Below are 57671 nucleotides of genomic sequence, written 5' to 3' on the forward strand. Positions count from 1 at the left end.
CGGCGCGCTGGCCGACGTCAAATGGGGGCTGTGGGCGTGCGTCAACCAACAGCTGAACACCAGTTGGGATTTCGATTACCACAAGTACGGCTACTGGAAGCTGATGCGGGCCCGGCTGAAGATGACCGACCCGAGGTGGGCGTTCTGGGTCGACGCGCTCTGACCACGACCGCCGCCACCTGCACGACTGGCTTTTCCCCGGTTTCCACGTATGGTCGCGATCGAGTGGTTGTCACTTCGATCAAGGAGCGTCAATGGCTGACAAAAAACCCGGTAGGAACCTGAAAAAGCCTGCGGCACGGTCGCTGAAGGAGCGCCGGGCGGAGAAGCGGGAACGCGCCGTCGAGGCCGGTGAGCGGGTCCGCAAGCGGAAGCGCTGAACTACCGCCCGCGCATCGCGGAGCCCACCGCCGCCGACAGCGAGGCGAAGCCTTCGGCGTGCAGGCGCGCGGCGAGCCCGTCGTGAATCTGCTTGGCCCACAGCCCGCCTCCGTAGACGAAGCCGGTGTAGCCCTGCAGCAGCGAGGCGCCGGAGGTGATGCGCTCCCAGGCGTCGTCGGCGGTCTCGATTCCGCCGACACTGATGAGCACCAACCGGTCTCCGGCGCGGCGGTACAGTCGGCGCAGCACCTCGAGTGAGCGGGCGGCGACCGGCGCACCGGAGATCCCACCCGGGCCGAGGTCATCCACCCCCGGGGTCTGCAGCCCCGCACGCGAGATCGTGGTGTTGGTGGCCACGATGCCGGCGAGACCCAATTCGACTGCCAGATCAGCGATCTCGTCGACGTCGGCATCGGACAGATCGGGGGCGATCTTCACCAGTACCGGCGTCGAGGTCTGCGTCCGCACCGCGGTCAGGATCGGGCGCAGCGCCGCCACGGCCTGCAGATCGCGCAGGCCGGGAGTGTTGGGCGAGCTGACGTTGACCACCAGGAAGTCGGCGAGCGGTCCCAGCTGGCGCGCGCTGTCGGCGTAGTCGTCGACCGCCTGTTCGGCGGGAGTGGTCTTGGTCTTGCCGATGTTCACCCCGATCGGGGCGTCGGCGGTGTGCCGGGTGAGCCGCTGCGCGAGCCGGGCCGCCCCGTCGTTGTTGAACCCCATGCGGTTGAGCAGGGCACGGTCCTCGGGCAGCCGGAACAGCCGCGGCTGCGGGTTGCCGGGCTGCGGCCGCGCGGTCACCGTGCCCATCTCGGCGAACCCGAACCCCAAAGCGGGCCAGGTGTGCAGGCCGCGGCCGTCCTTGTCGAAGCCGGCCGCCAGCCCCAGCGGTCCGGGGAAGCGCACCCCGAACACGGTGCTGGCGAGCACCGGATCGGTCGGAGCGAGGCGGCCGCGCAGGGCGCTGCGCAGCGGGCCGGGCGTGGTGGCGGCGCGCAGCAGCGCGAACACCCAGTGGTGGATGCGCTCGGGGGAGATGAGGAACAGCACCCGCCGCAGCGCGTGGTAACCGCTCACTGACCCGGCTGCTCAGGAGTGGCCGAGGTCTTACGGCGCCGCAGCAGCACCCGGCGGCTACCGTCGGTGTAGGCGCGGACCCGGGTGAGCTCCCAGCCCCGGTACTCGGCCTCGATGGACAGCCGGATCGACGCGGTGACCCTCGTCACGTCGGGTGGCAGCCGCAACGGCACCCATTCCCATTCGTCGGAGGCCTCGGCGACCACCTGATCCCAGGCGGCGGGCATGCGGCCACGGGCGACACTCACCGCGGCCCCGCCGCACCCGTGATCACCTGCACACCCGCTCCCGTTCCGGACACCACATACAGCGTGCCAGACGCATCGTCGTAAGCGAGCAGATTCGGTTGCTGCACGGTTCGGTGACGCACCCTCTCGACGGGGATTCCGGTGGACAGATCGTAGCCAATGACGGCGTTGGCCGCGGTCTGCGACACCCAGGCCAGCCCGGGTGACCCGGCCAGGCCGTAGGGCGCGTCGTACACCGGGTAGCGCTGCCGCATGATCAGCGGGTCGGTGCTGAACACCAGCAGTTCGTCGCCGCGGGTGTCGGCGACCAGGATCCGGCCCTGCGCATCGGCGGCCATCGTGGTGGCGCCCTCCCCGGCGCGCAAGGCCTGGGCCACCTTGGTGCCGTCGGTGTCGAGTGCGCTCACCGAGGTCTGGGCGCGGTCCAGCACGATGGCGGTGTCCCCGCGCGCGACGAGCGCGTCCACCCGCGCGAAACCGCCCACCCGGGCGCCCACGGCGGTATCGGAGTCCAGCGTCAACACCGATCCGTCGGCGGTGCCGAGCACCACCCGGCCATCCGCGCGGCGCGCGATCGCGGTGACGTCGGTGTCGGGTTCGCCGTCCACCTCGATGCGGTCGACGCCGCCCGCGGCGATGTCCAGCCGCAGGTAGCCGCCGCGCGTGGCCAGATAGGCGGTGCCGTCCGCGCCCGCGGTCAGCGCCGTCGCGGGTTGGGGCAACCGGACGGTGCGCGGCCGGCCCTCGGTGACCACCGTCACCGCAGGTCCAGGCTCCAGGATCACCAGCGACCGGGTCGCGGCGTCGAACAGGGCAGCCCTGGCGTCGGGGCCGAACGGCAGCACCGAGCCGGCCGGGGCGCCGGTGGCGGGCGGGGACTCCGCGGCGGTGGCGGGCGCGATCGTGGGGGGCGGTGGATCCGCCGGATTCGACGAGCATCCGGCCCCGGAGATCGCCAGCACCGCGACGGCAGCGCCGAACAGCCGGGAACGTGGGTTTGAACGATGCGGCAAGGGGTAGCTCTCGGTGCGTGCGAACGGAAGTTCTGGGCCTTCGGGGGTCGGTGCGCCAGTCTAGGCAGATTCGGACCGACCAATTCCCGCCAATGTCTAGACCGACTTACATAAGTCTGGATATGGTGGCGCTATGACGCTGCTCACAGAACGCTACGCGAGCGCCGCCGGTTTCGAGTTCGAAGACATCTCCACCGGCGTCCACGCCAGCGGCTTCGGACAGGTCGGCGACGGCCGCAGCTTCTCGTTCCATCTCGAGCGTCAGTACCTGGTCGTCGAGGTGTACCGGCCGCGGCTGCAGGGTCCGGTGCCCTGTGAGGACGACATCGTCGCGCTCACCACCCGCACGCTGACCGACATCGATCTGACCGACGAACGCAGCCTCGCCGCCGCCGTGCGCGACGCGGTCTGGACCGCCCAGCCGGTGGCGCGCCCCGGTCGCTGACAGCCCGGCCACGGTAGGTTCGTCGACGTGATCGACGCACCGGCCATGTCGTGGTTGCAGGTCATCGTCCTCGCCGTCGTGCAGGGCCTCACCGAATTCCTGCCGGTGTCCTCGTCGGGGCACCTCGCGATCGTCTCCCGCGTCTTCTTCGCCGACGACGCGGGCGCCTCCTTCACCGCGGTCACGCAGCTGGGCACCGAGGTCGCGGTCCTGGTGTACTTCGCCCGCGACATCGCGCGCATCGTCCGCGCCTGGTTCGCCGGCCTGCGCGATCCGGCCCGCCGCGACGCCGACTACCGGCTCGGTTGGTACGTGATCATCGGCACGATCCCGATCGGCGTCATCGGCCTGCTGCTCAAGGACGAGATCCGTACCGCCGCACGCAATCTGTGGGCCATCGCGATCGCGCTGATCGTGTTCTCCGCGGTCATCGCGGCCGCCGAGTACTTCGGCAGGCAGGTCCGCCACGTCGAACAGCTCACCTGGCGCGATGGCGTCATCGTCGGGTTCGCGCAGTGCCTCGCGCTGCTGCCCGGGGTGTCGCGGTCGGGCGCCACGATCAGCGCCGGGCTCTTCCTCGGCCTCGACCGGGAACTGGCCGCCCGGTTCGGTTTCCTGCTCGCGATCCCCGCCGTGTTCGCCTCCGGCCTGTTCTCGCTGCCCGACGCGTTCGCACCCGTCGGGGAGGGGATGAGCGCGACCGGACCCCAGTTGCTGCTCGCGACCGTGATCGCGTTCGTGGTGGGCTACGCCGCGGTCGCCTGGTTCCTGCGCTTCTTGGTCCGTCACGGCATGTACTGGTTCGTCGGCTACCGCGTGGTGTTGGGTGTGGTGGTGCTGATCTTGTTGTCCACCGGTGTGGTGGCCGCGACGTGACCGTGATCCTGCTGCGGCACGGCCGCTCCACGTCCAACACCGCCCACACCCTCGCCGGCCGCAGTCAGGGCGTCGACCTCGATGACCGCGGCGCCGAACAGGCCCGCGCCGTCGTCGGCCGGATCGGCGAACTGCCGGTGCGGGCGATCGTGCGGTCCCCGCTACTGCGGTGCGAGCGGACCGTCGAACCGCTGGCCGCCGCCCTCGGCCTCGACCCCGTCGTCGACGAGCGGCTCACCGAGGTCGACTACGGATCCTGGACCGGCCGCAAGATCAGCGAGCTGGTGAAGGAACCGCTGTGGGCGGTGGTGCAGCAACAGCCCAGCGCCGCGGTGTTCCCCGACGGCGAAGGGCTGGCCCAGGTGCAGGCCCGTGCGGTGGCCGCGGTCCGCGAACACGACCGGCGGCTGGCCGAGGAGCACGGCGGCGACACCCTGTGGGTGGCGTGCAGCCACGGCGACGTCATCAAGGCCGTGCTGGCCGATGCGCTGGGCACCCACCTCGACAGCTTCCAGCGCATCACCGCCGACCCGGCGTCGATGAGCGTCATCCGCTACACGACACTGCGCCCGTTCGTCGTCCACATCAACCACACCGGAGCCGAACTCGCCGCCGGCCTGGCCGCCAAACCCGCCCCCGCCGACGGCCAACAGGACGTGCCCACGGAGGACGCGGTGGTCGGCGGTTCCACCGGTTGACCCGTCACCCGGTATTTTGGAAGGTGCCATGGCCCGAGCAATTCACGTCTTCCGCACGCCCGACCGCTTCGTGGCCGGGACGGTCGGGCAGCCCGGCAACCGGACGTTCTACCTACAGGCCGTCCACGATAAGCGCGTCGTCTCGGTCATCCTCGAGAAACAGCAGGTGGCCGTCCTCGCCGAGCGGATCGCGGCGCTGCTGCAGGAGATCAACCGCCGGTTCGGCACCCCCATCCCGCCCGACACCGGTGAGGTGGACGACCTGAGCCCGCTGGTGACCCCTGTCGACGCCGAGTTCCGGGTCGGCACCATGGGCCTCGGTTGGGACTCCGAGGCGCAGACGATCGTCGTGGAACTGCTCGCGGTGTCGGAGACCGAATTCGACGCCTCGGTGGTGCTCGACGACGCCGAGGACGGACCCGACGCCGTGCGGGTGTTCCTCACCCCGGAGTCGGCCCGCCAGTTCGCGACCCGCTCCAACCGCGTCATCTCCGCCGGCCGCCCGCCCTGCCCGCTGTGCGACGAACCCCTCGACCCCGAGGGCCACATCTGCGTACGCACCAACGGCTATCGGCGCGGCGCGCTGACGGAGACCGACGATGACGCCGACATCTGAGGCCTTGGCGCGCGGCGAGTTGACGGTCATCGGCCGGATCCGCTCGGCGAGCAACGCCACGTTCCTGTGCGAGGCGCACCTCGACGGCGCGCAGGTGCACTGCGTCTACAAACCGGTCGCCGGGGAGGCGCCGCTGTGGGACTTCCCCGACGGCACGCTGGCCGGCCGGGAGTACGGCGCCTACCTCGTCTCGGCCGCGCTCGGCTGGGACATCGTGCCGCAGACCATCATTCGCGACGGCCCCGCCGGCGCCGGCATGGTGCAGATCTGGGTGGACCAACCGGGCGACGAGTCCGACGAGGACTCCGGAAGTCCAGCGGGCCCCGATCTGGTCGACCTGCTGCCCGCGGGCAAGGTCCCGCCCGGGTACCTGCCGATCCTGCAGGCCTACGACTACGCGGGCGACGAGGTCACGCTCGTCCACGCCGACGACGCCCGCTTGCGCCGGATGGCGGTGTTCGACGTGCTCATCAACAACGCCGACCGCAAGGGCGGCCACATCCTCGCCGGGGTGGACGGCCGGGTGTACGGCGTCGATCACGGGGTGAGCCTGCACACCGAGGACAAACTGCGCACGGTGCTGTGGGGCTGGGCGGGCAAACCGGTCGACGACGACACCCTCGAGGTCGTCGCGTGTCTCGGCGACCAGCTGCGCGACGGTGACCTCCGCGACCGGCTGCGCCCGCACATCACCGCCCGTGAGATCGCCGCGCTGCACGCGAGAATCGTTGACCTGCTGGACAATCCGGTGATGCCCACACCGGACCGCCGCCGGCCCATCCCGTGGCCGGCCTTCTGATGCTGACCGATGCCGAACTGGCCGCGGTGGTGGCCGCCGAAGCCGGTGAGATGCTCGTCGCCCTGCGCGAGGAATACGACTTCTACCACCCCTACGACCTCGGGGACATGGGCGACAAACGCGCCAACGTCCTGATCCTCGACCGGCTGCGCCAGCACCGACCCGACGATGCGGTGCTGTCCGAGGAGGCCGTCGACGACCTGAGCCGGGTGCACGCCGACCGGGTGTGGATCGTCGACCCCGTCGACGGCACCCGCGAGTACTCGCTGCCACCGCGCACCGACTGGGCCGTCCACATCGCGCTGTGGCAGCGCGTCGGCGGACCCGACGGCAGGCTCACCGACGCCGCCGTCGCCCTGCCCGCCCGCGGCGAGGTGTACCGCACCGACACCGTCACCCCGCCCGCCCCGCGCCGGGACGGCCCCATCCGCATCACCGCCAGCGCCACCCGGCCGCCCGCGGTGCTGTGGTGGATCCGCGACCGCCTCGACATCGAGATGGTCCGCATCGGCTCGGCCGGCGCCAAGGCGATGGCCGTCGTCCGCGGCGAGGTCGACGCCTACCTGCACGCCGGTGGGCAGTGGGAGTGGGATTCGGCGGCCCCGGCGGCGATCGTGGCGGCGGCGGGCCTGCACGCGACACGGCTCGACGGGTCACCGCTGCGGTACAACCGGGAGGACCCCTACCTGCCGGACCTGCTGATGTGCCGGCCCGAGGTGGCCGACGTGCTGCTCGCCGCGATCCATTCGGCGTACTGAGTGGCGGGAATGAAACGACAGCCGCGGTTGTCGCACTTCGCGAGACTGCGCACCAGCAGGAGGCTGCCCTGATCGAACAACCTAGAGTCGACGTCATGCAATCGTGGTCCGCGCCGGAAGTCCCGGCCCTGCCGGGCCGTGGCCCGCAGTTGCGGCTCTACGACAGCGCCGACCGTCAGGTCCGGCCGGTGTCACCGGGCGAGACGGCCACCATGTACGTCTGCGGCATCACTCCGTACGACGCCACCCACCTCGGGCACGCCGCCACCTATCTGGCGTTCGACCTCGTGCACCGGCTGTGGCTGGACGCCGGACACCGCGTCCACTACGTGCAGAACATCACCGACGTCGACGATCCGCTGTTCGAACGCGCCGACCGCGACGGCATCGACTGGCGCGAGCTGGGCGCCCGCGAGACCCAGCTGTTCCGGGAGGACATGGCCGCGCTGCGGGTACTGCCCCCGCACGACTACGTGGCCGCCACCGACGCGATCGCCGAGGTGATCGAGCTGGTGGAGAAGATGCTGGCCTCCGGTGCGGCCTACGTGGTCGAGGACGCCGAATACCCCGACGTCTACTACCGCGCCGACGCGACCGTGCAGTTCGGCTACGAGTCCAACTACGACCACGAGACGATGCTGCGGCTGTTCGCCGAACGCGGCGGCGATCCCGACCGGCCCGGGAAGGTCGACCGGCTCGACGCGCTGCTGTGGCGCGCGCAGCGCCCCGGCGAGCCGAGCTGGCCGTCGCCGTTCGGGCCCGGCAGGCCCGGTTGGCACGTGGAGTGCGCCGCGATCGCGCTGGACCGCATCGGCACCGGTCTGGACATCCAGGGCGGCGGCAGCGACCTGATCTTCCCGCACCACGAGTTCTCCGCCGCCCACGCCGAATCCGTCACCGGGGAGCGGCGCTTCGCCCGCCACTACGTCCACGCCGGGATGATCGGCTGGGACGGCCACAAGATGAGCAAGAGCCGCGGCAACCTCGTGCTGGTGTCCCGGCTGCGCGCCGACGGGGTCGACCCGTCGGCGATCCGGCTGGGCCTGCTCGCCGGGCACTACCGTGCCGACCGCTTCTGGAGCGACGACGTCCTCGCCGAGGCGCAGGACCGGCTGCAGCGCTGGCGGCGTGCCACCGCGCTGCCCGCCGGGCCGGACGCCACCGACGTGCTCGCCCGGGTGCGGACCTACCTCGCCGACGATCTGGACACGCCCAAGGCGCTCGTAGCACTCGACGCGTGGTGTACCGAGGCGCTCGAGGGGCTCGGCACCGACACCGATTCGCCCAAGACGGTCGCGGCGGCCATCGACGCGTTACTCGGAGTTGCGCTCACCGTGGAGTAGCTTTGCAGGCCATGACATCCGTGCGCGGCAAGGTCGTGGTCATCACCGGTGGAGCTAGGGGAGTCGGGGAGGAGTTGGCCCGGCGGCTGCACGCCAAGGGCGCCAACCTGGTCCTCACCGACCTCGACGAGGGGCCGCTGTCGACGCTGGCCGCCGACCTCGGCGACGAGCGGGTGCTGACCGCGGTCGCCGACGTGAGCGACCTGAAGTCCATGCAGTCGGTCGCCGAAAAGGCGATCGCCCGCTTCGGCGGTATCGACATCGTCATCGCCAACGCAGGTATCGCCAGCTACGGGTCGGTGCTGGTGGTCGACCCGGATGCGTTCCGGCGGGTGCTCGACGTCAACGTGGTCGGCGTGTTCAACACTGTGCGCGCGACGCTGCCGTCGGTGATCGACCGCAAGGGCTACGTGCTGGTGGTGTCGTCGCTCGCGGCGTTCGCCGCCGCCCCGGGAATGGCGCCCTACGACGCGTCGAAGGCCGGCGTGGAGCACTTCGCCAACGCGCTCCGCCTCGAGGTCGCCCACCACGGCGTGACGGTCGGCTGCGGGCACATGTCGTGGATCGACACCCCGCTGGTCCAGGACACCAAGGCCGACCTGCCGAGTTTCCGCACGATGCTGGACTCGCTGCCCGGACCGCTGAGCCGAACCACCTCCGTCGAGAAGTGCGGCGAGGTGTTCGTCAAGGGCATCGAACGCCGCAGAGAACGCATCTACTGTCCGTGGTGGGTCGGTGTCATGCGCTGGATCAAACCGGTGCTGACCACCCGCATCGGCCAGGCTTCGCTGCTGAAGGCCGCACCGACGGTGTTGCCGCAGATGGACGCCGAGGTCACCGCGCTCAAACGCTCGCTCGGCGCCCGCACCCACGGTCTGGGCAAGAAGTGATCCGCCGGCTGATCGCGCTGGCGGCGGTCGCCACGCTCGCGGGCTGTGCCGGCGGCGACGAGGACGAGGCGGCGCCTGCCCCGTCGAGCGCGCCCCCGACGGCGGAGGCGACGCCGGCCGAGGCCCGCGCGATCGCCAAGGAGGCCTACATCTACGGCTTCCCGATCGTCGACAACTACCGGGTGCAGTACGCCTACTACGTCGACCGGGACAATCCGGAGTACAAGGGCGGCTGGAACGAGATCCACAACACCGCACGGGTTTACACCCCCGAGGACAAGGCGGTGCAGACGCCGAACTCCGACACCCCGTACTCGATGCTCGGCACCGACCTGCGCGCCGAACCGCTGGTGCTGACGGTGCCGCCGATCGAACAGGACCGCTACTACTCGCTGCAGTTCATCAACGGCTACACCAACAACATCGCCTACGTCGGCAGCCGCACCACCGGCAACGGCGGCGGGAAGTACCTGCTGGCCGGCCCCGGCTGGCACGGCGGCACCCCCGACGGCATCGACGAGGTGATCCGCTCCGACACCGATCTGGCCGGGGTGATCTACCGCACGCAGCTGTTCGGGCCGTCGGATCTCGAGCAGGTCAAGAAGATCCAGGCCGGCTACCAGGTGGCGCCGCTGTCGGTGTACCTCAACACCGAGCCGCCGCCCGGGGCGCCGCCGATCGACTTCGTGCCCCCGCTGACCCCCGAACAGCAGAAGACCTCACCGCAGTTCTTCGAGATCCTCAATTTCGCGCTGCGCACCGCGCCGGTGCTGCCGAATGAGCGCGACCTGCGAAACCGCTTCGCGCGCATCGGGATAGGCCCCGACGGTGACTACGACGCCGACCGGCTGACCCCGGAGATGAAGACCGCCATCGAGGACGGGATGGCCGACGCCTGGGCCGAACTCGACACGTTCCGCAAGAACGAGGTCGACACCGGCAAGGTGGGTGCGGCGCAGTTCTTCGGCACGGCCGACGACCTCAAGGGCAACTACCTGTACCGGATGGCCGGTGCGGTGTGGGGTATCTACGGCAACACCGCCGCCGAGGCGCTCTATCCCGGGCTGCTCCACGACTCCGACGGCCAACCGCTCACCGGGGCGAACAACTACACGGTGCGGTTCGCACCCGGGCAGCTGCCGCCGGTCAATGCGTTCTGGTCGCTCACCATGTACGAGATGCCCGCCAGCCTGCTGGTCGCCAACCCGATGCAGCGCTACCTGATCAACTCGCCGATGCTGTCGAGCCTGGTGCCCGACCCCGACGGCGGCTACACGATCTACGTGCAGAACGCCTCGCCGGGCCCCGGCAGAGAGGCGAACTGGCTACCCGCGCCCAAGGGGCCGTTCCAGATGGTCATGCGGCTGTACTGGCCGAAACCCGACGCCCTCAACGGCACGTGGAAGCCGCCGCAGGCCGTGAAGGTCGCCTGACCACCCCGCCGGAATAAGGTTCCGGCACGCCTTCGGACCGGTTCGCGTGCGGTAACCCTGATCTCGGCGCCGCTGACGTCAGCTGTTGCGGAAGCCCGGCCCGCGCCGACGCAGGTACCGCTCGAACTCGGCGGCCAGCGCGTCGCCGTCGATCTTGCCGAGCACCTCGGTCATGTCCACCTCGGCGTCGCCGCGCTCCTCGAGGGAGGCCACGTACTCGGCGATCTCCTCGTCCTCGGCGGTCATCTCGGTGACCGCCTGCTCCCACTCCTCGGCCTGGGTGGGCAGATCAGCCAGCGGCACCTCGATGTCGAGGACCTCCTCGACCCGGCGCAGCAGCGCGACGGTGGCCTTGGGGTTCGGCGGCTGCGACACGTAGTGCGGCACGGCGGCCCAGAACGTCACCGCGGGGATCCCGGCCTGCACGCACGCGTCCTGGAACACCCCGGCGATCCCGGTGGGCCCCTCGTAGCGGGTCTCCTCCAGGCCGAAGAACTTCGCCGACTCCGACGAGTACGCCGCCCCGGACACCGGCACCGGGCGGGTGTGCGGGGTGTCGGCGAGCAGCGCGCCGAGGATGACCACGGTCTGCACGTTGAGCTTGTCGGCGATGTTGAGCAGCTCGGCGCAGAACGTGCGCCATCGCATGTTGGGTTCGACGCCGTGCATCAGCACGATGTCCCGGTCGGCGCCGGGCGGGCGGCAGTGCGAGATCCGCATCGAGGGCCAGACGAGCTCGCGGGTGACGCCGTCGACCATCCGGATGACCGGCCGGTTGACCTGGTAGTCGTAGTACGACTCGTCGTCGATCTCGGCCAGCGTCTCCGCCTCCCAGATCGCGTCCAGGTGCTCGAGGGCGTCGCTCGCGGCGTCTCCGGCGTCGTTCCAGCCCTCGAACGCGGCGACGACGATGGCGTCGCGCAGCTGCGGCAGGTCAGGTCCCTTCGCTGGGCCGAAGTCCGAGGGGGTCACCAGTTCAGCCTAAGGCCTGGGGGACATGCGCGAGCCCCATCGCCCCACGCGGCGGTTTGCGGCGGCCACTACCCTGGCTACGTGAGTGCTGCACCGAAATACCTGTGCCCGCACTCCCGTTGGACGGATGACCTGGGCGTCCAGACGTCGGTCGGGCGACGACGTAGACTTTTCGGGGCCGAGAGGCGTTGCAACGGATTCTCGGGGGGCCGGGCGCCCCTCGGTATCCGCCACGCTCGGCAGAGTCAAGGACGCCTTCCGTAATGGAAGGACCGCACGTGAGCTCAGTTGAGTCGACCACTTTCGCGCAGAACGTCCGTCCCGACTGCACCGACGAACTGACCGCGTCCCTGCGCCGGCGCATCCTGGTGATCGACGGTGCGATGGGCACGGCGATCCAGCGGGACCGCCCGGACGAGGCCGGCTACCGCGGTGACCGGTTCAAGGACTGGCCCAGCGATGTCGTCGGCAACAACGACCTGCTCAACCTGACCCAGCCGCAGATCATCGAGGGCATCCACCGCGAATACCTCGAAGCGGGCGCCGACATCCTCGAGACCAACACGTTCAACGCGAACGCGATCTCGCTGTCCGATTACGGCATGCAGGAGTTGAGCTACGAGCTGAACCACGCGGGCGCCGCGCTGGCGCGGGCCGCCTGCGACGAATACAGCACCCCCGACAAACCGCGCTACGTCGCCGGGGCGCTGGGCCCGACCACGCGGACCGCGTCGATCTCCCCGGACGTCAACGACCCCGGCGCCCGCAACGTCGGCTACGACCAGTTGGCCGAGGCCTACCTCGAGGCCGCCAGGGGCCTGGTCGACGGCGGCGCCGACCTGATCATCGTCGAGACCATCTTCGACACCCTCAACGCCAAGGCCGCGGTCTTCGCGGTGGAGACGCTGTTCGAGGAGCGCGGCCGCCGCTGGCCGGTGATCCTGTCGGGCACCATCACCGACGCCTCCGGCCGCACGCTGTCCGGTCAGGTCACCGAGGCGTTCTGGAACTCGATCCGGCACGCCAAACCGCTCGCCGTCGGCCTCAACTGCGCCCTTGGCGCCCCCGAGATGCGGCCCTACATCGCCGAGATGTCCCGCATCGCCGACACCTTCGTCTCCTGCTACCCGAACGCGGGCCTGCCCAACGCGTTCGGCGAGTACGAGGAGTCCGCGCAGCGGCAGGCCGGCTACGTCGCCGAATTCGCCGAGGCCGGTTTCGTCAACATGGTCGGCGGGTGCTGCGGCACCACGCCCGCGCACATCGCCGAGATCGCCAAGGCCGTCGAGGGCAAGGCGCCGCGGCAGGTGCCGGAGATCCCGGTGGCCACCCGTCTTTCGGGTCTGGAACCGCTCAACATCGACGACGAGTCGCTGTTCGTCAACATCGGTGAGCGCACCAACATCACCGGCTCGGCGCGGTTTCGCAACCTGATCAAGGCCGAGGACTACGACACCGCGCTGTCGGTGGCTCTGCAGCAGGTCGAGGTCGGTGCGCAGGTCATCGACATCAACATGGACGAGGGCATGATCGACGGCGTCGCCGCGATGGACCGGTTCACCAAGCTGATCGCGGCCGAGCCCGACATCAGCCGCGTGCCGGTGATGATCGACTCCTCCAAGTGGGAGGTCATCGAGGCGGGCCTGAAAAATGTCCAGGGCAAGCCGATCGTCAACTCGATCTCCATGAAGGAGGGCGAGGAGAAGTTCGTCCGCGAGGCCCGGCTGTGCCGCAAGTACGGCGCCGCCGTCGTCGTGATGGCGTTCGACGAACAGGGGCAGGCCGACAACCTGGAGCGCCGCAAGCAGATCTGCGGGCGGGCCTACCGGATACTCACCGAGGAGGTCGGGTTCCCGGCCGAGGACATCATCTTCGACCCCAACTGCTTCGCGCTGGCCACCGGCATCGAGGAGCACGCCACCTACGGCATCGACTTCATCGAGGCCTGCCGCTGGATCAAGGAGAACCTGCCCGGGGTACACATCTCCGGCGGCATCTCGAACGTGTCGTTCTCGTTCCGCGGGAACAACCCGGTCCGCGAGGCGATCCACGCGGTGTTCCTCTTCCACGCCATCAAGGCGGGCCTGGGCATGGGCATCGTCAACGCCGGTGCGCTGGTGCCGTACGACTCGATCGACCCCGAACTGCGGGACCGCATCGAGGACGTCGTGCTCAACCGGCGCGAGGACGCGGCGGAACGGCTGCTGGAGATCGCCGAGCGCTTCAACAGCAAGGAGAAGGGTGAGGATCCCGCCGCTGCCGAGTGGAGGTCCCTCCCGGTCCGCGAACGCATCACCCACGCGCTGGTGAAGGGCATCGACGCCCACGTCGACGACGACACCGAGGAGTTGCGCGCCGAGATCGCGGCCGCGGGCGGACGTCCGATCGAGGTGATCGAGGGCCCGCTGATGGACGGGATGAACGTCGTCGGCGACCTGTTCGGCTCCGGCAAGATGTTCCTGCCCCAGGTCGTCAAGTCCGCGCGCGTGATGAAGAAAGCCGTGGCGTACCTGCTGCCGTTCATCGAGGCGGAGAAGGAGGCCAACGGTACAGCGGCGAGCAAGGACACCAACGGCACCATCGTGATGGCGACCGTGAAGGGCGACGTCCACGACATCGGCAAGAACATCGTCGGGGTTGTCTTGCAGTGCAACAACTTCGAGGTCATCGACCTCGGTGTGATGGTGCCCGCGCAGAAGATCCTGGACGCGGCCAAGGAGCACGACGCCGACATCATCGGCCTGTCCGGTCTGATCACGCCGTCGCTGGACGAGATGAGTAACTTCGCCGTCGAGATGGAACGCGCCGGGCTGGAGATCCCGCTGCTGATCGGTGGCGCGACCACGTCGCGCGCCCATACGGCCGTGAAGATCTCGCCACGCCGCAGCGGCCCGGTGGTCTGGGTCAAGGACGCGTCCCGCTCGGTGCCCGTCGCGGCCGCGCTGCTCGACGACCGGCAGCGGCCCGCGCTGCTCGAGGCGACCGAGAAGGATTACGCGTCCCTGCGGGAACGGCACGCCCAGAAGAACGAGCGGCCGATGCTGACGCTGGAGAAGGCCCGCGCGAACCGGACGCCGGTCGACTGGAACGGTTACACCCCGCCGGCACCCGTGCAGGGTCTGGGCGTCCGCGAATTCACCGGCTACGACCTCTCGGAGCTGCGGGAGTACATCGACTGGCAGCCGTTCTTCAACGCCTGGGAGATGAAGGGCCGGTTCCCGGACATCCTCAACAACCCGGCGTCGGGGGAGGCCGCGCGCAAGCTGTACGAGGACGCGCAGGAGATGCTCGACACCGCGATCAAGGAGAAGTGGCTGACCGCCAACGGGGTGATCGGCTTCTTCCCCGCGAACGCGGTCGGCGATGACATCGAGGTGTACACCGACGAGACCCGCACCGAGGTGCTGACCACGCTGCACAACCTGCGCCAGCAGGGTGAGCACCGCGACGGCATCCCGAACCGTTCGCTCGGCGATTTCGTCGCGCCCAAGGACACGGAGCTGGCCGACTACGTCGGCGCGTTCGCGGTCACCGCGGGCCTGGGCAGCCAGGACCGGATCATGGAGTTCAAGGCCGCCAACGACGACTACAGCGCGATCCTGCTGGAGTCCCTGGCCGATCGGCTGGCCGAGGCGTTCGCCGAGCGGATGCACGAGCGGGTCCGCAAGGAGTTCTGGGGCTACCAGCCCGACGAGCACCTCGACAACGAGGCGCTGATCGGTGAGAAGTATGTGGGAATCCGCCCGGCGCCCGGGTATCCGGCCTGCCCGGAGCACACCGAGAAGACGACGTTGTTCGACCTGCTCGACGTCACTGAGCGCACCGGCATCGAGCTGACCGAGTCGATGGCGATGTGGCCCGGCGCCGCGGTCAGCGGTTGGTACTTCTCGCATCCGCAGTCGCAGTACTTCGTCGTCGGCCGGCTGGCCCAGGACCAGGTCGCCGACTACGCCAAACGCAAGGGCTGGACCCTGCAGGAGGCCGAGCGCTGGCTGGCGCCCAACCTCGGCTACAACCCGGAGGACTGAGCCCGAACGTGAAGTCATGCACGAGGATTCGACGGATATTCGAACACGAGCTCACGCTCGGCGGAAGGTTGCGGCCATGAGAGCGGTCCTTTTCGATATGGACGGGACGCTCGTCGACTCCGAGAAGCTGTGGGACGTCTCACTCGCGGCGCTCTACGACCGCCTCGGCGGGGTCATCACCGACGAGTTGCGCACCGCGCTCGTGGGCAGTTCGGCGGAGAACACCATCAAGACGATCTTCGCCGACCTCGGCCTGGATCCGGACCCGGTCGCGATGGCCGAGGCCGACCGCTACCTGCACACCTACACCGGTGAACTGTTCGCCACCCGCGGCCTGCCGTGGTGCGACGGCGCCCGCGAACTGCTGGATTCCCTTGCGGGCGAAGGTGTTCCGATGGCATTGGTGACCAACACCCAGCGCGAGCTGACCGAGCAGGCGCTGGGCAGCATCGGGCGCCACTACTTCACGGTGACCGTCTGCGGTGACGAAGTGCCGCACGGGAAGCCGCGGCCCGATCCGTATCGCCTCGCCGCGCGCCTGCTCGACGTCGAGCCCGGGCACTGTCTGGCCGTGGAGGACTCGGTCACCGGCACCCTGGCCGCCGAACTCGCCGGCTGCCCGGTGTTGGTCGTGCCCAACGACGTCGTGGTGCCCCGCACCCCGCGCCGCCACCACCTCGAGTCCCTGCGGGGGCTCGCCGTCGACGATCTGCGGACCATCCACGCCGAGATCGACGCCGCCTCCGGGGAACGCACGGCCTGAGGCGCAGCGCGGTTTCGTCGCGCCCGCTTGTGGGAACCCGCCTTTTTCCGGCCGGATCAGTGCTTCAATGTGATTCCGGTCACGCGACGATGCGCGGGAAAGGACGTTCCGATGGCGGGTCACGGCGGGGCACCGGTCGGGGGAGATCTGCCGGTCGGAGACGAACAGTTCAACTCGGGCAAGACCGCCGTGCGGATCGCCTCGGTGGCCGCGCTCGGCGGGTTGCTCTTCGGCTATGACAGCGCGGTGATCAACGGCGCCGTCGACTCCATCCAGGAAGACTTCGGCATCGGCAACGCCGAACTCGGCTTCGCCGTCGCCTCGGCCCTGCTGGGCGCCGCGGCGGGCGCGATGACCGCGGGCCGCGTCGCCGACAGGATCGGCCGCATCGCGGTGATGAAGATCGCCGCAGTCCTGTTCCTCATCAGCGCGTTCGGCACCGGCTTCGCCCACGAGGTGTGGGCCGTGGTGCTCTTCCGCATCGTCGGCGGCATCGGTGTCGGCGTGGCGTCGGTGATCGCACCCGCCTACATCGCCGAGACCTCACCGCCCAGCATCCGCGGCAGGCTCGGGTCTCTCCAGCAGCTCGCGATCGTGTCCGGCATCTTCCTGTCGTTCGCCGTCAACTGGCTGTTGCAGTGGGCCGCAGGCGGACCCAACGAACCGCTGTGGCTGGGCGTGGACGCCTGGCGCTGGATGTTCCTGGCGATGGCGGTGCCCGCCGTCGTGTACGGCGCACTGGCGTTCACGATCCCCGAGTCGCCGCGTTACCTGGTGGCCAGCCACAAGATCCCGGAGGCCCGCAAGGTGCTGAGCACCCTGCTCGGCCAGCGGAACCTCGAGATCACCATCACCCGCATCCGCGAGACGCTGGAGCGCGAGGACAAACCGTCGTGGCGCGATCTGCGCAAACCGACCGGCGGGATCTACGGCATCGTCTGGGTGGGCCTCGGGCTGTCGATCTTCCAGCAGTTCGTCGGCATCAACGTGATCTTCTACTACAGCAACGTGCTGTGGCAGGCGGTCGGATTCAGCGCCGACGAGTCGGCGATCTACACCGTCATCACCTCGGTGATCAACGTGCTGACCACGCTCATCGCGATCGCGCTCATCGACAAGATCGGCCGCAAACCGCTGCTGCTGATCGGATCGTCGGGCATGGCGGTCACGCTGATCACCATGGCGGTCATCTTCGCCAACGCCACGCTCGACGCCGAGGGCAACCCGAGCCTGCCCGGCGCGTCCGGCGTGATCGCGCTCATCGCAGCCAACCTGTTCGTGGTCGCCTTCGGCATGTCCTGGGGCCCGGTGGTGTGGGTGCTGCTCGGTGAGATGTTCCCCAACCGGATCCGTGCGGCCGCGCTCGGCCTGGCCGCCGCCGGACAGTGGGCGGCCAACTGGCTCATCACCGTCACGTTCCCGGGTCTGCGCGAACACCTCGGCCTGGCATACGGCTTCTACGGGCTGTGCGCGGTGCTGTCGGGGCTGTTCGTGTGGCGCTGGGTGATGGAGACCAAGGGCGTGTCACTGGAGGACATGCACGGCGAGATCCTCAAGGGCGAGCACCTGCCCACGGCCGCCAAGGAGGGCTGAGGGCTGTGCCGGGCTGATGCGGGGGCGTGGGAGAATCGCAGCCTGTGAAGACCTTCGATGCACTGTTCGACGAGTTGACCGAACGGGCGCGCACCCGGCCTGAGGGCAGCGGCACCGTGGCGGCCCTCGACGGCGGCGTGCACGGCCTCGGTAAGAAGATCCTCGAGGAGGCCGGCGAGGTGTGGCTGGCCGCCGAACACGAGAGCGACGACGCCCTCGCCGAGGAGATCAGCCAGCTGCTGTACTGGACGCAGGTGCTGATGATCGCCCGCGGTCTGTCGCCCGCCGACGTGTACCGCAAGCTGTGAGCCGCATGCTGCGCGTCGCCGTCCCCAACAAGGGCACGCTGAGCGAACCCGCCGCCGAGATCCTGTCGGAGGCCGGCTACCGGCGCCGCACCGACTCCAAGGATCTGACCGTCGTCGACCCGGCCAACAACGTCGAGTTCTTCTTCCTGCGGCCGAAGGACATCGCGATCTACGTCGGATCAGGGCAGCTCGACTTCGGCATCACCGGACGCGACCTGGCCGCCGAATCCGATGCGCCGGTGCGTGAACGGCTGGCGCTGGGTTTCGGTTCGTCGACGTTCCGCTACGCCGCACCTGCAGGCCGCGACTGGACTCCCGAGGATCTCGACGGTAAGCGGATCGCCACCGCGTTCCCCAATCTAGTGCGAAAAGATCTGGCCGCCAGAGGAATCGACGCCACCGTGATCCGGCTTGACGGGGCGGTGGAGATCTCCATCCAGCTCGGCGTGGCCGACGCGATCGCCGACGTCGTCGGATCGGGCCGCACGCTGGGACTGCACAACCTGGTCGCCTTCGGTGACTCGCTGTGCGATTCGGAGGCGGTGCTGATCGAAGGCGACGGCGCCGGTGCGGAGAGCGCCGCTGCCCGTGACCAACTCGCCGCCCGCGTCCAGGGTGTGGTGTTCGGCCAGCAGTACCTGATGCTGGACTACGACTGCCCGCGCTCGGTGCTCGACCGGGCCGCGGCCGTGACGCCGGGACTGGAGTCGCCGACCATCGCCCCGCTCGCCGATCCCGACTGGGTGGCGGTACGGGCGCTGGTGCCGCGACGCGAGGTCAACGCGATCATGGACGAGTTGGCCGCGATCGGAGCGAAGGCGATCCTCGCTTCCGACATCCGGTTCTGCCGAATCTGATCTTGTGCTCGACGCCCTGTGCGGGCGGGAGATGCGTGCTAGCGTCCGGGTGACTTCATCGTCGGCCGGAGGTTGCCATGACGCATGCCCTTGTCCTGCTCCTCGCGTTGCTGATCGGTGTGGTCGCCGGCCTGCGAACGTTCACCGCACCCGCGGTGATCGCGTGGGCCGGGATGCTCGACTGGATCGCCCTCGACGGCACCTGGGCGCAGTGGGTGGCACACCCGATCGCGGTCGCCGTGTTCACCGTCCTGGCCGTCGGTGAACTGGTCACCGATCAGCTCCCCAAGACGCCGAGCCGCAAGACGCCGATGCAGTTCGTCCCCCGGCTGGTCTCCGGCGGATTCGCCGGCGCGGTCCTCGGCACCGCGTTCGGGTACACCTTCGGCGGACTGGGCGCCGGGGTGATCGGCGCCGTCATCGGCACGCTGGGCGGATACGAAGCGCGCAAGCGCCTCGTCGCCAGGAACGGCGGGCGGGACCTCCCTATCGCGCTGCTCGAGGACGCCGTCGCGGTGATCGGCGGCGTCGTCATCGTCTTGGCTGCGTCGGTGATCTGAGATGACCTCGCAGCCAACCACTTTCGATGCCATCATCATCGGCGCGGGGCAGGCGGGCCCACCGCTGGCAGGCCGGTTGACCGAAGCCGGTCAGACGGTCGCGGTGATCGAACGCAAACTCGTCGGCGGCACCTGCGTGAACTACGGGTGTATCCCCACCAAGACGCTGGTCGCCAGTGCACATGCCGCGCACCTGGCCCGGCGCGGCGCCGAATACGGTGTCGGCACCGGCGAGATCACCGTCGACATGGCGAAGGTCAAGGCCCGCAAGGACAGGATCATGCTCGACGACCGCAACGGTGTCGAGTCGTGGCTCGAGGGCATGGACGGCTGCACGTTCCTGCGCGGGCACGCCCGCTTCGAGGATCCACACACCGTCCGCGTCGACGATCAGGTGCTCAAGGCCGACCGCATCTACCTCAACGTCGGCGGCCGCGCCGTCGCGCCCGACATGCCCGGACTCGCGGACATCGATTACCTGACCAACGTGAGCATCCTCGACCTCGACGTCGTCCCCGAGCATCTCGTGATCGTCGGCGGCAGCTACATCGCGCTCGAGTTCGCCCAGATGTACCGCCGGTTCGGCGCCCGGGTCACTGTCGTCGAACACGGGCCCCGGCTGACCTCCCGCGAGGACGAGGACGTCTCGGCGGCCATCAAGGACATCCTCGAGGCCGAGGACATCGACATCGTGCTCGATGCCAGTGACATTCGATTCACCAAGCGCGACAACGGTTTCGAGCTCACACCGCGGGAGGGTGCCGAGCCGATCGCGGGCAGCCACCTGCTGATGGCGGTCGGCAGGCAGCCCAACACCGACGATCTCGGACTCGATGCCGCGGGTGTGCAGACCGACGAGCGCGGCTACATCGTCGTCGACGATCAGCTGCGCACCAGCGTCGACCACATCTGGGCCATGGGCGACTGCAACGGCAAGGGCGCGTTCACCCACACGTCCTACAACGACTTCGAGATCGTCGCCGCCAACCTCCTCGACGACGACCCGCGGCGGGTCAGCGACCGCATCACCACCTACGCGCTCTACATCGACCCGCCGCTCGGGCGGGCCGGGATGACCGCCGACCAGGTTCGCAGATCGGGCCGAAAAGCGTTGGTGGGCAAGCGTCCCATGACGCGCGTGGGCCGGGCCGTGGAGAAGGGGGAGACCCAGGGGTTCATGAAGGTGGTGGTGGACGCCGAGACCGAGGAGATCCTCGGCGCGGCGATCCTCGGCGTCGGCGGCGACGAGGTGGTGCACGCGATCCTCGACATCATGACCGCGAAGAAGCCCTACACCGCGATCTCCCGCACCATGCACATCCACCCGACCGTCAGCGAACTGGTGCCGACGCTGCTACAGGATCTGAAACCGCTGACGTGACACGGCGGCCCGCGGTGAACTGCGCGGCCACCAGCGCGACCCGGCGGCCCAAGTGCCCGCAGGTCCGCACGTCGGAGGGGTGCACACCGTCGGGTCCGGCGTCGACGTCGGTCTGCGCGCCTGCGCCGAGGAAGAACCCGAGCCGGTTGAGGTCGTCCGGGCTGCTCACCGAACTGTTCCAGCCCGCCACCAGGCCGAGGTTCACCCAGTGCATGTGGTGCTGGGCGGCGAACACCGCGAGGGACATCAGTGCGGCCACCTTGTCGCCGCTCTTGGCGCCGGAGTTGGTGAACCCCGCGGCCAGCTTGTCGCGCCAGGTGCCCTCCTGACAGCGGCGCCCGGTGCGTTCGGCGAACGCCTGGAAGGCCGCCGAGACATTGCCCATGTACGTCGGGGTGCCGAACACGATCGCATCAGCGTGGTCGAGGGTGGTCCAGTCGGTGTCGGCGAGCGCGTCGAGCGCGACCAGCCCGACGACGGCGCCGGCCGAGCGGGCGCCGTCGGCCACTGCGTCGGCGAGTACGGCGGTGTGACCGAATCCGGAGTGGTAGGCCACCGCGACGTGGGGTGCGTGATCAGCGGCGAGCATCGTCGACCTCCTGTTTGCGGGTCAGCCAGTCCGGCAGCTCGGCGCCGGACAGATGGGATTCGAGCCGGTCGAGGAAGGCGTGGGTGCCGCCGAGGAAGCCGGACGCGTTGCGAATCCCCAAGCCGCGGTGCGTGAATCGCAACAGCGTGCCGTTCCCGTCGGGGCGCAGTTCGTAGCGCACGACGCCGTCCTCGACGATCGGCTGGCGCCATTCGTGTTCGAACACGTGCGGTGGGTCCCAGACGAGGATGCGTCCGGTCATGCGCTTGCGGTCCTCAGGCAGCGGGGGACCGGTGGCGACCATCTCGATGGTGCCGCCTTGGCGCGCGTCGATGTTGGTGGCGCCGAACCACTGTCCGCGTTCGTGCGGATCGGTGATCGCCGCCCACACCGTTTCCACCGGGAACGGCAGCCGCCGCTCGAAGGTCAGCACCGCGCGGTCGCCTTCGACGGTCAGTCGGCCCTCGCGCCCGTTCACCGGGACTCCTCGGCGCGCCGGTGCAGATGCTGTTCGAGGTCGTCGAGGTGGCCGGCCCAGAAGTGCCGGTAGCGGTCGATCCACGCCCCGATCTCGAGCAGCCCGTCGGCGCGCAGTGCGTAGATCCGGCGTTGCGCGTCCGGCCGCACCTCGACCAGGCCGACCTCGCGTAGCACCCGCAGGTGCCGGGAGACCGTCGGCTGGGTCAGCCCGGGCAGGGTCGCGACCAGCTCGCCCGCCGTGCGCTCACCCCCGGCCAGTTCGTCCAGCAGCACGCGCCGACTCGGTTCGGCGACGGCTTCGAATACGTCCATGCCCACAGTATCGCACCTGATCTATATAGATACAAGAGCATATACAAGGGGCGGTCAGACCCACTGCACGAACTGCACGATGATCCCGTTCGGATCCTCGAACTGGCAGTACCGCTCGCCCCACGGTTCGGTCTCTGGCGGGGTCACGACGGGCGCGCCGCCGCCTCGCACCGATTCGAAGGCCGCGTCGACGTCGTCGACGACGAAGACCAGCAGCAGGCCGTCGCCCGCACTGCCCGCGCGGTGGGTCGGTTTGAAGGTCGGCAGACCGGTGCGCAGGTAGACGACGTTCGGCGCGCCACTGCCGTGTTCGAGCGAGACGAACCCGTCGTCCTGCATGGCCACGGTGTAGCCGACGTGCCGGGTGAGGAAGTCGGCCGAGGCCTGCGGGTCGGGAACGTTGAGGGAGACGGCGGTGGCGGTGACGTTCATGGACACCTTTCTCGTATCGTGTACGAGATCAAGTATCCGTATTCTGTACGGAAATTCAAGTGAGGACCCATGGACACCATCGACCTGCTGTGGCGACACGAGAAACCCCTGCCCGCCCGCCGCGGCCGCCCGCCCCGATTCACCGCCGATCAGGTGGTGGCCGCGGCGATCGCCGTCGCCGACCGGCTCGGCCTGCCCTTCACGGTGCGCGATGTCGCCGCTGCCCTGGAGGTCCCCGTGATGACGCTCTACTCCTATGTGCGCAGCCGCGAACAACTGCTCGAACTGATGGCCGACCAGTGCAGGTCCGAGATGGACGTCACCGAATCGGCCGGCGACTGGCGCGCCCGGCTGGCCACCGTCGTCGCCGACAACATGCGCCTGTTCGAGCGGCATCCCTGGCTGGCCGAGATCGAATCCGAACGGGCCGTTCTCGGCCCCGGCACCCTCGCCAAATACGAGCGCGAGCTGGCCGCCGTCGATGCGCTGCCGCTCGACGACGCCGACAAGGACGCGGCCCTGGCCCTCGTGCTCGACTTCGCCCGCTCCTGCGCCCGCGCGCTGGCACACGCGCGGCGGGAACGCGAACAGGAGACGCCGTTGCAATGGTGGGACCGGGAGGGCGCCAAACTGGCCGCACTGGGGATCGCGGACCGTTATCCGCTGGCCTCGCGTATCGGCAGCGCCGCCGGCCAGGCACAGGGCGCCGCCCGCGACGCCGACGCCGCCCTGGCGTTCGGGCTCGACGTCCTGCTCACCGGGCTCAGCGCGATACCGCGTGCAACAGGCGGAGTTGACCGATCTCGGCGACGTTCTTCGTGAGCTCGACGTGCAGCCACAGCACGGCGTCGGCGACGGTGTGACCGCTGTCGGGGCCCCACGGAAATTCCGCTGCCGCTTCGAGATCCGCGGCGTCCAGCCGGCGGAGGGCCGCGCGCCAGCCGGCTGCCAGCTCTCGGATCCGCTGCACCGCCGCCGCGCCGCCGGGCCAACTCACCTCGGTGCGGTCGGGTACGGCCTCGCCGTCGAGGTGCGCCAGCGTCACCGACCACCACCAGATGATGTGCCACGTCAACCAGCCGATCGTGGGCACCGGAATCGGGTCGGGCTCCTCGTCGGACCAGTCCGGCCACCACCGACCCGACGCGTCGGGCCGCACGGTCCACACGACGTCGGCGGGCTCCCACAGGAAGTCGTCCGCCGAGAGCGCCGACAGGTGCAGGTCGGCCAGCGCCCACGCCAGGTCGAACTGCCCGACCAGACCGTTCACGGCTGCCGCTGCACCAGCAGCGTCTGCGCCGAGGTGCCGACGAACCCGCGGCGGTCGAAGATCTCGGCCGTGGTGACACCGATGCCGTCGGGGCCGATCGACGCACGGGTGCGCAACCCGAAATCCGAGCCTTGCGGCAACCGGTGCAGGTGCACCGAGGTGTCGGTGTTCATGAACAGGAACCGCCGCGGATCGAGCGCGGCGCCGATGCCGTTGGCGGAGTCGACCACCATCGCCAGCCGCTGCAGCGCCGTCGTCGGTTCGTCGTCGATGAGGGGGACCAGCGGCGTCAACCACGCCACCGCCGACGAGCCGTCGTCGGCTTGTCGGCGCCAGTCCACGGTCTCCAGGTAGCCGGGTGCGCCCTCCCACGCGTGCGCGACGCCCACGGCCTGGCCCTCGGTCAGCGGCGGGTGCCGGTCGGTCGCGGCGTCGGCGGTGTCGCTGGTCGCCAGCAGCCACGCCGTCACCCGCGCGACGGCGCGGTGGCTGCCGTCCGGGCGCGCGGCCAGCATGTCCGCGGCCATCAGCGAGATCCGGTTGCCCGGCCGCACCACCTCCGCCCGCACCCACACCGGCGCCACCGGGATCGCGCCGAGGATGTCGAGCGTGAGCCGGCCGACCCGCAACCCGGTGCCCGCCGCGAGGTCCTCGATGGCCCGGGTGAGCAGCGCCAGCGGCGGCGACCCGTGCTGAATCGCCGGATCCCAGTTGCTGCGGGTGTCGGCGGTCGACTCGAACGCCGCGAGCCCGTCGTCGTCGGGGAGGCGGTGATAGAGGTGCCCGATCACGCGGCGGGCACCTCCGGCCACCCCGGATACGGCGGCGGGGTGCCGCCGAAGGCCGGGCACAGCGCCTGATGCGCACACCACCCGCACAACCGCGACGGGTTGGCCCGGAAGTCGCCGGTCGCACCGGCGGCCATGATGGCACGCCAGATCGCGGTCAGCGTGCGCTCGAACCGGACGAGCTCTTCGAGGTCGGGGGAGTAGTCCAGCACCTGACTGTCGGCGAGGTAGAGCAGCCGCAACCGGGTCGGCAGCACACCGCGCGACCGCAACAGCGCGACCGCGTAGAACTTCATCTGGAACAGCGCCTTGGCCTCGGCCAGATCCCGCGCCTCCGGCGGGGCCTTCCCGGTCTTGTAGTCGACCACCCGCAACTCGCCGGTCGGGGCGACGTCGATGCGGTCGACGAAGCCACGCAACAACGTGCCGTCCTCCAGTTCCACCTCGACGTGCTGCTCGCAGCACTGCGGGTCGAACCGCGTCGGATCCTCCAGCCGGTAGTACCCGGACAGCAGCGCGCGGGCCTCACCGAGCAGCGCCTCCCGCACGGCGGGGTCGATGTCGGCCGCCACGTCGGAGCGTTCGGCGAGCACCCGCTCCCACGCGGGCGCGACCAGCGTCAGCGCGGTCGCTGGCACCCGGTCCGCGGCGGGCAGCGCGTAGAGCTGCTCGAGCGCGGCGTGCACCACCGACCCGCGCAACTGCGCGACCGACTGCGGTTCGGGCAGCCGGTCGATCGCACGGAACCGGTACAGCAGCGGGCACTGCTTGAAATCGGCGGCCCGCGACGGCGACAGCGCGGGACGCCGGACCGGCGCGGGCTGTTCACTCATGTGGTCAGCGTATGACGTGACCCCGACAGATCAGCCCAACCCCGCGGACCCGCTGCCTCGTGCCGACTGGCAGGCTGAACAGCTATGCCCAGAACCGGTCCGTTCGCCGTCGGAGACCGCGTCCAACTCACCGACGCCAAGGGGCGGCACTACACGATGCTGCTCACCCCGGGCGGTGAGTTCCACACCCACCGCGGGATGATCGCGCTCGACACCGTCATCGGACTGCCCGAGGGCAGCGTCGTGAAATCCACCAGCGGCGACCAGTTCCTCGTGCTGCGGCCGCTGCTGGTCGACTACGTGATGTCGATGCCGCGCGGCGCGCAGGTCATCTACCCCAAGGACGCCGCGCAGATCGTCCACGAGGGCGACATCTTCCCGGGTGCGCGCGTGCTGGAGGCCGGCGCCGGTTCGGGTGCGCTGACCTGTTCGCTGCTGCGCGCGGTCGGACCGCACGGCCGGGTCACCTCCTACGAGGTGCGCGACGACCACGCCGTCCACGCCGCCCGCAACGTCGACACGTTCTTCGGTGAGCGCCCGGACAACTGGGACCTCGTCATCGCCGACCTCAACGACTACAGCGGCGGTGAGGTCGACCGCGTGGTGCTCGACATGCTCGCGCCGTGGGAGGTGCTCGACACGGTGTCGCGCCACCTGGTGCCCGGCGGTGTGCTGATGATCTACGTCGCGACCGTGACACAACTCTCGCGCGCGGTGGAAGCGCTGCGCGCACAGACGTGTTGGACCGAACCGCGCGCCTGGGAGAGCATGCAGCGCGGCTGGTACGTCGTCGGTCTGGCCGTGCGCCCCCAGCACACGATGCGCGGGCACACCGCGTTCCTGATCAGCGCCCGCAGGCTGGCGCCAGGGGCCGTCGCGCCGATTCCGTTGCGGCGCAAGAGGCAACTGGCCGCCCCGGCGGAGCAGGCCGAGGCTTGACCGTCGGCGAGCCGACGATTCAATCCTCGTCGTCGCTGCGCCGCAGCGCGCGGCGCGCCGACAGCAGCTCCATCTCCGGGCGGGCGGCCACCAGTCGCTCGGCGGCGTCGAGGACGTCGACCACATGCGCCCGGTCCGCCGCCACCACGGCCATGCCGATCTCGGCGCGGCGGTGCAGATCATGGGCGCCGGTCTCGGCGGCCGACACCATGAACCGGCGCCGCAGTTCGGCGATCACGGGCCGGATCGCCGACCGTTTCTGTTTGAGCGAGTGCACATCGCCGAGGAGCAGGTCGAACTGCAACCAGCCGATCCACATGTCAGCGCGGCGGTGCCTGGCCGGCGTCGACCTCGAACAGGAGGTCGGCGCTCTCGCGGCTGAGCTGGAACCCGCCGTCGGGGGTGCGGGCGAAATCCATCGGGAACGTGAAGTCGCCGCCGGTGCGCTCGGGCGGCGTCCTGGCGATCACGGTCGCCACCACGACATGACCGGCGTCGACCCCGTCGCCCGCCCACGCCAGATCCGCGGCGTCGAACGTCATCGGGTGATAACCGTTGTCGCCCAGCGCCTTGGTGAACCGGTCGAGTGCGACGGCGTCGGCGGGGTTCGACTCCTGGATCAGCGCGAGTTTCTCGCCGCCGGGCACCGCCGGATCGGTCAGCCGGTACAGCACATCGGTCAGCGCGCTGGGCGGCGGCAGCGGTGCGGGCGGCGGCGGACCCACCGGCGCGGCGGAGGGGCTGGACGCCACCGGTGTCGGCGGCGCGGCGGGCGGTTTGTCGCTGCCGCACCCAATCAGACACCAGGAAAGACCGAACGCCGCCACCACGAGGGTGACGGCGCTTCGGGTCATGACGGACATGGTGCGGTACAGCACCGGCAAACGGCTCAGCCGACCGCCGAGAGCAGGTTCAGCGCCGAACCGCGCGAGATCTGCCAGCCGGTCGGGCTCGGGCCCGCGGTGAACACGATGTTCTGCGTCGCGGTGCCACCGGTGGGGGCGGTCGCGGTGACGTCGGCCGTGGCCACGCCACCGTTCATGTCGATGTTGGCGAGGTTGAAGGCCAACGGGAACTTGCCCTGGGCCGCGGCATTCTGGTACGCGCGGTCGGCGGCGACCGCTTCGATCCTCCCGATGCCGCCCTGAATGAACGGCGCCTTGCCCCGGAAAGACCCGGGTCCGGCCAGCGCCTGCAGCGTCTGGGTCAGCGGACCGGCCAGATCGGGTGCGGGCACCTGGGGCATCGGAGCACCGAAGACGACGGGCGCCACGGTAGGCGTGGCTGCCGGAGCCGCGGTGGTCGATGCAATGGAGGTCACACCTGCCGCTCCACCTGCTACGACAGCTGCCGCTGCGAAGCCGGTTACGAGGGTTTTCAGGGTCACGACGGTCCTTTCGATCTGGCTGACTCGAATCCGAGGTTAACAGCGCGGCTGGTGTGTCGAATCCCCTACGCCGCACACAAAGTCTGAATCGCCGGTAGCGTTGAAGTCGTTACTGCACCACTATGCGGTGCGGGAAAGGGGCGCAACATGAGTGAGTCACAGCGTCACGAAGCCAGAGAAGATGGTTTCACGACACCCCATGAGTCCGGCCTGTCCAGTGAGGACGCCGCGGAGTTGGAGGAGCTGCGCCGTGAGGCGGCCGCACTCCGAGAACAGCTCGAGAACGCGGTAGGCCCATCCGGAAGCGCCCGCAGTGTCCGTGAGGTCCACCAGCTCGAAGCGCGGATCGATTCCCTGGCCGCGCGCAACGCCAAATTGATGGACACCCTCAAGGAGGCCCGCCAGCAACTGCTCGCCCTGCGCGAAGAGGTCGACCGGCTGGGTCAGCCCCCGAGCGGTTACGGCGTGCTGCTGGCCGCCCACGAGGACGACACCGTCGACGTGTTCACCTCCGGCCGCAAGATGCGGTTGACGTGCTCACCCAACATCGACGTCAAAGCCCTCAAGCAGGGGCAGACCGTACGCCTCAACGAGGCGCTGACGGTCGTCGAGGCGGGCACCTTCGAAGCCGTCGGCGAGATCAGCACCCTGCGCGAGATCCTCTCCGACGGGCACCGCGCGCTGGTCGTCGGCCACGCCGACGAGGAGCGCATCGTCTGGCTGGCCGAACCGCTGGTGTCGGTCGAACACCTGCCCGACGACGAGGTCGCCGGCACCGAGCTCGACGACGACCGCCCGCGCCGGTTGCGGCCGGGTGATTCGCTGCTGGTCGACACCAAGGCTGGATACGCCTTCGAGCGGATCCCGAAGGCCGAGGTCGAGGATCTGGTCCTCGAAGAGGTGCCCGACGTCAGCTACAGCGACATCGGCGGTCTGGGTCGTCAGATCGAGCAGATCCGCGACGCCGTCGAATTGCCGTTCCTGCACAAGGAGCTCTACCGCGAGTACTCGCTGCGGCCGCCGAAAGGTGTGCTGCTCTACGGGCCGCCAGGTTGCGGTAAGACGTTGATCGCCAAGGCCGTCGCCAATTCGCTGGCCAAGAAGATGGCCGAGGTCCGTGGCGACGACGCGCGCGAGGCGAAGAGCTACTTCCTCAACATCAAGGGTCCGGAGCTGCTGAACAAGTTCGTCGGCGAGACCGAACGACACATCCGGCTGATCTTCCAGCGGGCGCGTGAGAAGGCGTCCGAGGGCACCCCGGTGATCGTGTTCTTCGACGAGATGGACTCGATCTTCCGCACCCGCGGCACCGGTGTGAGCTCCGATGTGGAGACGACGGTGGTTCCGCAGCTGCTGAGCGAGATCGACGGCGTCGAGGGCCTGGAGAACGTCATCGTGATCGGCGCCTCCAACCGCGAGGACATGATCGACCCGGCGATCCTGCGGCCCGGCCGCCTGGACGTCAAGATCAAGATCGAGCGGCCGGATGCCGAGGCGGCACAGGACATCTTCAGCAAGTACCTCACCGAGGAACTGCCGGTCCACGACGACGACCTCTCGGAGTTCTCGGGTGACCGGTCGCTGACCATCAAGGCGATGATCGAGAAGGTCGTCGACCGGATGTACGCCGAGATCGACGACAACCGCTTCCTCGAGGTGACCTACGCCAACGGCGACAAAGAGGTCATGTACTTCAAGGACTTCAACTCCGGCGCGATGATCCAGAACGTCGTCGACCGGGCCAAGAAGTACGCGATCAAGTCCGTCCTCGAGACCGGGCAGAAGGGTCTGCGGATCCAGCACCTGCTCGACTCGATCGTCGACGAGTTCGCCGAGAACGAGGACCTGCCCAACACCACGAATCCGGATGACTGGGCGCGGATCTCGGGTAAGAAGGGCGAGCGGATCGTCTACATCCGCACGCTGGTCACCGGTAAGAGCAGCAGCGCGAACCGGGCGATCGACACCGAGTCCAACCTCGGCCAGTACCTCTAATCACGTGTCGTCGCGGCCCGTCACCGGATTCGGTGACGGGCCGCTTCGCGTCGGACCGACCGTCGATTTCGTTGAAACCGCGCGGAAGCGGGCTTTGCTGTAGCTAACCTCTCGCCTGACGGGGCTTCGGGGGAGGGGCGACATCGACATGAGGGTGGGAGATCCCTGGCGGTCATCGCCGCGGACGGCGATCACGGCCGGCGTCATGGGGACTGCGTTGGTCACGGCGGGCGCATGGGTGCCCGCCGGGTTCGGCTCCCGGTCCACGTTCACGAAGGGGCCGTTGCGGTTGATCGAATACCGCCCGGCGACGAACGGCGGCGCAGTGGACGCCGGGCGCCGAGCGGCTCGGTGATCCGGAGGGAAAACAGCCCGTCAACTGCCGCCCACCCGGGCCCTCGACGCGTCACCTAGTCTGAGGTCATGCAGCGGATCATCGGAACAGAGGTCGAATACGGCATCTCCTCACCCTCCGATCCGACCGCCAACCCGATCCTGACGTCGACACAGGCGGTCCTGGCCTACGCCGCGGCGGCAGGCATCCAGCGCGCCAAGCGCACCCGGTGGGACTACGAGGTGGAGTCGCCGCTGCGCGACGCCCGCGGATTCGACTTGAGTCGGGCCTCCGGGCCGCCACCGGTCGTCGACGCCGACGAGGTCGGCGCGGCCAACATGATCCTGACCAACGGCGCCCGCCTCTACGTCGACCACGCCCACCCCGAGTACTCCGCGCCCGAGTGCACCGATCCGCTCGACGCGGTGATCTGGGACAAGGCAGGCGAGCGCGTGATGGAGGCCGCCGCCCGCCACGTGGCCAGTGTGCCCGGCGCTGCCAAACTGCAGCTGTACAAGAACAACGTCGACGGCAAGGGCGCCTCCTACGGCTCCCACGAGAACTACCTGATGAGCAGGCAGACGCCGTTCTCCGCGGTGATCGCCGGTCTCACCCCGTTCCTGGTGTCGCGGCAGATCGTCACCGGATCCGGACGCGTGGGCATCGGCCCCTCCGGCGACGAACCCGGCTTCCAGCTGTCCCAGCGCGCCGACTACATCGAGGTCGAGGTCGGACTGGAGACCACGCTCAAACGCGGCATCATCAACACCCGCGACGAACCGCACGCCGACGCCGACAAGTACCGGCGGCTGCACGTCATCATCGGCGACGCCAACCTCGCCGAGACGTCGACCTACCTCAAGCTGGGCGCCACCTCGCTGGTCCTCGACCTGATCGAGGAGGGGATCGACCTTTCGGATCTGGTGCTCGCCCGGCCGGTGCACGCCGTGCACGTGATCAGCCGCGATCCGTCGCTGCGCGCGACCGTCGCACTGGCCGACGGCCGCGAGATGACCGCGCTGGCCCTGCAGCGCGAGTACCTCGACCGGGTCGCCAAACTGGTCGACTCCCGCGACCCCGATCCGCGGGCGTCCCACGTCGTCGAGACCTGGGCCGAAGTGCTCGACCTGCTCGAACGCGATCCGATGGAGTGCGCCGAGATCCTCGACTGGCCGGCCAAGCTGCGGCTGCTCGAGGGGTTCCGGCGCCGCGAGAACCTGGGCTGGTCGGCGCCCCGGCTGCACCTGGTCGACCTCCAGTACTCCGACGTCCGCCTGGACAAGGGCCTGTACAACCGGCTGGTCGCGCGCGGGTCGATGAAGCGTCTGGTCTCCGAACAGCAGGTCCTCGACGCCGTCGACAGCCCGCCGACCGACACCCGCGCGTACTTCCGCGGTGAGTGCCTGCGCCGCTTCGGCGCCGACATCGCCGCCGCGAGCTGGGACTCGGTGATCTTCGACCTGGGCGGCGACTCGCTGGTGCGCATCCCCACGCTGGAACCGCTGCGCGGCAGCAAGGCGCACGTCGGGGCGCTGCTGGACTCGGTCGACAGCGCGGTGCAACTCGTCGAGCAGCTCACCGCGACCTGACCTGGCGTCGTGGAAAGCCAGGCTATCCCGGGCAATTCAGGCGTCGCCCGGTAGTGTGGAGGAACCGGTGGGTGGTCGTGAGCCCGCCGATGACAAGTGCAGGAGGCGGCGATGGCGCAGGAGCAGACCAAGCGTGGTGGTGGCGGCGGCGAGGACGACGACCTCACCGGCGGCACGGGCGCCGGGCAGGAGCGTCGCGAGAAGCTCGCCGAGGAGACCGACGACCTGCTGGACGAGATCGACGACGTCCTCGAGGAGAACGCCGAGGACTTCGTGCGGGCTTATGTCCAAAAGGGCGGACAGTGACCTGGCCGCACCTTCAGCAGCTGGCCTTTCCTCAACTCTCCCGAGATCCGTCCCATCCCACTACCCGAGGGGTTCCCTCCGTACCCATGGACTTGTCGTCCTTCTCCGACATGCTGCGCCGTCAGGCGCCCCATCTGTTGCCGTTCGGCGGTGAGCCCACGCTGACCCCGACCGACACCGTGCCGCACGGCACCACGATCGTCGCGTTGAAGTTCCCCGGCGGCGTGGTGATGGCCGGTGACCGCCGCGCCACCCAGGGCAACATGATCGCCAGCCGCGACGTGCAGAAGGTGTACATCACCGACGATTACACGGCCACCGGTATCGCAGGCACGGCCGCCATCGCGGTGGAGTTCGCCCGGCTCTACGCCGTCGAACTCGAACACTACGAGAAGCTCGAGGGCGTCGCGTTGACGTTCGCGGGCAAGGTGAACCGGCTCGCCACGATGGTGCGCGGCAATCTCGGTGCGGCGCTTCAAGGTTTCGTTGCACTGCCGTTGCTGGCCGGTTTCGACCTCGACGACCCCGACCCGCAGGCCGCGGGCCGCATCGTGTCGTTCGACGCCGCGGGCGGGCACAACCTCGAAGAAGAGGGCTTCCAGTCGGTGGGGTCGGGCTCGATCTTCGCCAAGTCCTCGATGAAGAAGCTCTATCACCAGGTGACCGACGCCGATTCGGCGCTGCGGGTGGCCGTCGAGGCGCTCTACGACGCCGCCGACGACGACTCCGCCACCGGCGGACCGGATCTCGTGCGCGGGATCTTCCCGACGGCCGTGCTCATCACCGCCGAGGGGGCCGAGGAGGTCACCCAGGAGCGGATCGCCGAGCTCGCCCGTGAGGTCATTCAGAACCGTTCCCGCGCCGACACTTTCGGCCCTGACGCGCATGCGCCGCGAGGTACAGATTCGTGAGCTTTCCGTATTTCATCTCGCCCGAGCAGGCGATGCGCGAGCGTTCCGAGCTCGCCCGCAAGGGGATCAGCCGCGGCCGCAGCGTGGTCGCACTGGCCTATGCCGACGGTGTGCTGTTCGTCGCGGAGAATCCGTCGCGGTCACTGCAGAAGGTCAGCGAACTCTACGACCGGGTCGGCTTCGCCGCCGTCGGGCGTTTCAACGAGTTCAACAACCTGCGCAGCGGCGGCATCCGGTTCGCCGACACCCAGGGGTATGCGTACTCGCGCCGCGACGTGACCGGCCGCCAGTTGGCCAACGTGTACGCGCAGACGCTCGGCACCATCTTCACCGAACAGGCCAAACCGTACGAGGTCGAGCTGTGCGTGGCCGAGGTCGCACACTTCGGTGAGTCGAAAGCGCCGGAGCTGTACCGGATCACCTACGACGGGTCGATCGCCGACGAACCGCATTTCGTGGTGATGGGCGGGACGACCGAACCGATCACCGCCAAACTCAACGAGTCCTACACGGAGAACGCCGAACTCGCCGACGCCGTGCGCATCGCGGTCGAGGCGCTCGAATCCGGCGGGAACGGCACGGAACCGCGCACGCTGGGCCCCTCGACGCTCGAAGTGGCGATCCTGGACGCCAACCGGCCCAGGCGCGCCTTCCGCCGGATCACCGGTGCCGCGCTGGAAGGGCTACTGCCGCAGCGCGATCCGGAGTCACCGGCCGACGGCGAGCCGGCGCAGCCGACCGAATAACCGCGCGCCTCAGCGCTGCCAGGCCGAGTACAGGATGGCGGTGAGCGCCGCCATCCGCGCGGCGCGCACCACACCCACCAGCGGACGCAGCGCGTCGCTGGCGAGCTGCACCGCCGACGAACTCTGCAGCCCGATCGGCATCAGACCGGAACTCACGGTGATGATCGCGTCGACGTGCGCGGCGTTCTCCAGCACCCGCACCGCCCGGTGCGGCGCGTGATCGGGCAGGCGGTGACCCCGGCCGGACTCCAGCACCTGTTCCACCAGACCGCGCGGATCGTCGACGTCGGCGCCCGCTGTGCCGGCCTGCAGGGCGCCCAGCGCGTCGGCGGCCGCGCGGACCGCTGAGCGCAGTTCGTACTCCGCCTCACCGAGGTCGACGTAGGGCGCCGGGGCCGTCGCGGGTGCCGAGTACACCGTCCACGACAGCGCCGACACCTCGGGATCGAACTCCGGATCCTCGCCGACCTCGTCGAACTCGAAGTCGGGGACCAGGCCGACCGCTTCTGACGGCACGTTCGGATCGGTGACGATCAGCGCCTCACCGACGGCGATCGCGTCCTTCTGGAACTGGGTGCCCGGCGGGAGCCCGCGCACGTCACCGGGCACCGGCAGCGCCACCGACATCGTCGGCTCGGAGGGATTCGGCCCGGCCGCCGTGCGCAGCGCCTGCAACAGCGACACCCCGCCGGAGGCGTTCAGATCGGGCCACGGCAGTCCGGTCCGGTCCGCCGCGGCGGAGTCGTACGCCGTCACCAAATGCCTTGGTGCCCAAGCGGACAGCGAATCGAGCACGTCATCGGGCGCGGCGGTACCCGCGAGCCACGAATTGGCCCACACCGCCAGCGTTGCACTGGGACACCACATGATGCCCGCAGTGTAGTTGTTCGACGCTGTCCCAGCCGGTTGCACAGTAGGCTGGCGACATGCCCGTTTGGCTGATCTGGCTGATCCTCGCGATTGCGCTGGCCGGGGCAGAAGCGCTCACCGGCGACATGTTCCTGCTGATGCTCTCCGGCGGTGCGCTCGCGGCGACCGGGACCAGCCTGCTGTTCGACTGGCCCATCTGGGCCGACGGGGTGGTCTTCCTGCTGGTGTCGGTGCTGCTGCTGGGTCTGGTGCGGCCGATGCTGCGGCGGCGCTTCACCGCCGGTGCCGGGCTGCCGGAACCGGCGAAGGCGCTCGAGGGCAAGACCGCCCTGGTCCTCGACCGCGTCGCGCAGCACGCCGGCCAGGTCAAGCTCGACGGCGAGGTCTGGACGGCCCGGCCGCTGGACGACAACGATGTGTACGAACCGGGCGACCAGGTGACCGTCATGCGGATCGACGGCGCCACCGCGGTCGTCTGGAAGAACCCCTGAGTCGAAGGGAACCCCGCCATGGATGGTGCCGTCGCCGGCCTGGTCCTGCTGCTGGTGCTCGTCGTATTCGCGGTGATCGTGGTGGCCAAATCGGTCGCGCTGATCCCGCAGGCCGAGGCCGCCGTCATCGAGCGGCTCGGCCGCTACAGCCGCACCGTCAGCGGTCAGCTCACCCTGCTCATCCCGTTCATCGACAAGATCCGCGCCCGGGTCGACCTGCGTGAGCGGGTGGTGTCGTTCCCGCCGCAGCCGGTCATCACCGAGGACAACCTGACCGTGGCGATCGACACCGTCGTCTACTTCCAGGTCACCAACCCGCAGGCGGCGGTCTACCAGATCAGCAACTACATCGTCGGCGTCGAACAGCTCACCACCACCACGCTGCGCAACCTGGTCGGCGGGATGACGCTGGAGCAGACGCTGACCTCCCGCGACCAGATCAACACCGCGCTGCGCGGCGTGCTCGACGAGGCCACCAACCGGTGGGGGCTGCGGGTGGCCCGCGTCGAACTCCGCGCGATCGATCCGCCGCCGTCCATCCAGGACTCGATGGAGAAGCAGATGCGCGCCGACCGCGAGAAGCGCGCGATGATCCTGACCGCCGAGGGCAGCCGGGAGGCGGCCATCAAACAGGCCGAGGGCCAGAAGCAGGCGCAGATCCTCGCCGCCGAGGGCGCCAAACAGGCCGCGATCCTCGCCGCCGAGGCCGAACGGCAGTCGCGCATGCTGCGCGCCCAGGGTGAGCGCGCCGCCGCCTACCTGCAGGCCCAGGGCCAGGCGAAGGCCATCGAGAAGACGTTCGCCGCGATCAAGGCGGCCCGGCCCACCCCGGAACTGCTGGCCTACCAGTACCTGCAGACCCTGCCCGAGATGGCCAAGGGTGAGGCCAACAAGGTCTGGGTGGTGCCCAGCGAGTTCGCCGGCGCGCTCGGCGGTTTCACCAAACTGCTCGGCGCGCCGGGCGACGACGGCGTGTTCCGCTACACCCCGTCGCCCGACGACGGCCGCCCGCCCGCCGAGGACGACTCCGACGAGGTCGCCGACTGGTTCTCCACCGAGACCGACCCGGCGATCGCGCAGGCCGTCGCCAGGGCCGAGGCCGAGGCCCGCACCCCGGTCGACGGGCCGGGACTGGCACCGCCCAGTGAGCTGAGCGCGCCGCGGCATGGGAATCCGGAGCCGTGAGCGCGCTGACCGGGCAACGGACCTACGCGATGCTCGCGGCAATGCAGGTCGCCGACGCGGCGGCGTGCGTCAAGCCGATCGCCCCGATCAAGAAGGCGTTCGACACAGTGGGACTGCCCGAGGAACTACGGCCGGTCATCCCGGTGGTCAAGGTCGCCAGCGCGGTCGGACTGCTGTCGGTGTTCCGCTGGCCCGCACTGACCCGACTGACCACGTTCATGCTGACCGTCTACTTCGTGCTGGCCGCCGGCTCCCACGTCCGGGTCCGGGACTGGAGCCCGGGTCTGGCGGCGTCGTCGTCGCTGCTGGCGCTGTTCGCCGCGATGACCGTGAAGGGTCCCGACCTCAGGGCGTCGTGACCGGCGTCTGCCGCCGCCGCTGCACGCGGTTCTCGTAGAGCAGCACGAGTACGCCCAGGCTCGCGGTCGCAGCCGAGATCAGCACCAGCAGCGGGTCGACCCGGCCGGTGAGCGCGTCGCCGAGGATCACCACCGCCGCGGTGCCGGGCAGCAGCCCGACGAACGTGGCGACCGCGTAGGGCAGCAGCCGCACCGCCGACGCACCCGCGGCGTAGTTCAGCACCGCGAACGGCACCGCAGGGATCAGCCGCAGTGCGATCACCGACGGCCAGCCGCGCTGGCGTAGCCGCTCGTCGATGCGGTCGACGGCGGGGTGGCTGACCAGATGGCTCAACTGCCAGCCCAGCGCGCGGATCAGCAGCACCGCCAACAGCGCGCTGATCGTGCTCGCGGCCACCGCGATGGTCACGCCCAGCAGCGGTCCGAACAGCAGGCCGGCGGCGAGCGTGAACGCGGTGCGGGGGAACGGGAACGTCGTCACCACGATGTGGGCGGCCAGGAACACCAGCGGGAACCAGGCGCCGACCGAGGTGGCCCAGTCGCGCATCTGCACCGCGGTGGGAATCGGCACCCACCAGGCGAGTGCGACGAGAATCACAATGGCCGCCGAGATCGCCGCGAGGCGTCTTCCGGAGACCTGCAGGGCCGCCGCGGCCACGGTGGCCTGTACGGCCCGCACGGTCCTGACGACGGCTTTCACGTCTGCCAAGACTACGGCCCGGCGCGGACGGATGCGGCCCTGCGCGTGGGCCGACCGGCAGGCAGGCGGGTGATCCCCATCATTTAGCCTGATGACGGATACGTCAGTCACACGCTGCGACAACAGGAGATGCCGGTGTCTGTGCACGGGGCCAGTGCTGTCGAGTCCGGCTTGGAGCAGTGGCGCTCCGCGGTGGCCGGGGTGTTGGCCAAGAGCACCCGCAAGGACCCCGCCGACCTGCCCGCCGAACCCGACCGGTTGCTCGATACGCCGACCTATGAGGGTTTCGCGATCCGACCCCTCTACACCAGCCTCGACGCGCTGCCCGAGCCGCCGCTGCCGGGCCAGTGGCCGTACGTGCGCGGCGGCGACGCCCTGCGCGACGTCATATCCGGTTGGAAGGTCGCCGAGACCTTCCCGTCCGCGCCGGGCGCCGTCGAGGAGGCCAACGGCGCGGTGCTGCTGGGCCTGACCGAAGGGGTCAGCGCGCTGGTGCTGCGCATCGGCGCCGACGGGGTGGCCGCCGCCGACCTGCCGCGCCTGCTCGACTCGGTGTTCCTCGACCTGGTCCCCGTGCAGCTGGAGGCGGGCGCCGACTACACCGCCGCCGCCGAGGCGCTGCTGACGCTGCTCACCGACCTCGACGACGACCAGCGCGCACGGCTGTCGGTGGATCTGGGCGCCGACCCGCTGACCGCCCCTTTCAGCGACCGTTCGACACCCGACGTCGCCGAGGTCGTCGCCGCCGCGGCGAAGGTGACCGGCTACGGCGGCCATGTGCGCGCCGTCACCGTCGACGGGCCCGCACTGCACAACCGCGGGGCCAGCGCCTCGTGGGAACTGGCGGGCGCGGTCGCCGCCGGGGTGTCCTATCTACGGCTGCTCGAAGAGGGCGGTCTCCCGGCCGCCGATGCGGTGCGCCAGATCAGCTTCCGGCTCGCCGCCGACGACGACCAGTTCATGACCATCGCGAAACTGCGGGCCGCGCGCACGCTGTGGGCGCGGGTGTGTGAGGTCGTCGGCGCCGCCGACGCCGGTGCGGCCACCATCCACGCGGTGTCGTCGCTGCCGATGATGACCCAGCGCGATCCGTGGGTGAACATGCTGCGCACCACGCTTGCGGCGTTCTCTGCGGGGGTCGGGGGAGCCGACACTGTGCTGGTGCACCCGTTCGACGTGGCGATCCCCGACGGAAACCCTGGCACCTCACGGGGTTTCGCCCGCCGCATCGCCCGCAACACCCAGCTGCTGCTGCTCGAGGAGTCCCACGTCGGCCGGGTACTCGACCCGGCAGGCGGGTCGTGGTTCGTCGAGGACCTGACCGCGCAACTGGCCGAGCAGGCGTGGAAACACTTCCAGGACATCGAGTCCCGCGGCGGATTCGTGGCCGCCCACTCCTACGTCGCCGCGCAGATCGCCGAGGTCGCCGCCCGGCGCACCGACGACATCGCCCACCGGCGCACCGCGCTGACCGGGGTCAACGAATACCCCAACCTCGACGAGCCCACCTTGCCGGCCGGTGAGGCGTTCACCGCCGTCACCCGGTACGCCGCCGGGTTCGAGGCGCTGCGCGACCGCTCCGACGCCTACGTCGCCGAGCACGGGGGCCGCCCGCGAGTGCTGCTGCTGCCGCTGGGACCGCTCGCCGAGCACAACATCCGCGCGACGTTCGCGAGCAACCTGCTGGCCTCCGGCGGCATCGAGGCCGTCAACCCCGGCCCCGTCACCGCCGACGGCGTCGCTGCGGCCGTGGCCGATGCGGGCACCCCGTCGGTGGCCGTGATCTGCGGTACCGACACCCGCTACGGCGCCGAGGCGGCGGGCGTGGTCGCGGCCGCCCGGGCGGCCGGCATCAGCCTCCTGTACCTCGCGGGCCCGGAGAAGGCCGTCTCCGACGCCGATCAGAAGCCCGACGACTACCTGACCGCGAAGATCGACGCGGTCGCGGCCCTGTCGAACCTCCTCACCCGATTGGGGGCCTGAGATGACCGCTTCAACCGGAATCGGGAGCTTCGCCGACGTCCCGCTGCGCAGCGAGCGCGCCGGCGCCCCGGCCACCGAGGGCGCGGTCACCGAACAGATCGCCGCCGCGGCCGCCGCCCACGGCTACACCCCTGACCAGCTGGACTGGGTGACGCCGGAGGGCATCGACGTCAAACCGGTCTACGTGGCCGCCGACCGCGACGCCGTCGCCGCCGCGGGCTACCCGCTCGACACCTTCCCCGGCGCCCCGCCGTTCCTGCGCGGCCCGTACCCGACGATGTACGTCAACCAGCCCTGGACCATCCGCCAGTACGCCGGTTTCTCCACCGCCGCCGAGTCCAATGCGTTCTACCGCCGCAACCTCGCCGCGGGTCAGAAGGGGCTCTCGGTCGCATTCGACCTGGCCACCCACCGCGGATACGACTCCGACCACCCGCGCGTGCAGGGTGACGTCGGCATGGCGGGCGTGGCGATCGACTCGATCCTCGACATGCGCCAGCTGTTCGACGGGATCGACCTGTCGTCGGTGTCGGTGTCGATGACCATGAACGGCGCCGTGCTGCCGATCCTCGCGCTCTACGTGGTGGCCGCCGAGGAACAGGGCGTACCGCCGGAGAAGCTGGCCGGGACCATCCAGAACGACATCCTCAAAGAGTTCATGGTCCGCAACACCTACATCTATCCGCCCAAGGCGTCGATGCGGATCATCTCCGACATCTTCGGCTACACCAGCACGAAGATGCCGAAGTTCAACTCGATCTCGATCTCGGGCTACCACATCCAGGAGGCCGGGGCGACCGCCGATCTGGAGCTGGCGTACACGCTGGCCGACGGTGTCGAGTACATCAAGGCCGGCCTCGACGCCGGGCTGTCGATCGACAAGTTCGCGCCGCGGCTGAGCTTCTTCTGGGGCATCGGCATGAACTTCTTCATGGAGGTGGCCAAGCTGCGCGCGGGCCGGCTGCTGTGGAGTGAGCTGGTCGCCGAATTCGCCCCCGAGAACGAGAAGTCGCTGTCGCTGCGCACCCACTCGCAGACCTCCGGCTGGTCGCTGACCGCCCAAGATCCGTTCAACAACGTCGCGCGCACCTGCATCGAGGCCATGGCCGCGACCCAGGGGCACACCCAGTCGCTGCACACCAACGCCCTCGACGAGGCGTTGGCGCTGCCCACCGACTTCTCCGCCCGCATCGCCCGCAACACCCAGCTGCTGCTGCAGCAGGAGTCGGGCACCACCCGGCCGATCGATCCGTGGGGCGGGTCGTACTACGTCGAGTGGCTGACCCACCAGCTGGCGACCGCAGCCCGGATGCACATTGGCGAGGTCGTCGCCCACGGCGGGATGGCGCAGGCGATCAGCGAGGGCATCCCGAAGCTGCGCATCGAGGAGGCGGCCGCCCGCACGCAGGCGCGGATCGACTCCGGTGCGCAGACCGTGATCGGCGTCAACAAGTACCAGGTGCCCGAGGACCACGAGATCGAGGTGCTCAAGGTCGAGAACAGCCGGGTGCGTGCCGAACAGCTCGCCAAGCTCGAGCAGCTGCGGGCCGATCGGGACGAGGACGCCACCCGCGCCGCGCTCGACGCGCTGACCCGCGCGGCGGGCACGGAGGGCCTCGCCGGTGAGGACGGCCTCGGCAACAACCTGCTGGCGCTGGCGATCAACGCCGCCCGCGCCAAGGCGACGGTGGGGGAGATCTCCGACGCGCTGGAAAAGGTCTACGGCCGTCACGTCGCCGAGATCCGCACGATCTCCGGGGTGTACCGCGACGAGGCCGGGACGGGTGACAACATCTCTCGCATGAGCACGGCCACCGAACTCGTGGAGAAGTTCGCAGAGGCCGACGGCCGTAGGCCGCGCATCCTCGTCGCCAAGATGGGGCAGGACGGGCACGACCGCGGCCAGAAGGTCATCGCGACCGCGTTCGCCGACATCGGTTTCGACGTCGACGTCGGCTCGCTGTTCTCGACGCCCGACGAGGTCGCCCAGCAGGCCGCCGACAACGACGTGCACGTCGTCGGGGTGTCCTCGCTGGCCGCCGGCCACCTGACGCTGGTGCCCGCGCTGCGCGACGCACTGGCCGCGGTGGGCAGGCCCGACATCATGGTCGTGGTCGGCGGCGTGATCCCGCCCGGGGACTTCGACGAGCTCTACGCCGCCGGTGCCGCCGCGATCTTCCCGCCGGGCACCGTGATCGCCGACGCCGCGACCGGGCTGCTGCACAAGCTGGCCGAGCGGCTCGGTTACGACCTCGCCTAGATGTCTAAACCGGTGATGAACCAACCGGTCGACGAACTCGCCGCCGCACTGCGCGGCGGCGACCGTTCCGCGCTCGCGCGCGCGATCACGCTGGTCGAGTCGACGCGCGCCGACCACCGCGAGCGGGCCCAGCAGCTGCTGCTGGAGCTGACGCCGCAAGCGGGCAGCGCGCTCCACGTCGGCATCACCGGCGTGCCGGGGGTGGGGAAGTCGACCACGATCGAGGCGCTCGGGATGTACCTGATCGAGCAGGGTCACCGGGTGGCAGTGCTGGCGGTCGACCCGTCGTCGACGCGCACGGGCGGGTCGATCCTCGGCGACAAGACCCGGATGGCGAAACTCGCCACGCACCGCGACGCCTACATCCGGCCGTCGCCGACCTCGGGGACGCTCGGCGGCGTGGCCAAGGCGACGCGCGAGACGATCGTGCTGCTCGAAGCCGCCGGGTACGACGTGATCCTGGTCGAGACCGTCGGGGTGGGGCAGTCCGAGGTGACGGTCGCGAACATGGTCGACACGTTCGTGTTCCTCACCCTGGCCCGCACCGGCGATCAGTTGCAGGGCATCAAGAAGGGCGTGCTCGAACTCGCCGACGTCGTGGTGGTGAACAAGGCCGACGGGGAACACGCCATCGAGGCCAAGCGGGCCGCCCGCGAACTCTCCGGTGCCATCCGCCTGATCTATCCGCGCGAAACGCTCTGGCTGCCACCGGTTTTGACGATGAGCGCCTTGGAGGGCACGGGTCTGCGGGAGCTGTGGGAGACGGTCGAGAAGCACCGCGACGTGCTGTGCGAGGCGGGGCAGTTCGAGGCGAGGCGCCGTCAGCAGCAGGTCGAGTGGACGTGGTCGATGGTGCGCGACGCCGTGCTCGACCGGGTGCTGTCCCATCCCGAGGTCCGCCGGATCCGCGTCGAGGTCGAGCGGCAGGTTCGCGACGGCGAGCTCACCCCGGCGCTGGCCGCCCGCGAGATCCTCGACGCCGCGCGCTGAACCGGTCCCTGACCTGGTCTTTAACGCTTCAATAACGCTCTGATCGGCTCTGTTTAACCTGGCATTCCGCAGGATAGATTGGTAGCTGTGACCAACCTCTCATCGCGGGGCCGCGGCGCTGGTCTCCCGCACGGTGTCCAGGGCGCGGCGGACGACGCGTTCGTCCGGACCCTGCAGGGCTTCTCGCAGCTGTTCCCCGGCCGCCGGTTCGGCGGTGGAGCGTTGTGCATCTACCTCCACGGCGAACCCGTCGTCGACGTGTGGACCGGGTACTCCGACCGGCGCGGCCGCGACTACTGGACCGCCGACACCGGCGCGATGGTCTTCTCCGCCACCAAGGGGATGGCCTCGACGGTCATCCATCGTCTGGTCGACCGCGGCCTGCTGGCCTACGACGCGCCCGTCGCCCAGTTCTGGCCGGAGTTCGGCGTCAACGGGAAGGCCGACATCACGGTGCGCGACCTGTTGCGCCACCGGGCCGGCTTGTCCCAACTCAACGGGGTGCGCAAAGCGGACCTGTTCGACCACGTCGGGATGGAGCAGCGGCTCGCGGCGGCACCGGTCAACCGGCTGCTGCGCGGTCAGCCGGCCTATCACGCGCTGACCTACGGCTGGCTGGTATCGGGGTTGGCGCGGGCGGTGACCGGACAGGGGATGGGTGACCTGATCCGCACCGAGTTGGCCGAACCGCTCAACACCGACGGACTGCACCTGGGCAGGCCGCCGGCATCGGCGCCGACCCGGGCCGCGCAGATCCTGGCCCCGCAGAGCACGCTGGCCAACCCGGTGTTCAACCTGGTCGCACCGCGGGTCGCGGCGTTGCAGTTCTCCGGGCTCTTCGGATCCATGTATTTCCCGGGGATGAAGGCCGTGGTCCAGGGCGACACCCCGTTCCTCGACGCGGAGATCCCGGCGGCCAACGGTGTGGCCACCGCCCGCGGGCTGGCCCGGATGTACGGCGCGATCGCCAACGGCGGCGCCATCGAGGGCGTGCAGTTCCTGTCGCCGCGGGTGGCGGCCGATCTGACCGGGCGGCCCAATCTGCGCCCCGATCGCAACATCGGCATCCCGCTGGCGTTCCATCTCGGATACCACAGCCTGCCGTTCGGCCTGATGCGCGGATTCGGCCACGTCGGGCTCGGCGGGTCCGTCGGCTGGGCCGATCCGTCGACCGGTCTGGCGATCGGGTTCGTGCACAACCGGCTGCTCACCCCGATGCTGCTCGACATGGGCTCCTTCGCGGGCCTGGGCGTGCTCATCCGGCGCGACGTCGCCCGTGCCCGCAGGCGTGGATACCAGGTCGTGCCCGATCTCGGCGCCCCGTTCGCGGTGCCGAAGCCGGTTGCCGGGTAGGGTCCCCGACCCCCTCTCAGGTGGCTCCGAACCCCCTTTTGTGGGGTTTTTCACCACGTTCACTGACAACGATTGTTGTCCCTGGAAAAGATTGTCCGACAGCTGAATTCACCTTTGCTTGCGCAAAGACAGTTTGCCTGTGTTCTTGCTGTGCCTGCCCCTTTCGGCCTTTGCTGGTGGCGCGAAACACATCACGATCGTTATTCGGGCTTCTGTTGCCATCGCACAGAAGTCCTGACTATTGCAATTATCAGCACACTCGGCCGACGCCACGGACACCTGTCTGATCGAAGTGATGTTGAGGTCGCAAAAAACCCCCTGTACTGCTGAAACAAGATCAGCAGCCGCCTCGAAAGCGCCGTGTGTATCCGCCGGGTCGGGCCGTAACTCGATTTACAGCAACATGCAGGAGACCTGCTAATTAGTTTGCTGAGTTCTTGCACAGCGAAAAACCTGAGAGGAACCCAAGAAAGTGCCAAGATTGACATTAGAGTTAAAAATCACTGTAACTGCAGGTCAGAGGCCTGCAGAAGGATGAATCTGCGATCTTGTCCTTGCTCGTGTAACGTTTTGGCCGCGGACATAGATCTAGCAACAGCCGAGAGGGATTTGCTCGGTACTTGCACCGGAGTCGGCGCGAGCGGTTACGCTCCGACTCGGCGCCAAGAAGGCCAAAGAGATGCAGAGGGGAGCGGACGGAGCGCGCCGAAAAGTGCTGAATTTCCGAAACTAATCGATTTTCAATCCGTCTCGAACTCCGCATCCAGTTTTAGAAGAGGTTTGCACACGTGGTCGATGCACCGGTCACTCCCATTGCCGTCATCGGAATGGCCTGCCGGCTGCCAGGGGGAATCGACTCTCCCGAGCGGCTCTGGGAGGCGCTTCTGCGCGGCGACGATTTCGTCACCGAGGTGCCACTCGACCGGTGGGACGCCGAAGAGTATTACGACCCGGAGCCCGGCGTTCCGGGCCGGTCGGTGTCGAAGTGGGGCGCATTCCTCGACGACGTCGCGGGCTTCGACGCCGAGTTCTTCGGTATCAGCGAGCGTGAGGCGACGGCGATCGACCCCCAGCACCGGCTCCTCCTGGAGACCGCGTGGGAGGCCGTCGAACACGCGGGTATCGACCCCGCCGCCCTCCACGAGACTCTGACCGGTGTCTTCATCGGTATGACGCACGGCGACTACCAGCTGGTCGCCGCCGACGCCAACGCGATCGAGGGCCCCTACGGCTTCACCGGCAACAACTACAGCATGGCCTCGGGCCGGATCTCCTACGCGATGGGGCTGCACGGCCCGTCCTTCACCGTCGACTCGGCCTGCTCGTCGAGCCTGCTGGCGATCCACATGGCCTGCCGCAGCCTGCACGACGGCGAGAGTGACATGGCGCTGGCCGGCGGTGTGTCGATCATGCTCGAACCGCGCAAGATGTCGTCGGGCTCCGCCCAGGGCATGCTCTCGCCCACCGGCCACTGCCACGCGTTCGACGTCGGCGCCGACGGCTTCGTCTCCGGTGAGGCGTCGGTCGTGCTCATGTTCAAGCGGCTCGACGACGCCCAGCGCGACGGCGACCGCATCCTGGCCGTCGTCAAGGGTTCGGCGGCCAACCAGGACGGCCACACCGTCAACATCGCCACCCCGTCGCGCACCGCGCAGGTCTCGGTCTACCGGTCGGCGCTCGCGGCGGCCGGGATGGATCCCGCGACCGTCGGCATGGTCGAGGCGCACGGCACCGGAACCCCGGTCGGCGATCCGATCGAGTACGCCGGCCTCGCCGAGGTGTACGGCACCGCCGCTCCGACCGCGCTCGGCGCGGTCAAGACCAACTTCGGCCACGGGCAGTCCGCCTCAGGCGCGATCGGCATGATGAAGGCGATCCTGTCGCTCCAGCACGCCACGGTGCCGCAGAACCTGCACTACACCCGCATGCCCGACGAGATGGCGCGGATCGACACCAACCTCTTCGTGCCGCAGGAGATCACCCCCTGGCCGCACGGCGACCGGCAGCCCCGGCGCGCCGCGGTGTCGGCCTACGGACTCTCCGGCACCAACGTGCACGCGGTGCTCGAGCAGGCGCCCGAGGCGCCCGCACCCGTCGTCGGTGAACCCACCACCAAGGCGATGCTGTTCCCGCTGTCGGCCACCTCGGCCGAAGAGCTGCGCCGCACCGCGGCCCGCCTCGCCGACTGGGTGGACGCCCAGTCGAACAGCGACCTGCGCGATCTGGCCTACACGCTGGCGCGCCGCCGCGGGCACCGACCGGTCCGCACCAGCGTCGCCGCCGCCACCCGCGAGGAGCTCATCAAGGCGCTGCGCGAGATCGCCGACGGTGAGACGCCCTACGAGCCCGCCGTCGCCAAGGGCGAACGCGGCCCGGTGTGGGTGTTCTCGGGTCAGGGTTCGCAGTGGGCGGCCATGGGCAAGGGTCTGCTCGCCACCGAACCGGTGTTCGCCGCCGCCGTGGCCGAACTCGAACCGCTGATCGCCCGCGAGTCGGGCTTCTCGGTCACCGAGGCGATGTCGGCCGCGGAGAAGGTCACCGGAATCGACCGGGTCCAGCCCACCGTCTTCGCCGTACAGGTCGCGCTCGCCGAGACCATGAAGTCCTACGGGGTCACCCCCGGTGCCGTCATCGGCCACTCCATGGGCGAGTCGGCCGCCGCGGTCGTCGCGGGCGGCCTGTCGCTGGAGGACGGCGCCAAGGTCATCTGCCGCCGCTCCAAGCTGATGGCGCGCATCGCCGGTTCCGGTGCGATGGCCTCGGTGGAGCTGCCCGCCCAGCAGGTGCTCTCGGAGCTCGCCGCGCGCGGCATCAGCGACGTGGTGCTCTCCGTGGTCGCCTCACCGCAGTCCACCGTCGTCGGCGGGGCCAAAGAGGCCATCGCTGAACTCGTCGCCGAATGGGACAGCCGCGGGGTGATGGCCCGTGAGGTCGCGGTCGACGTGGCGTCGCACTCGCCGCAGGTCGATCCGATTCTCGACGAGCTCACCGAGGTGCTCGAGGACATCGAGCCGATGGAACCGGAGATCCCGTACTACTCGGCCACGCTCTACGACCCGCGCGATCCGGCCGAGTTCGACGCCTACTACTGGGTGGATAACCTGCGGCACGCCGTGCGGTTCTCCGCCGCCGTGCAGGCCGCGCTCGAGGACGGGTTCCGCGTGTTCGGCGAGCTCGCCCCGCACCCGCTGCTGACCCACGCCGTCGACCAGACCGGACGCAGCCTCGACATGAGCTTCGCCGCGCTGGCCGCCATGCGGCGGGAGCAGGAGCTGCCCGACGGACTGCTCGGCTTCGTCGCCGACGTGCACAACTCCGGTGGCGCCGTGGACTTCGCGGTGATGTACCCGGACGGCCGGCTGGTCGACGCACCGCTGCCGACGTGGACCCACACCCACCTGATGCTGACCCGCGACGGTCAGGAGCAGGCCCAGGGCGGTTCCACCGTGGCCGTGCACCCGCTGCTCGGGGCGCACGTGCGGCTGCCCGAGGAGCCGGAGCGCCACGTCTGGCAGGTCGACCTGGGTACCGGCACCCAGCCGTGGCTGGGCGACCACCAGGTGCACAACGTCGCGGCGCTGCCCGGTGCGGCGTACTGCGAGATGGCGCTGGCCGCCTCGCGCGCGGTGTTCGGCGAGACCTCCGAGGTCCGCGACATCAGCTTCGAGGCCATGCTGCTGCTCGAGGAGCAGACGCCGGTCTCGTCGGTCGCCACCGTGAAGCGGCCCGGGGTCGCGGAGTTCGTCGTCGAGACCTATGACGAGGGCGCCGAGGTGCGCCGCGCCGCCGCCGTCCTGCACGGTGACGACGCCGCCGAGGCACCCGCCGCCTACGACATCGACGAACTGCTGACCGCCCACCCGGAGCGCCGCGAGGGCGCGGACCTGCAGAGCTGGTTCGCCGACCGCGGCATCGTCTACGGGCAGGCGTTCTCCGGCCTGGTCGCGGCGAACACCCGCGACGACGGTGGGGACACCGTCCTGGCCGAGGTGGCGCTGCCCGGGTCGATCCGCTCTCAGCAGAGCGCCTACGGCATCCACCCGGCGCTGCTCGACGCCTGCTTCCAGGCCGTCGGCGCGCACGCCGCCCTGCAGGCGGATGCGAGCGGCACGCTGATGCTGCCGCTGGGGGTGCGCAGGCTCACCGCGCACGCCTCCACCCGCAACGCCCACTACTGCTACGTGACGGTGACCAACGTCAGCGCCGCCGCCGTCGAAGCCGACATCGAGGTGCTCGACGAGGACGGTGCGGTGCTGCTCACCGTCGCCGGGCTGCGGCTTGGCAGCGGCGCGACCGCGGGCGGCCAGCGGGAGCGGCTGCTGGGCGAGCGCCTGCTCACCATCGAATGGCGCGGCCAGGACCGGCCGGAGGCCGGTCACGACGACGCCGGACGCTGGCTCGTGATCGCGACCTCCGCCGACGCCGAGGATGAGGCGGTCCGCCTTGCCGACGCACTCACCGGTGCCGAGGCCCAGGTGACCACCACCGTGTGGCCGGCCGACGGCGCCGACGCTCAGGTCGCCGCGCAGGTGCGCGAACAGCTCACCGCCGACCCCCACAGCGGTGTGCTCGTGGTGACCGCACCGGCCTTGGGCGAGCACGCCCCGGCCGCCGGTGCGGATTACGTGCGCCGACTCGTCCACATCGCACGCGAACTGCCCGAGATCCCCGGCGAACCGCCGCGGCTGTTCGTGGTGACCCGCAACGCGCAGACCGTGCTCGACGGCGACGTCGCCAACCTCGAGCAGGGTGGGCTGCGCGGGCTGATGCGGGTGCTGGCGATGGAGCATCCGGCACTGCAGCCGACGCAGATCGACCTCGACGCCGACACCGCCGCCGAGCATGTCGCCGCGCAGTTGCTGTCCGGGTCGGAGGAAGACGAAACTGCTTGGCGCGGCGGCGAATTCCACGTCGCCCGGCTGGCGGTCAGCCCGCTGCGCCCCGAGGAGCGGCGTACCACCGTCGTCGACCACGAGACCCAGGGCATGCGGCTGCAGATCCGCACGCCCGGTGACCTCGAGTCGCTCGAACTCGTCGCATTCGACCGGGTCGCACCGGGGCCGGGGGAGATCGAGGTCTCGGTGACCGCGTCGAACCTGAACTTCGCCGACGTTCTCGTCGCCTACGGGCGCTACCCGAGCTTCGAGGGCCGGCTGCCCAACCTGGGCGGCGACTTCGCCGGTGTGGTCACCGGCGTGGGTCCCGGGGTCACCGAACACCAGATCGGCGACCGCGTCGCGGGCATCTCGGCCAACGGCGCGTGGGCGACGTTCGTCACCTGCGACGCCAACCTCGCGGTCAAGCTGCCCGAGGGGCTGCCGGAGAAGCAGGCGGCCGCGGTGCCCAGTGCGCACGCCACCGCCTGGTACAGCCTGCACGACCTGGCCCGTATCGGCGCCCGTGACAAGGTGCTGATCCACTCCGCGACCGGCGGTGTGGGACAGGCCGCGGTCGCGATCGCCAAGGCCGCCGGGGCGGAGATCTACGCCACCGCGGGCAGCCCGGATCGTCGGAAGATGCTGCGGGACATGGGGATCGAGCATGTCTATGACTCCCGCAGCACGGCGTTCGCCGACGAGATCCGCCGTGACACCGACGGTTACGGCGTGGATATCGTGCTGAACTCGCTGCCGGGCGCCGCCCAGCGTGCGGGTCTGGAACTGCTGTCGTTCGGTGGCCGCTTCGTCGAGATCGGTAAGCGCGACATCTACGGCGACACCAAGATGGGCCTGTTCCCGTTCCGGCGCAACCTCGCGTTCTACGCGGTGGACCTCGCGCTGCTGACGCTGACGAACCCGAGCATCCTGCGCCGGCTGCTCGAGACGGTGTACCAGCAGATCGCCGACGGCGTGCTGCCGGTCCCGGAGACCACGCACTACCCGCTCGCCGACGGTGCCACCGCGATCCGCGTGATGGGCGCGGCCGGCCACACCGGCAAGCTCGTGCTCGACGTCCCGCACACCGGGCAGAGCACCGCGGTGGTCGCACCGGAGAACGCCGCGGTCCTGCGCGGCGACGGGGCCTACGTCGTCACCGGCGGTATGGGCGGGCTCGGCCTGTTCCTGGCCGAGAAGATGGCGGCGGCCGGTTGCGGCCGGATCGTGCTCAACGGCCGCTCGGCGCCCGGCGCCGAGGCGACCGCGGTGATCGACCGCATCCGCGCCACGGGCACCGAGGTCGAGGTGACGCTCGGCGACATCGCCGACCCAGCCACCGCCGAGCGCCTGGTCGCCGCGGCGACCGCCACCGGACTGCCGGTGCGCGGCGTGCTGCACGCCGCGGCCGTCGTGGAGGACGCGACGCTGCCCAACATCACCGATGAGCTCGTCGACCGTGACTGGGCGCCCAAGGTGCACGGTGCGTGGAACCTGCACGCCGCCACCGAGCGTCAGCCGCTCGACTGGTTCTGCTCGTTCTCCTCGGCCGCCGCGATGGTCGGTTCGCCCGGGCAGGGGGCCTACGCGGCCGCCAACAGCTGGCTCGACGCGTTCAGCCAGTGGCGGCGCGCCCAGGGGCTGCCCGCCTCGTCGATCGCGTGGGGCGCATGGGCGGAGATCGGCAAGGGTCAGGGGATGGCCGAGGACACCGCGATGGCGATCCTGCCGGACGACGGTGCCGACGCCTTCGACGCGCTGCTGCGCCACGACCGTGGCTACAGCGGTTACGCACCGGTCGCGGGTGCACCGTGGCTCACGGCGTTCGCCCAGACCAGCAAGTTCGCGGAGGCTTTCGCGTCCATCGGGCAGAGTGGCGCGGGCACCAGCGCGTTCCTGACCGAACTGTACGAACTCCCGCAGGAGGAGTGGCCGGGTCGGCTCCGCAAACTGGTCGCCGACCAGATCGGGCTGATCCTGCGCCGGTCGGTCGACGCGGACCGGCCGCTGTCGGAGTACGGTCTCGACTCGCTCGGGACGCTGGAGGTGCGGACCCGCATCGAGAACGAGACGGGTATCCGCATCGGATCGACCGACATCACCACGGTCCGTGCGCTGGCTCAGCGTCTGGCCGACACGCTCGCCGGTGATGCGGCCACATCGAGTCCGTCGTGAGGACGGCACACATGGCGTCGACGAAGTCGCCCGGGAACACACATGAAGCACGGGAGGTCTGATGGTTGCCATCAAAGCGATCCAGGACTGGATCGGCGCCCCGGGTGAGCTCGTATCCTGGGGTCCGTCGGCCACGTCGCTGGCCAAGATGGCGGATGCGCCGCGCAGCTCGGTGCCGGTGAGTTATCAACAGGAGCAACACATCCGGAACTACCGGAAGCACGTGTTGCAGGGCACCGACATGGCGCGGCTCAACATCCCCGCCTGGGACATGCCCGGCCAGTGCGACGTCCGCGCGATGACCCATGTCATCAACGCCTACATCCGCAGGCACGACACCTACCACAGCCGGTTCGAGATCACCGAGGCCGACGAGGTCGTCCGGCACACGATCGGTAACCCGCGCGACATCAAGTTCGTGCCGACCAAGCACGGCGAGATGACCGCCGACCAGTGGCGCGCGCATGTGCTGGCCACCCCGGATCCGTTGCAGTGGAACTGCTTCGGCTTCGGTGTGATCCAGCGTGCGGACCACTTCACCTTCTACATCAGCGTCGACCACGTGCACACCGACGCGATGTTCATGGGGCTCGTGCTCGTCGAGATCCACATGATGTACGCGACGCTCGTCGGCGGCGGTGCGCCGCTGAAACTGCCCGACGCGGGCAGCTACGACGACTACTGCGTGCGTCAGCGGCAGTACACCGACTCCCTGACGCTGGAGTCGCCGGAGGTCCAGGACTGGGTCCGGTTCGCCCAGAACAACGACGGCACGCTGCCGCATTTCCCGCTGCCGCTTGGTGATCCGGCCGAACCGTGCTCGGGTGAACTGCTCACGGTGCGCCTGCTCGACAAGGCGCAGGCCGAGCGGTTCGAAGCGGCGTGCAACGCCGCCGACGCCCGGTTCATCGGCGGGGTGTTCGCCTGTGCGGCGCTGACCGATCATGCATTCACCGGTGCCGACGACTACTACATCATCACGCCGACCACCACCCGCCGCACTCCCGCGGAGTTCATGACCACGGGGTGGTTCACCGGACTGGTGCCGGTCACCGTCTCGGTGGACCGCAACAGTTTCGGCGACACCGCCCGGTCAGCGCAGAAGTCGTTCGACTCCGGTCTTGACCTCGCGCACGTGCCGTTCGAGCGGGTACTCGAACTCGCCGAGTCGGTGGGCGTGCGGCCCGCCGACCCCGGGGTGCCGATGGTGTCCTACCTCGACGCCGGGTTGCCGCCGCTGTCGCCGAGCGTCATCGCGCAGTGGGAGGGCATGAACGGCAAGGTCTACAGCGATGCCCGCGCCGCGTTCCAGGTCGGGATGTGGGTCAACCGCACCGAGCGCGAAACGACTGTCACCGTGGCCTTCCCGGACAACCCGACCGCCAGGGAGTCGGTGAACCGCTACCTGCAGGTGATGATGTCGTGGTACCAGCGGGTGGCCGACGGTGACACAGGCGCTTTCGGTCGGCCCGGTGCCGGTGGGCGGCGTCGTGATGAATTGGTTCCCGTAGTCGGAGGTTGAGAAGTTGTCGACGCAGATCAGGCCTGCGCGGTTGCGATCGGGCAGGTCTTTTCGCGGTCTTGCGCCGAAAATCGAAGAGCGGCCGGGTGATCGGCTGTCATATCTGGACCAGGCGTTGTTCCTCGGCCTGCGGGCCACCGGACAGGCCGCGGTCATGCAGTGTGTGTGGGTCTACGAGCACGCCGTGGATTTCGAGGGGTTGCGGCGTTTCCACCACAACTTCGGATACGGGCTCGCGGGACGGCGGATCGAACCGTCGCCGCTGCCGTTCGGCAGGCACCGCTGGGTGTCCTCGCTCGGTCCGCCCTCGAGCATGGACATCGAGCAGACCCCGCGTCCGCGTGCGGAACTGAGCGACTGGATCGATGAGCACGCCCAGTTGCCGGTCGACCCGCAGTGGGGCCCCGCCTGGCACATGGGTGTGCTGCCGATGACCGACGGTTCGACCGCAATCAGCCTGGTCGGCTCCCACTGCATCGGCGACGGCGGCGGGGCGCTGCTGACCGTGTTCAACGCCGTCACCGGCAACACCCCCGACCTCGGGTACCCGATGCCGGGGGAGCGCACCCGGATGCGCGGGCTGGCCGCCGACGCCCGCCAGACCGTGCGCGACGCACCGGAGATCGGCCGGACCCTGGTCGCGGCGGCCAAACTCGCCTACCGCAAGCGCAAGGACTTCACCCGCTCGGGCAAGGACGCGGTCGAGACACCGCTGCGCGACGAACACGTCGTGGTGCCGTCGGTGACGTTGTTCGTCGACGGCGACGACTGGGACGCGCGGGCCGCGGCGCTGGGCGGCAACAGCTACTCGCTGCTGGCCGGGTTCGGTGCCACGCTGTCCGAACGGATGGGTCGCCAGCAGCCCGGTGACGGTTTCGTCCCCTTCATCATCCCGATCAACGACCGCACGCTCACCGACACCCGCGCCAATGCGGTGAAACTCGCCAACGCCCGGATCGATCCCCGCGGGGTGACCGAGGACCTCGCGCCGGCGCGGGCGGCGATCAAGCAGGCGCTCAAGAAGATGCGCGAGGAGCCCGACGAGACGCTCGCGCTGCTGCCGCTCACCCCGTTCATCCCCAAACGCGCCGTGAAGTCGACAGCCGATGTGGCATTCGGCTTCTCGGACCTGCCGGTGTCGTGTTCGAATCTCGGCGATCTGCCGCCGGAGATCGGCCGCATCGACGGATCCGACGCCGAATACGTGATCCTGCGCGGCGTGGACCAGTTCATCCCGCGCTCGGTGCTCGAGCAGCGCCGCGGGCTGCTGACCGTGATCGGCGCGCGGGTCCGCAACAAGATGATGGTCGCGGTGATCGCGTACCACCCGGGCGCCACGAACACCAAACCGCATCTGCGCGAACTGACCACCGCGGCGCTGGGCGACTTCGCCCTGACGCCCACGGTCATCTGAGGGGGTTGTCGATGGCGATCCAGATGCGCCCCGCGACGGCGACGGCGGGGCGGGGCGGCACCGGTGCGGTCTCCGACGACCACCTGGCCTACATCGACCAGGCGGCCTATCTGCAGCAGCGCGCCACCGGCGTCGGCAAGCTGGCGCAGGCGGTGTGGGTGTACGAGCACCCGGTGGACATGAACGCGCTCAACAGGTTTCACGCCAACCTCGACCACAGCCTGATCGGGCGCCGGGTCGAGACGTCGGTGCTGCCGTTCGGCCGCCACCGGTGGGTGAGTGCCAAGGGTGCGCCGATCGCGGTGTCCGCGCCGCGGCCCCGCGCCGACCTCAGCGACTGGATCGACGAACGGTCGGCAGTGCCGATCGACCCCGAGTTCGGCCCCAGTTGGCATCTGGGAGTGTTGCCCATGGATGACGGTTCGACCGCGATCAGCCTGGCGGCGTCGCACGTCGTCACCGACGGGATCGGATTGCTGCGCTCGATCGCCGATGCCGCCGAGGGGCGCACCCGCCACCTCGGATACGCCCCTGCCCGTTCGCGTTCCGCGCTGACGGCGCTGCGCGCCGACCTGCGGCAGACCGCCAGGGACATGCCCGAAGTCGGGCGCACCGTGGCCGCGGCGGCCAGGCTGGCCTACCGGCGGCGCCACGAACTGCGGCAGCCCGGCGACAAGCGCGCGGCCGCGGCGACCGTCGCCGAGGGCGGGGAACCGGTGATCATCCCCGCGATCAACGCGTTCATCGACGCCAAGCACTGGGACGCCTGCGCCGAGATGCGTAACGGCACCACGTATTCGCTGCTCGCCGGGTTCGCGGCGCGGTTGGCCGAACGCACCGGAAGGCACCGCCCCGACGACGGTGCGGTATCGCTGTTGATCGCGATCAGCGAGCGCACGCCCGACGACACCCGCGCGAACGCGGTGGCCGTGACCAATGCGTGCGTCGATCCCGCGCGGGTGACCGTCGACCTGACGGAGAGCCGCACTGCGATCCGGCAGGCGATCACGACGCTGCGCGAAGTCCCCGACGAGACGTTCGCACTACTGCCGCTGAACCCGTTCGTGCCCAGGCGCGCGGTAAAGCGCGCCGCGGACATCATGTTCGGCGATCTGCCGGTGTCGTGTTCCAACCTCGGCGAGATCGACCCCGCGGTGGGGCGGCCCGACGGTACCGACGCGGATTACTTCATGCTGCGCGGTGTCGACCAGAACCTCACCCGTGACCAGATCGAGCGCACCGGTGGGCAGCTTGTGGTGGTCAGTGTGCGGTTGGGCGACATGATCTCGCTCGGCATCGTGTCGTACCAGCCCGGCGGTGCCAACACCAAGCAGCACCTGCGGGACCTGACGACGCTGACGCTGGCCGAGTTCGACCTCTACGGCGAGATCGTCTGATCATGGCGGCGCCCGTGACGCGCCGTATCTTCGAGAAGGTCGGCCGCGGTACTCACACTCGTGGCCGGTGTCGTCATCTCCGCGGCGGCCTCGCGCGCGCGCTCGACGTAGCGCGGGCCCAGCACCCGGTGCAGCGCCTGGCGCAGCGATTTGCGGGTGGTGGACGAGAACCGTTGATAATCACCGACTCCGAGAGCCTTGACCCGGGCACCCCAGATCGGTTGTTCGGCGCCCACCCACAACACCAGCGTCGGCACCCCGGCGCGCACCCCGGCCGCCGTCGTCCCCGCCCCACCGTGGTGGACCACCGCACGGCACAGTGGGAAGACCGCGGCGTGGTTGACGCTGCGCACCACCTTCACATGCGGGCCGTGCCGCAGCCCCTCGATGTCCCACACACCCGAGCAGATCAGAGCCCGCTCACCGAGATCGGCGCACGCCGCGTCGATCATCGCGACCGCGTCGGCGGGCGACTTGACCGGCATGCTGCCCCATCCGAAGTAGACCGGTGGGGTGCCTGCGGCGATCCAGGACAGCACGTCGGCGTCGGCGTCGGTGTGCTTCTCGAGTGTGATTCCGCCCACCAGCGGCCGGTCCGGGCCCCACTCGTCGACGAGACCCGGGAAGAAGATCCTGTCGTAGGCCTGGATCTCGAGCGCGCCCGCGTCGAGCATTCGGCGCACCGCGCGGGTCTTGGCCGGTGGCAGGCCGAGTTCGCGTCGCTGGTCGTCCTCGGCGCCCTTGAGGACCCGCCAGTGCGCCCATTCGCCGACCGTCCACGCCGGCCCGATCACGGCCGAGGGCAGCGGTACGGGCAGCACCTTGGTGTTCGGCCGCACCGGGAAATAGTGCAAAGCGGCCAGCGGGATGCCGTGGGCCGCAGCGACATTCGCGGCGAGTTCCTGATAGGTGGTGCCGGTCAGGATCAGGTCGGCGCCGTCGGCGAGCGCGCTCAGCGAGCTGCTCATCTCCGCCCAGCCCTCGACGACGTATTCGCGCGCCTCCCGCAACACGGTGAGCGGATTACGCAGCTTGTACCACTCGCGGAAGATGTCGGCGTCGAGCTGCTGCTGGGAGTCCACACCGTAGGACACCGGGACACCGAGGCCGCACTCCTCGACGAACCGAACGAGGTTGGGCGGCACCGCGGTCCGCACCTCGTGTCCGCGCCGGGCCAGTTCGAGTCCGACGGCCGCGCAGGGTTCGACGTCACCCCTGGTGCCGTGGACGGCGACCACGAACTTCATCGGTTGCGCTCGCGACGGGCGACGGGGTGTAACGGCGGCAAGGGCACACCCGATTACAACATGACTTGTTCTGTGAATCGTCTCGACGGGTGCTCGGCGCCAGGGGTTTTGATCTTGTGAGCCGTGTAGCGTGAAAATCATGTTCGACCGCACCAGGCTCCGTGGTGCGTTAGCCGACGGGGGACTTCCCCAACTCGGTCGATTCATCGTCCGCCATCCCGTTCTCATCATCGTCGCCTGGGTGGCGACGGCCGCGGTGCTGTTCCTGCTCATCCCGCCGCTCGCCGTGGTGTCCCAGAAGAACCCGCCGGAGTTCCTGCCCAAGGACGCGCCGGTCATGGTCGACAGCAAGAAGATGAGCGATGCGTTCAAGGGTGCGGCGGAGACCAACACCGGCAACCTCAACGTCGTCATCCTCAGCAACGACAACGGGCTGCAACCCCAGGACGAGGAGACCTACAAGACCCTCGTCGAACGCCTGAAGGCCGATACCGAACACGTCATCTCCACGCAGGACTTCGTCACCACCCCGGAACTGCGGGAGGTGATGACCAGCGAGGACGGCAAGGCGTGGAACCTGCCTGTGAGCCTGAAGGGCAACATGGGCACCCCGACCGGGCAGGCGGCTTACCGTGCGGCGTCCAAGATCGTCAAGGAGGCGACCGCCGACACCACCCTCCAGGCGAACATGGTCGGGGCGGCCGCCACGCTCGAGGACATCAACGCGATCGGCGCGCGCGACCAGCGGGTGATCGAGATCGCCACGGTCGGGACGATCTTGACCATCCTGCTGGTGGTCTACCGCAGCATCGTCGGGATGCTGATCCCGTTGCTGACGATCGGGCTGGCACTGGGGGTGGCCAACCAGGTCGTCGCGGGGTTGGGTGAACTCGGGCTCGGACTG

54 protein-coding genes (2 of these 54 cut by a window edge) are annotated in these 57671 nt (G+C 69.6%); 37 read left to right on the plus strand and 17 right to left on the minus strand.

Translation table 11 applies throughout. The features are described 5' to 3' along the window. Both AU194_RS00790 and AU194_RS32820 read left to right on the plus strand, forming a co-directional pair. Positions 1-163: the 3' portion of a phosphotransferase gene (locus AU194_RS00790; protein ID WP_059087502.1), read on the plus strand. The gene continues 800 nt to the left of window position 1, outside the view; 163 of the gene's 963 nt are visible here — the last part of the coding sequence; its start codon lies beyond the left edge, outside the window; the stop codon is at positions 161-163. Between the two features lie 91 nt (positions 164-254). Next, positions 255-380 carry a hypothetical protein gene (locus AU194_RS32820; RefSeq protein WP_255374820.1) on the plus strand — a complete coding sequence of 42 codons (126 nt, stop codon included), beginning with the start codon at positions 255-257 and terminating at the stop codon, positions 378-380. 1 nt (position 381) lies between these two features. Here the strand turns inward: AU194_RS32820 and AU194_RS00795 are convergent, their stop codons facing one another. The 3 genes from AU194_RS00795 to AU194_RS00805 are packed head-to-tail and all read right to left on the minus strand — an operon-like array spanning position 382 to position 2716. Next, entirely contained in the window at positions 382-1455 is a 1074-nt protein-coding gene (locus AU194_RS00795) for a quinone-dependent dihydroorotate dehydrogenase (RefSeq protein ID WP_059087312.1), read from the minus strand. Beyond that, positions 1452-1682, minus strand: coding sequence for a DUF5703 family protein (locus AU194_RS00800; protein WP_157575849.1), 231 nt, complete (start codon positions 1680-1682; stop codon positions 1452-1454). Before AU194_RS00800 ends, AU194_RS00795 begins: the two co-directional genes overlap by 4 nt. Positions 1683-1699: 17 nt before the next feature. After that, positions 1700-2716 (minus strand): YncE family protein, encoded by a 1017-nt coding sequence (locus AU194_RS00805; RefSeq protein WP_059087314.1) that lies wholly within the window; start codon positions 2714-2716, stop codon positions 1700-1702. A gap of 133 nt (positions 2717-2849) precedes the next feature. Here AU194_RS00805 and AU194_RS00810 point away from each other — a divergent pair, with 133 nt between their 5' ends. The 9 genes from AU194_RS00810 (at position 2850) to AU194_RS00850 (ending at position 10574) form a co-directional block, all read left to right on the plus strand. Continuing rightward, positions 2850-3161: a hypothetical protein gene (locus tag AU194_RS00810; RefSeq protein ID WP_059087315.1), complete on the plus strand. Its 312-nt coding sequence runs from the start codon at positions 2850-2852 to the stop codon at positions 3159-3161. Positions 3162-3206: 45 nt separating this feature from the next. Beyond that, entirely contained in the window at positions 3207-4037 is an 831-nt protein-coding gene (locus tag AU194_RS00815) for an undecaprenyl-diphosphate phosphatase (protein WP_059087503.1), read from the plus strand. Further along, entirely contained in the window at positions 4034-4735 is a 702-nt protein-coding gene (locus AU194_RS00820) for a histidine phosphatase family protein (RefSeq protein ID WP_059087316.1), read from the plus strand. Before AU194_RS00815 ends, AU194_RS00820 begins: the two co-directional genes overlap by 4 nt. Before the next feature lie 28 nt (positions 4736-4763). Continuing rightward, on the plus strand, positions 4764-5351 hold the full coding sequence (locus tag AU194_RS00825) for a DUF3090 domain-containing protein (protein ID WP_059087317.1): 588 nt from the start codon (positions 4764-4766) through the stop codon (positions 5349-5351). Beyond that, positions 5335-6150, plus strand: coding sequence for an SCO1664 family protein (locus AU194_RS00830; protein ID WP_059087318.1), 816 nt, complete (start codon positions 5335-5337; stop codon positions 6148-6150). Before AU194_RS00825 ends, AU194_RS00830 begins: the two co-directional genes overlap by 17 nt. Continuing rightward, positions 6147-6908 carry a 3'(2'),5'-bisphosphate nucleotidase CysQ gene (locus AU194_RS00835; protein WP_304438535.1) on the plus strand — a complete coding sequence of 254 codons (762 nt, stop codon included), beginning with the start codon at positions 6147-6149 and terminating at the stop codon, positions 6906-6908. Before AU194_RS00830 ends, AU194_RS00835 begins: the two co-directional genes overlap by 4 nt. 95 nt (positions 6909-7003) lie before the next feature. Further along, a complete protein-coding gene (mshC, locus tag AU194_RS00840) occupies positions 7004-8251 on the plus strand; it encodes a cysteine--1-D-myo-inosityl 2-amino-2-deoxy-alpha-D-glucopyranoside ligase (RefSeq protein WP_059087319.1) in 1248 nt (415 codons plus the stop codon). A gap of 11 nt (positions 8252-8262) precedes the next feature. After that, positions 8263-9141, plus strand: a complete 879-nt coding sequence (locus AU194_RS00845; protein ID WP_197417472.1) for an SDR family oxidoreductase — start codon at positions 8263-8265, stop codon at positions 9139-9141. Continuing rightward, complete coding sequence (locus AU194_RS00850; protein ID WP_059087321.1) at positions 9138-10574, plus strand: DUF1254 domain-containing protein; 1437 nt, start codon at positions 9138-9140, stop codon at positions 10572-10574. Before AU194_RS00845 ends, AU194_RS00850 begins: the two co-directional genes overlap by 4 nt. Before the next feature lie 78 nt (positions 10575-10652). Here AU194_RS00850 and AU194_RS00855 read toward each other — a convergent pair whose 3' ends face one another. Further along, positions 10653-11507, minus strand: coding sequence for a PAC2 family protein (locus AU194_RS00855; RefSeq protein WP_369804011.1), 855 nt, complete (start codon positions 11505-11507; stop codon positions 10653-10655). A gap of 302 nt (positions 11508-11809) precedes the next feature. On the opposite strand from AU194_RS00855, the gene metH reads away from it, so the two are divergent. From metH to AU194_RS00890, 7 genes are all read left to right on the plus strand, one after another. After that, positions 11810-15574, plus strand: a complete 3765-nt coding sequence (metH, locus tag AU194_RS00860) for a methionine synthase (protein ID WP_197417473.1) — start codon at positions 11810-11812, stop codon at positions 15572-15574. 76 nt (positions 15575-15650) lie between these two features. After that, the gene (locus AU194_RS00865; RefSeq protein WP_059087323.1) at positions 15651-16337 is read left to right on the plus strand and encodes an HAD family phosphatase; all 687 of its coding nucleotides are present in this window, start codon (positions 15651-15653) and stop codon (positions 16335-16337) included. Positions 16338-16448: 111 nt separating this feature from the next. Then, on the plus strand, positions 16449-17930 hold the full coding sequence (locus tag AU194_RS00870; protein ID WP_059087324.1) for a sugar porter family MFS transporter: 1482 nt from the start codon (positions 16449-16451) through the stop codon (positions 17928-17930). Positions 17931-17956: 26 nt separating this feature from the next. After that, complete coding sequence (locus AU194_RS00875; protein ID WP_059087325.1) at positions 17957-18238, plus strand: phosphoribosyl-ATP diphosphatase; 282 nt, start codon at positions 17957-17959, stop codon at positions 18236-18238. 5 nt (positions 18239-18243) lie between these two features. Then, positions 18244-19095 carry an ATP phosphoribosyltransferase gene (gene hisG, locus AU194_RS00880; RefSeq protein WP_059087506.1) on the plus strand — a complete coding sequence of 284 codons (852 nt, stop codon included), beginning with the start codon at positions 18244-18246 and terminating at the stop codon, positions 19093-19095. Positions 19096-19172: 77 nt separating this feature from the next. After that, entirely contained in the window at positions 19173-19655 is a 483-nt protein-coding gene (locus AU194_RS00885) for a hypothetical protein (protein ID WP_059087326.1), read from the plus strand. A gap of 1 nt (position 19656) precedes the next feature. Beyond that, positions 19657-21036, plus strand: a complete 1380-nt coding sequence (locus AU194_RS00890; RefSeq protein WP_059087327.1) for an FAD-containing oxidoreductase — start codon at positions 19657-19659, stop codon at positions 21034-21036. Here AU194_RS00890 and AU194_RS00895 read toward each other — a convergent pair. From AU194_RS00895 to AU194_RS00910, 4 genes are read right to left on the minus strand one after another with little or no spacing between them, the layout of a single operon-like run. Next, positions 20987-21625: a flavodoxin family protein gene (locus AU194_RS00895; protein ID WP_059087328.1), complete on the minus strand. Its 639-nt coding sequence runs from the start codon at positions 21623-21625 to the stop codon at positions 20987-20989. The genes AU194_RS00890 and AU194_RS00895 overlap by 50 nt on opposite strands. Further along, a complete protein-coding gene (locus tag AU194_RS00900) occupies positions 21612-22103 on the minus strand; it encodes an SRPBCC family protein (RefSeq protein WP_059087329.1) in 492 nt (163 codons plus the stop codon). The genes AU194_RS00895 and AU194_RS00900 overlap by 14 nt, the downstream gene beginning before the upstream one ends. Beyond that, positions 22100-22417: a helix-turn-helix transcriptional regulator gene (locus AU194_RS00905; RefSeq protein WP_059087330.1), complete on the minus strand. Its 318-nt coding sequence runs from the start codon at positions 22415-22417 to the stop codon at positions 22100-22102. The genes AU194_RS00900 and AU194_RS00905 overlap by 4 nt, the downstream gene beginning before the upstream one ends. 54 nt (positions 22418-22471) lie before the next feature. Then, positions 22472-22849: a VOC family protein gene (locus AU194_RS00910; RefSeq protein WP_059087331.1), complete on the minus strand. Its 378-nt coding sequence runs from the start codon at positions 22847-22849 to the stop codon at positions 22472-22474. Between the two features lie 69 nt (positions 22850-22918). Between AU194_RS00910 and AU194_RS00915 the strand changes: the two genes are divergently transcribed. Next, entirely contained in the window at positions 22919-23671 is a 753-nt protein-coding gene (locus AU194_RS00915; RefSeq protein WP_059087332.1) for a TetR/AcrR family transcriptional regulator, read from the plus strand. Here AU194_RS00915 and AU194_RS00920 read toward each other — a convergent pair. The 3 genes from AU194_RS00920 to AU194_RS00930 are packed head-to-tail and all read right to left on the minus strand — an operon-like array spanning position 23613 to position 25740. Beyond that, positions 23613-24119, minus strand: coding sequence for a DinB family protein (locus tag AU194_RS00920; RefSeq protein WP_059087333.1), 507 nt, complete (start codon positions 24117-24119; stop codon positions 23613-23615). The two genes, AU194_RS00915 and AU194_RS00920, sit on opposite strands and share 59 nt — an antisense overlap. Continuing rightward, on the minus strand, positions 24116-24910 hold the full coding sequence (locus AU194_RS00925; RefSeq protein WP_059087507.1) for a thioesterase family protein: 795 nt from the start codon (positions 24908-24910) through the stop codon (positions 24116-24118). The genes AU194_RS00920 and AU194_RS00925 overlap by 4 nt, the downstream gene beginning before the upstream one ends. Continuing rightward, entirely contained in the window at positions 24907-25740 is an 834-nt protein-coding gene (locus tag AU194_RS00930) for a RecB family exonuclease (RefSeq protein ID WP_059087334.1), read from the minus strand. Before AU194_RS00930 ends, AU194_RS00925 begins: the two co-directional genes overlap by 4 nt. Positions 25741-25824: 84 nt before the next feature. Here AU194_RS00930 and AU194_RS00935 point away from each other — a divergent pair, with 84 nt between their 5' ends. Then, complete coding sequence (locus AU194_RS00935) at positions 25825-26679, plus strand: tRNA (adenine-N1)-methyltransferase (protein WP_059087335.1); 855 nt, start codon at positions 25825-25827, stop codon at positions 26677-26679. A gap of 19 nt (positions 26680-26698) precedes the next feature. Here AU194_RS00935 and AU194_RS00940 read toward each other — a convergent pair whose 3' ends face one another. Genes AU194_RS00940 through AU194_RS00950 form a run of 3 tightly spaced genes read right to left on the minus strand, consistent with a single transcriptional unit; the run spans position 26699 to position 28066 of the window. Next, positions 26699-26998, minus strand: coding sequence for a DUF503 domain-containing protein (locus AU194_RS00940; protein WP_059087336.1), 300 nt, complete (start codon positions 26996-26998; stop codon positions 26699-26701). A 1-nt stretch (position 26999) separates the two neighbouring features. Beyond that, positions 27000-27533 (minus strand): hypothetical protein, encoded by a 534-nt coding sequence (locus AU194_RS00945; protein ID WP_231743101.1) that lies wholly within the window; start codon positions 27531-27533, stop codon positions 27000-27002. 35 nt (positions 27534-27568) lie between these two features. Continuing rightward, positions 27569-28066: a hypothetical protein gene (locus AU194_RS00950; RefSeq protein ID WP_197417474.1), complete on the minus strand. Its 498-nt coding sequence runs from the start codon at positions 28064-28066 to the stop codon at positions 27569-27571. Between the two features lie 147 nt (positions 28067-28213). On the opposite strand from AU194_RS00950, the gene arc reads away from it, so the two are divergent. From arc to prcA, 5 genes are all read left to right on the plus strand, one after another. Continuing rightward, positions 28214-30061, plus strand: coding sequence for a proteasome ATPase (arc, locus tag AU194_RS00955; protein ID WP_059087338.1), 1848 nt, complete (start codon positions 28214-28216; stop codon positions 30059-30061). Positions 30062-30484: 423 nt separating this feature from the next. Continuing rightward, on the plus strand, positions 30485-31984 hold the full coding sequence (dop, locus tag AU194_RS00965; RefSeq protein WP_059087340.1) for a depupylase/deamidase Dop: 1500 nt from the start codon (positions 30485-30487) through the stop codon (positions 31982-31984). A 111-nt stretch (positions 31985-32095) separates the two neighbouring features. Continuing rightward, positions 32096-32290, plus strand: a complete 195-nt coding sequence (locus AU194_RS00970) for a ubiquitin-like protein Pup (protein WP_059087509.1) — start codon at positions 32096-32098, stop codon at positions 32288-32290. Beyond that, positions 32287-33201 carry a proteasome subunit beta gene (gene prcB, locus AU194_RS00975; RefSeq protein WP_059087341.1) on the plus strand — a complete coding sequence of 305 codons (915 nt, stop codon included), beginning with the start codon at positions 32287-32289 and terminating at the stop codon, positions 33199-33201. The genes AU194_RS00970 and prcB overlap by 4 nt, the downstream gene beginning before the upstream one ends. Beyond that, positions 33198-33947: a proteasome subunit alpha gene (gene prcA, locus AU194_RS00980; protein WP_059087342.1), complete on the plus strand. Its 750-nt coding sequence runs from the start codon at positions 33198-33200 to the stop codon at positions 33945-33947. Before prcB ends, prcA begins: the two co-directional genes overlap by 4 nt. Before the next feature lie 9 nt (positions 33948-33956). Here the strand turns inward: prcA and AU194_RS00985 are convergent, their stop codons facing one another. After that, the gene (locus tag AU194_RS00985; RefSeq protein WP_059087343.1) at positions 33957-34814 is read right to left on the minus strand and encodes a hypothetical protein; all 858 of its coding nucleotides are present in this window, start codon (positions 34812-34814) and stop codon (positions 33957-33959) included. Between the two features lie 59 nt (positions 34815-34873). Here AU194_RS00985 and AU194_RS00990 point away from each other — a divergent pair, with 59 nt between their 5' ends. The 3 genes from AU194_RS00990 to AU194_RS01000 are packed head-to-tail and all read left to right on the plus strand — an operon-like array spanning position 34874 to position 36852. Next, positions 34874-35308 (plus strand): NfeD family protein, encoded by a 435-nt coding sequence (locus AU194_RS00990; protein ID WP_059087344.1) that lies wholly within the window; start codon positions 34874-34876, stop codon positions 35306-35308. Positions 35309-35326: 18 nt separating this feature from the next. After that, positions 35327-36493: an SPFH domain-containing protein gene (locus tag AU194_RS00995; protein ID WP_059087345.1), complete on the plus strand. Its 1167-nt coding sequence runs from the start codon at positions 35327-35329 to the stop codon at positions 36491-36493. After that, positions 36490-36852 (plus strand): DoxX family protein, encoded by a 363-nt coding sequence (locus AU194_RS01000; protein ID WP_059087346.1) that lies wholly within the window; start codon positions 36490-36492, stop codon positions 36850-36852. Before AU194_RS00995 ends, AU194_RS01000 begins: the two co-directional genes overlap by 4 nt. On the opposite strand, the gene AU194_RS01005 is transcribed toward AU194_RS01000, so the two are convergent. Further along, positions 36839-37552, minus strand: a complete 714-nt coding sequence (locus AU194_RS01005; protein ID WP_059087347.1) for a TVP38/TMEM64 family protein — start codon at positions 37550-37552, stop codon at positions 36839-36841. The genes AU194_RS01000 and AU194_RS01005 overlap by 14 nt on opposite strands. A gap of 129 nt (positions 37553-37681) precedes the next feature. Here AU194_RS01005 and mutA point away from each other — a divergent pair, with 129 nt between their 5' ends. The 8 genes from mutA to AU194_RS01045 all read left to right on the plus strand — a co-directional run bounded on the left by mutA (position 37682) and on the right by AU194_RS01045 (position 55520). Further along, a complete protein-coding gene (mutA, locus tag AU194_RS01010; protein WP_059087348.1) occupies positions 37682-39535 on the plus strand; it encodes a methylmalonyl-CoA mutase small subunit in 1854 nt (617 codons plus the stop codon). A gap of 1 nt (position 39536) precedes the next feature. After that, on the plus strand, positions 39537-41795 hold the full coding sequence (gene scpA, locus AU194_RS01015; protein WP_059087349.1) for a methylmalonyl-CoA mutase: 2259 nt from the start codon (positions 39537-39539) through the stop codon (positions 41793-41795). Further along, entirely contained in the window at positions 41796-42785 is a 990-nt protein-coding gene (gene meaB, locus AU194_RS01020) for a methylmalonyl Co-A mutase-associated GTPase MeaB (RefSeq protein WP_197417475.1), read from the plus strand. It abuts the gene before it with no gap. 87 nt (positions 42786-42872) lie between these two features. Further along, positions 42873-44138, plus strand: coding sequence for a serine hydrolase domain-containing protein (locus tag AU194_RS01025; RefSeq protein WP_059087351.1), 1266 nt, complete (start codon positions 42873-42875; stop codon positions 44136-44138). 788 nt (positions 44139-44926) lie between these two features. Continuing rightward, on the plus strand, positions 44927-51187 hold the full coding sequence (pks2, locus tag AU194_RS01030) for a type I polyketide synthase (protein WP_059087352.1): 6261 nt from the start codon (positions 44927-44929) through the stop codon (positions 51185-51187). A 61-nt stretch (positions 51188-51248) separates the two neighbouring features. After that, entirely contained in the window at positions 51249-52709 is a 1461-nt protein-coding gene (locus AU194_RS01035; RefSeq protein WP_059087353.1) for a condensation domain-containing protein, read from the plus strand. 4 nt (positions 52710-52713) lie between these two features. Beyond that, on the plus strand, positions 52714-54123 hold the full coding sequence (locus tag AU194_RS01040) for a hypothetical protein (protein ID WP_082698419.1): 1410 nt from the start codon (positions 52714-52716) through the stop codon (positions 54121-54123). Between the two features lie 11 nt (positions 54124-54134). Continuing rightward, positions 54135-55520, plus strand: a complete 1386-nt coding sequence (locus AU194_RS01045; RefSeq protein WP_059087355.1) for a hypothetical protein — start codon at positions 54135-54137, stop codon at positions 55518-55520. Here the strand turns inward: AU194_RS01045 and AU194_RS01050 are convergent. After that, positions 55502-56767 carry a glycosyltransferase gene (locus AU194_RS01050; RefSeq protein WP_059087356.1) on the minus strand — a complete coding sequence of 422 codons (1266 nt, stop codon included), beginning with the start codon at positions 56765-56767 and terminating at the stop codon, positions 55502-55504. The two genes, AU194_RS01045 and AU194_RS01050, sit on opposite strands and share 19 nt — an antisense overlap. Positions 56768-56906: 139 nt before the next feature. On the opposite strand from AU194_RS01050, the gene AU194_RS01055 reads away from it, so the two are divergent. Beyond that, a protein-coding gene (locus AU194_RS01055) for an RND family transporter (RefSeq protein WP_059087510.1) crosses the window boundary here: on the plus strand, positions 56907-57671 show its 5' portion. 2412 nt of this gene lie beyond the right edge of the window; the window shows 765 of its 3177 coding nt (coding positions 1-765); the start codon lies at positions 56907-56909; its stop codon lies off the right edge, out of view.

The organism is Mycobacterium sp. GA-2829, assembly GCF_001499965.1.
Classification (GTDB): Bacteria; Actinomycetota; Actinomycetes; order Mycobacteriales; family Mycobacteriaceae; genus Mycobacterium.

What these genes read in the sequence shown, in the direction of transcription:
- AU194_RS32820 (WP_255374820.1), top strand. Translation starts at nt 255, where the DNA reads ATGGCTGACAAAAAACCCGGTAGGAACCTGAAAAAGCCTGCGGCACGG.
- AU194_RS00800 (WP_157575849.1), bottom strand. Translation starts at nt 1,682, where the DNA reads ATGCCCGCCGCCTGGGATCAGGTGGTCGCCGAGGCCTCCGACGAATGG.
- AU194_RS00810 (WP_059087315.1), top strand. Translation starts at nt 2,850, where the DNA reads ATGACGCTGCTCACAGAACGCTACGCGAGCGCCGCCGGTTTCGAGTTC.
- AU194_RS00815 (WP_059087503.1), top strand. Translation starts at nt 3,207, where the DNA reads ATGTCGTGGTTGCAGGTCATCGTCCTCGCCGTCGTGCAGGGCCTCACC.
- AU194_RS00825 (WP_059087317.1), top strand. Translation starts at nt 4,764, where the DNA reads ATGGCCCGAGCAATTCACGTCTTCCGCACGCCCGACCGCTTCGTGGCC.
- AU194_RS00830 (WP_059087318.1), top strand. Translation starts at nt 5,335, where the DNA reads ATGACGCCGACATCTGAGGCCTTGGCGCGCGGCGAGTTGACGGTCATC.
- mshC (WP_059087319.1), top strand. Translation starts at nt 7,004, where the DNA reads ATGCAATCGTGGTCCGCGCCGGAAGTCCCGGCCCTGCCGGGCCGTGGC.
- AU194_RS00845 (WP_197417472.1), top strand. Translation starts at nt 8,263, where the DNA reads ATGACATCCGTGCGCGGCAAGGTCGTGGTCATCACCGGTGGAGCTAGG.
- metH (WP_197417473.1), top strand. Translation starts at nt 11,810, where the DNA reads ATGGAAGGACCGCACGTGAGCTCAGTTGAGTCGACCACTTTCGCGCAG.
- AU194_RS00865 (WP_059087323.1), top strand. Translation starts at nt 15,651, where the DNA reads ATGAGAGCGGTCCTTTTCGATATGGACGGGACGCTCGTCGACTCCGAG.
- AU194_RS00870 (WP_059087324.1), top strand. Translation starts at nt 16,449, where the DNA reads ATGGCGGGTCACGGCGGGGCACCGGTCGGGGGAGATCTGCCGGTCGGA.
- hisG (WP_059087506.1), top strand. Translation starts at nt 18,244, where the DNA reads ATGCTGCGCGTCGCCGTCCCCAACAAGGGCACGCTGAGCGAACCCGCC.
- AU194_RS00885 (WP_059087326.1), top strand. Translation starts at nt 19,173, where the DNA reads ATGACGCATGCCCTTGTCCTGCTCCTCGCGTTGCTGATCGGTGTGGTC.
- AU194_RS00890 (WP_059087327.1), top strand. Translation starts at nt 19,657, where the DNA reads ATGACCTCGCAGCCAACCACTTTCGATGCCATCATCATCGGCGCGGGG.
- AU194_RS00895 (WP_059087328.1), bottom strand. Translation starts at nt 21,625, where the DNA reads ATGCTCGCCGCTGATCACGCACCCCACGTCGCGGTGGCCTACCACTCC.
- AU194_RS00905 (WP_059087330.1), bottom strand. Translation starts at nt 22,417, where the DNA reads ATGGACGTATTCGAAGCCGTCGCCGAACCGAGTCGGCGCGTGCTGCTG.
- AU194_RS00910 (WP_059087331.1), bottom strand. Translation starts at nt 22,849, where the DNA reads ATGAACGTCACCGCCACCGCCGTCTCCCTCAACGTTCCCGACCCGCAG.
- AU194_RS00915 (WP_059087332.1), top strand. Translation starts at nt 22,919, where the DNA reads ATGGACACCATCGACCTGCTGTGGCGACACGAGAAACCCCTGCCCGCC.
- AU194_RS00930 (WP_059087334.1), bottom strand. Translation starts at nt 25,740, where the DNA reads ATGAGTGAACAGCCCGCGCCGGTCCGGCGTCCCGCGCTGTCGCCGTCG.
- AU194_RS00935 (WP_059087335.1), top strand. Translation starts at nt 25,825, where the DNA reads ATGCCCAGAACCGGTCCGTTCGCCGTCGGAGACCGCGTCCAACTCACC.
- AU194_RS00940 (WP_059087336.1), bottom strand. Translation starts at nt 26,998, where the DNA reads ATGTGGATCGGCTGGTTGCAGTTCGACCTGCTCCTCGGCGATGTGCAC.
- AU194_RS00945 (WP_231743101.1), bottom strand. Translation starts at nt 27,533, where the DNA reads ATGACCCGAAGCGCCGTCACCCTCGTGGTGGCGGCGTTCGGTCTTTCC.
- arc (WP_059087338.1), top strand. Translation starts at nt 28,214, where the DNA reads ATGAGTGAGTCACAGCGTCACGAAGCCAGAGAAGATGGTTTCACGACA.
- dop (WP_059087340.1), top strand. Translation starts at nt 30,485, where the DNA reads ATGCAGCGGATCATCGGAACAGAGGTCGAATACGGCATCTCCTCACCC.
- AU194_RS00970 (WP_059087509.1), top strand. Translation starts at nt 32,096, where the DNA reads ATGGCGCAGGAGCAGACCAAGCGTGGTGGTGGCGGCGGCGAGGACGAC.
- AU194_RS00985 (WP_059087343.1), bottom strand. Translation starts at nt 34,814, where the DNA reads ATGTGGTGTCCCAGTGCAACGCTGGCGGTGTGGGCCAATTCGTGGCTC.
- AU194_RS00990 (WP_059087344.1), top strand. Translation starts at nt 34,874, where the DNA reads ATGCCCGTTTGGCTGATCTGGCTGATCCTCGCGATTGCGCTGGCCGGG.
- AU194_RS00995 (WP_059087345.1), top strand. Translation starts at nt 35,327, where the DNA reads ATGGATGGTGCCGTCGCCGGCCTGGTCCTGCTGCTGGTGCTCGTCGTA.
- mutA (WP_059087348.1), top strand. Translation starts at nt 37,682, where the DNA reads ATGCCGGTGTCTGTGCACGGGGCCAGTGCTGTCGAGTCCGGCTTGGAG.
- scpA (WP_059087349.1), top strand. Translation starts at nt 39,537, where the DNA reads ATGACCGCTTCAACCGGAATCGGGAGCTTCGCCGACGTCCCGCTGCGC.
- meaB (WP_197417475.1), top strand. Translation starts at nt 41,796, where the DNA reads ATGTCTAAACCGGTGATGAACCAACCGGTCGACGAACTCGCCGCCGCA.
- AU194_RS01035 (WP_059087353.1), top strand. Translation starts at nt 51,249, where the DNA reads ATGGTTGCCATCAAAGCGATCCAGGACTGGATCGGCGCCCCGGGTGAG.
- AU194_RS01045 (WP_059087355.1), top strand. Translation starts at nt 54,135, where the DNA reads ATGGCGATCCAGATGCGCCCCGCGACGGCGACGGCGGGGCGGGGCGGC.
- AU194_RS01050 (WP_059087356.1), bottom strand. Translation starts at nt 56,767, where the DNA reads ATGAAGTTCGTGGTCGCCGTCCACGGCACCAGGGGTGACGTCGAACCC.